59 protein-coding genes and 1 pseudogene (2 of these 60 running past the window's edge) are annotated in these 55,223 nt (G+C 62.6%); 21 read left to right on the forward strand and 39 right to left on the reverse strand.

What is annotated here, in order from left to right:
* Nucleotides 1-118, reverse strand: partial view of an ABC transporter substrate-binding protein gene (locus ACVMB0_RS33380; RefSeq protein WP_461348914.1) — the 5' portion only. Its footprint begins 890 nt before the window's first position; only the first 118 of its 1,008 coding nucleotides appear in the window; it begins with the start codon at nt 116-118; its stop codon lies beyond the left edge, outside the window.
* Nucleotides 119-301: 183 nt separating this feature from the next.
* Here ACVMB0_RS33380 and ACVMB0_RS33385 point away from each other — a divergent pair, with 183 nt between their 5' ends.
* Nucleotides 302-1,453, forward strand: coding sequence for a zinc-dependent alcohol dehydrogenase (locus ACVMB0_RS33385; RefSeq protein WP_461348915.1), 1,152 nt, complete (start codon nt 302-304; stop codon nt 1,451-1,453).
* 35 nt (nt 1,454-1,488) lie between these two features.
* Here the strand turns inward: ACVMB0_RS33385 and ACVMB0_RS33390 are convergent, their stop codons facing one another.
* The 8 genes from ACVMB0_RS33390 to ACVMB0_RS33425 all read right to left on the reverse strand — a co-directional run bounded on the left by ACVMB0_RS33390 (nt 1,489) and on the right by ACVMB0_RS33425 (nt 9,957).
* A complete protein-coding gene (locus tag ACVMB0_RS33390) occupies nt 1,489-2,193 on the reverse strand; it encodes an ABC transporter ATP-binding protein (protein ID WP_461348916.1) in 705 nt (234 codons plus the stop codon).
* 3 nt (nt 2,194-2,196) lie between these two features.
* Nucleotides 2,197-2,967 carry an ABC transporter ATP-binding protein gene (locus ACVMB0_RS33395; RefSeq protein ID WP_461348917.1) on the reverse strand — a complete coding sequence of 257 codons (771 nt, stop codon included), beginning with the start codon at nt 2,965-2,967 and terminating at the stop codon, nt 2,197-2,199.
* The gene (locus ACVMB0_RS33400) at nt 2,964-3,950 is read right to left on the reverse strand and encodes a branched-chain amino acid ABC transporter permease (RefSeq protein WP_456753635.1); all 987 of its coding nucleotides are present in this window, start codon (nt 3,948-3,950) and stop codon (nt 2,964-2,966) included. The genes ACVMB0_RS33395 and ACVMB0_RS33400 overlap by 4 nt, the downstream gene beginning before the upstream one ends.
* Before the next feature lie 7 nt (nt 3,951-3,957).
* A complete protein-coding gene (locus ACVMB0_RS33405; protein WP_461348918.1) occupies nt 3,958-4,842 on the reverse strand; it encodes a branched-chain amino acid ABC transporter permease in 885 nt (294 codons plus the stop codon).
* Nucleotides 4,843-4,890: 48 nt separating this feature from the next.
* Nucleotides 4,891-6,144, reverse strand: coding sequence for an ABC transporter substrate-binding protein (locus tag ACVMB0_RS33410; protein WP_461348919.1), 1,254 nt, complete (start codon nt 6,142-6,144; stop codon nt 4,891-4,893).
* A 68-nt stretch (nt 6,145-6,212) separates the two neighbouring features.
* Nucleotides 6,213-8,603 carry a xanthine dehydrogenase family protein molybdopterin-binding subunit gene (locus tag ACVMB0_RS33415; protein ID WP_461348920.1) on the reverse strand — a complete coding sequence of 797 codons (2,391 nt, stop codon included), beginning with the start codon at nt 8,601-8,603 and terminating at the stop codon, nt 6,213-6,215.
* The gene (locus tag ACVMB0_RS33420) at nt 8,600-9,085 is read right to left on the reverse strand and encodes a (2Fe-2S)-binding protein (RefSeq protein ID WP_461348921.1); all 486 of its coding nucleotides are present in this window, start codon (nt 9,083-9,085) and stop codon (nt 8,600-8,602) included. Before ACVMB0_RS33420 ends, ACVMB0_RS33415 begins: the two co-directional genes overlap by 4 nt.
* Entirely contained in the window at nt 9,082-9,957 is an 876-nt protein-coding gene (locus ACVMB0_RS33425) for an FAD binding domain-containing protein (RefSeq protein WP_461348922.1), read from the reverse strand. The genes ACVMB0_RS33420 and ACVMB0_RS33425 overlap by 4 nt, the downstream gene beginning before the upstream one ends.
* A gap of 167 nt (nt 9,958-10,124) precedes the next feature.
* Here ACVMB0_RS33425 and ACVMB0_RS33430 point away from each other — a divergent pair, with 167 nt between their 5' ends.
* Nucleotides 10,125-11,222, forward strand: coding sequence for an LLM class flavin-dependent oxidoreductase (locus ACVMB0_RS33430; RefSeq protein WP_461349757.1), 1,098 nt, complete (start codon nt 10,125-10,127; stop codon nt 11,220-11,222).
* Between the two features lie 16 nt (nt 11,223-11,238).
* Nucleotides 11,239-12,114: a polysaccharide deacetylase family protein gene (locus ACVMB0_RS33435; RefSeq protein WP_461349758.1), complete on the forward strand. Its 876-nt coding sequence runs from the start codon at nt 11,239-11,241 to the stop codon at nt 12,112-12,114.
* Nucleotides 12,115-12,120: 6 nt separating this feature from the next.
* On the opposite strand, the gene ACVMB0_RS33440 is transcribed toward ACVMB0_RS33435, so the two are convergent.
* The 10 genes from ACVMB0_RS33440 to ACVMB0_RS33485 all read right to left on the reverse strand — a co-directional run bounded on the left by ACVMB0_RS33440 (nt 12,121) and on the right by ACVMB0_RS33485 (nt 19,570).
* Nucleotides 12,121-12,807 (reverse strand): TetR/AcrR family transcriptional regulator, encoded by a 687-nt coding sequence (locus tag ACVMB0_RS33440; RefSeq protein ID WP_461348923.1) that lies wholly within the window; start codon nt 12,805-12,807, stop codon nt 12,121-12,123.
* Entirely contained in the window at nt 12,804-13,358 is a 555-nt protein-coding gene (locus tag ACVMB0_RS33445; protein WP_456753629.1) for a flavin reductase family protein, read from the reverse strand. Before ACVMB0_RS33445 ends, ACVMB0_RS33440 begins: the two co-directional genes overlap by 4 nt.
* A 10-nt stretch (nt 13,359-13,368) precedes the next feature.
* Complete coding sequence (locus ACVMB0_RS33450; protein WP_461349759.1) at nt 13,369-14,526, reverse strand: acyl-CoA dehydrogenase family protein; 1,158 nt, start codon at nt 14,524-14,526, stop codon at nt 13,369-13,371.
* Nucleotides 14,527-14,855: 329 nt separating this feature from the next.
* Entirely contained in the window at nt 14,856-15,284 is a 429-nt protein-coding gene (locus ACVMB0_RS33455; protein ID WP_461348924.1) for a GNAT family N-acetyltransferase, read from the reverse strand.
* 87 nt (nt 15,285-15,371) lie between these two features.
* Entirely contained in the window at nt 15,372-15,665 is a 294-nt protein-coding gene (locus tag ACVMB0_RS33460; protein WP_456753627.1) for a hypothetical protein, read from the reverse strand.
* A gap of 4 nt (nt 15,666-15,669) precedes the next feature.
* Entirely contained in the window at nt 15,670-15,906 is a 237-nt protein-coding gene (locus ACVMB0_RS33465; protein WP_212015911.1) for a hypothetical protein, read from the reverse strand.
* 1,003 nt (nt 15,907-16,909) lie between these two features.
* Nucleotides 16,910-17,167 carry a hypothetical protein gene (locus ACVMB0_RS33470; RefSeq protein WP_456753587.1) on the reverse strand — a complete coding sequence of 86 codons (258 nt, stop codon included), beginning with the start codon at nt 17,165-17,167 and terminating at the stop codon, nt 16,910-16,912.
* A gap of 1 nt (nt 17,168) precedes the next feature.
* The gene (locus tag ACVMB0_RS33475; protein WP_456753586.1) at nt 17,169-17,330 is read right to left on the reverse strand and encodes a hypothetical protein; all 162 of its coding nucleotides are present in this window, start codon (nt 17,328-17,330) and stop codon (nt 17,169-17,171) included.
* Between the two features lie 607 nt (nt 17,331-17,937).
* A complete protein-coding gene (locus ACVMB0_RS33480) occupies nt 17,938-19,170 on the reverse strand; it encodes a hypothetical protein (protein WP_456753585.1) in 1,233 nt (410 codons plus the stop codon).
* 43 nt (nt 19,171-19,213) lie between these two features.
* Nucleotides 19,214-19,570 carry a hypothetical protein gene (locus ACVMB0_RS33485; RefSeq protein WP_456753584.1) on the reverse strand — a complete coding sequence of 119 codons (357 nt, stop codon included), beginning with the start codon at nt 19,568-19,570 and terminating at the stop codon, nt 19,214-19,216.
* Between the two features lie 875 nt (nt 19,571-20,445).
* Between ACVMB0_RS33485 and ACVMB0_RS33490 the strand changes: the two genes are divergently transcribed.
* Nucleotides 20,446-20,631, forward strand: coding sequence for a hypothetical protein (locus tag ACVMB0_RS33490; RefSeq protein ID WP_456753583.1), 186 nt, complete (start codon nt 20,446-20,448; stop codon nt 20,629-20,631).
* A gap of 81 nt (nt 20,632-20,712) precedes the next feature.
* On the opposite strand, the gene ACVMB0_RS33495 is transcribed toward ACVMB0_RS33490, so the two are convergent.
* The gene (locus ACVMB0_RS33495; protein WP_456753582.1) at nt 20,713-21,036 is read right to left on the reverse strand and encodes a hypothetical protein; all 324 of its coding nucleotides are present in this window, start codon (nt 21,034-21,036) and stop codon (nt 20,713-20,715) included.
* Between the two features lie 185 nt (nt 21,037-21,221).
* On the opposite strand from ACVMB0_RS33495, the gene ACVMB0_RS33500 reads away from it, so the two are divergent.
* Complete coding sequence (locus ACVMB0_RS33500) at nt 21,222-21,482, forward strand: hypothetical protein (protein WP_456753581.1); 261 nt, start codon at nt 21,222-21,224, stop codon at nt 21,480-21,482.
* A gap of 7 nt (nt 21,483-21,489) precedes the next feature.
* On the opposite strand, the gene ACVMB0_RS33505 is transcribed toward ACVMB0_RS33500, so the two are convergent.
* Nucleotides 21,490-21,843 carry a phasin gene (locus ACVMB0_RS33505; RefSeq protein ID WP_163158000.1) on the reverse strand — a complete coding sequence of 118 codons (354 nt, stop codon included), beginning with the start codon at nt 21,841-21,843 and terminating at the stop codon, nt 21,490-21,492.
* 195 nt (nt 21,844-22,038) lie between these two features.
* On the opposite strand from ACVMB0_RS33505, the gene ACVMB0_RS33510 reads away from it, so the two are divergent.
* Nucleotides 22,039-22,224: a hypothetical protein gene (locus ACVMB0_RS33510; RefSeq protein ID WP_163157998.1), complete on the forward strand. Its 186-nt coding sequence runs from the start codon at nt 22,039-22,041 to the stop codon at nt 22,222-22,224.
* A gap of 69 nt (nt 22,225-22,293) precedes the next feature.
* Here ACVMB0_RS33510 and ACVMB0_RS33515 read toward each other — a convergent pair whose 3' ends face one another.
* Nucleotides 22,294-23,427, reverse strand: a complete 1,134-nt coding sequence (locus ACVMB0_RS33515) for an alpha-hydroxy acid oxidase (RefSeq protein WP_456753579.1) — start codon at nt 23,425-23,427, stop codon at nt 22,294-22,296.
* Between the two features lie 164 nt (nt 23,428-23,591).
* Nucleotides 23,592-24,611, reverse strand: coding sequence for a GlxA family transcriptional regulator (locus ACVMB0_RS33520; protein WP_456753578.1), 1,020 nt, complete (start codon nt 24,609-24,611; stop codon nt 23,592-23,594).
* A gap of 63 nt (nt 24,612-24,674) precedes the next feature.
* Between ACVMB0_RS33520 and ACVMB0_RS33525 the strand changes: the two genes are divergently transcribed.
* The 4 genes from ACVMB0_RS33525 to ACVMB0_RS33540 all read left to right on the forward strand — a co-directional run bounded on the left by ACVMB0_RS33525 (nt 24,675) and on the right by ACVMB0_RS33540 (nt 27,778).
* Nucleotides 24,675-25,388, forward strand: coding sequence for a hypothetical protein (locus ACVMB0_RS33525; protein ID WP_456753577.1), 714 nt, complete (start codon nt 24,675-24,677; stop codon nt 25,386-25,388).
* Nucleotides 25,388-26,680, forward strand: a complete 1,293-nt coding sequence (locus ACVMB0_RS33530; protein ID WP_461348925.1) for an MFS transporter — start codon at nt 25,388-25,390, stop codon at nt 26,678-26,680. The genes ACVMB0_RS33525 and ACVMB0_RS33530 overlap by 1 nt, the downstream gene beginning before the upstream one ends.
* A 94-nt stretch (nt 26,681-26,774) precedes the next feature.
* Nucleotides 26,775-27,461, forward strand: coding sequence for a YqcI/YcgG family protein (locus tag ACVMB0_RS33535; protein ID WP_461348926.1), 687 nt, complete (start codon nt 26,775-26,777; stop codon nt 27,459-27,461).
* The gene (locus tag ACVMB0_RS33540) at nt 27,458-27,778 is read left to right on the forward strand and encodes a cupin domain-containing protein (RefSeq protein WP_461348927.1); all 321 of its coding nucleotides are present in this window, start codon (nt 27,458-27,460) and stop codon (nt 27,776-27,778) included. The genes ACVMB0_RS33535 and ACVMB0_RS33540 overlap by 4 nt, the downstream gene beginning before the upstream one ends.
* A gap of 24 nt (nt 27,779-27,802) precedes the next feature.
* Here the strand turns inward: ACVMB0_RS33540 and ACVMB0_RS33545 are convergent, their stop codons facing one another.
* From ACVMB0_RS33545 to ACVMB0_RS33565, 5 genes are all read right to left on the reverse strand, one after another.
* Complete coding sequence (locus ACVMB0_RS33545) at nt 27,803-27,985, reverse strand: hypothetical protein (protein ID WP_461349760.1); 183 nt, start codon at nt 27,983-27,985, stop codon at nt 27,803-27,805.
* 468 nt (nt 27,986-28,453) lie between these two features.
* Entirely contained in the window at nt 28,454-29,713 is a 1,260-nt protein-coding gene (locus ACVMB0_RS33550; protein WP_461348928.1) for a CaiB/BaiF CoA transferase family protein, read from the reverse strand.
* A gap of 319 nt (nt 29,714-30,032) precedes the next feature.
* Entirely contained in the window at nt 30,033-30,455 is a 423-nt protein-coding gene (locus ACVMB0_RS33555; RefSeq protein ID WP_456753570.1) for a GFA family protein, read from the reverse strand.
* 362 nt (nt 30,456-30,817) lie between these two features.
* Entirely contained in the window at nt 30,818-31,387 is a 570-nt protein-coding gene (locus ACVMB0_RS33560; RefSeq protein WP_461348929.1) for a DUF6456 domain-containing protein, read from the reverse strand.
* 101 nt (nt 31,388-31,488) lie between these two features.
* Entirely contained in the window at nt 31,489-32,049 is a 561-nt protein-coding gene (locus ACVMB0_RS33565) for a GcrA family cell cycle regulator (RefSeq protein WP_461348930.1), read from the reverse strand.
* 126 nt (nt 32,050-32,175) lie between these two features.
* Between ACVMB0_RS33565 and ACVMB0_RS33570 the strand changes: the two genes are divergently transcribed.
* The 3 genes from ACVMB0_RS33570 (at nt 32,176) to ACVMB0_RS33580 (ending at nt 34,566) form a co-directional block, all read left to right on the forward strand.
* Nucleotides 32,176-32,811 carry a LexA family transcriptional regulator gene (locus tag ACVMB0_RS33570; protein WP_456753567.1) on the forward strand — a complete coding sequence of 212 codons (636 nt, stop codon included), beginning with the start codon at nt 32,176-32,178 and terminating at the stop codon, nt 32,809-32,811.
* A 159-nt stretch (nt 32,812-32,970) separates the two neighbouring features.
* Nucleotides 32,971-33,246, forward strand: coding sequence for a hypothetical protein (locus ACVMB0_RS33575; protein WP_461348931.1), 276 nt, complete (start codon nt 32,971-32,973; stop codon nt 33,244-33,246).
* Between the two features lie 165 nt (nt 33,247-33,411).
* Complete coding sequence (locus ACVMB0_RS33580) at nt 33,412-34,566, forward strand: OpgC domain-containing protein (protein ID WP_461348932.1); 1,155 nt, start codon at nt 33,412-33,414, stop codon at nt 34,564-34,566.
* Between the two features lie 10 nt (nt 34,567-34,576).
* On the opposite strand, the gene ACVMB0_RS33585 is transcribed toward ACVMB0_RS33580, so the two are convergent.
* Entirely contained in the window at nt 34,577-35,881 is a 1,305-nt protein-coding gene (locus tag ACVMB0_RS33585) for a glycoside hydrolase family 3 N-terminal domain-containing protein (protein WP_461348933.1), read from the reverse strand.
* A 323-nt stretch (nt 35,882-36,204) separates the two neighbouring features.
* Here ACVMB0_RS33585 and ACVMB0_RS33590 point away from each other — a divergent pair, with 323 nt between their 5' ends.
* Nucleotides 36,205-36,909, forward strand: coding sequence for a response regulator transcription factor (locus ACVMB0_RS33590; protein WP_461348934.1), 705 nt, complete (start codon nt 36,205-36,207; stop codon nt 36,907-36,909).
* Nucleotides 36,906-38,498 (forward strand): ATP-binding protein, encoded by a 1,593-nt coding sequence (locus ACVMB0_RS33595; protein WP_461348935.1) that lies wholly within the window; start codon nt 36,906-36,908, stop codon nt 38,496-38,498. Before ACVMB0_RS33590 ends, ACVMB0_RS33595 begins: the two co-directional genes overlap by 4 nt.
* A gap of 39 nt (nt 38,499-38,537) precedes the next feature.
* On the opposite strand, the gene ACVMB0_RS33600 is transcribed toward ACVMB0_RS33595, so the two are convergent.
* The 9 genes and pseudogenes from ACVMB0_RS33600 to ACVMB0_RS33640 form a co-directional block, all read right to left on the reverse strand.
* Nucleotides 38,538-39,392, reverse strand: coding sequence for an HpcH/HpaI aldolase/citrate lyase family protein (locus tag ACVMB0_RS33600; protein WP_461348936.1), 855 nt, complete (start codon nt 39,390-39,392; stop codon nt 38,538-38,540).
* A 3-nt stretch (nt 39,393-39,395) separates the two neighbouring features.
* Entirely contained in the window at nt 39,396-39,851 is a 456-nt protein-coding gene (locus ACVMB0_RS33605) for a MaoC family dehydratase (protein WP_456753560.1), read from the reverse strand.
* Entirely contained in the window at nt 39,852-40,628 is a 777-nt protein-coding gene (locus tag ACVMB0_RS33610; protein ID WP_461348937.1) for an enoyl-CoA hydratase/isomerase family protein, read from the reverse strand.
* Between the two features lie 13 nt (nt 40,629-40,641).
* Nucleotides 40,642-41,847 carry a CaiB/BaiF CoA transferase family protein gene (locus ACVMB0_RS33615; RefSeq protein ID WP_461348938.1) on the reverse strand — a complete coding sequence of 402 codons (1,206 nt, stop codon included), beginning with the start codon at nt 41,845-41,847 and terminating at the stop codon, nt 40,642-40,644.
* A 27-nt stretch (nt 41,848-41,874) separates the two neighbouring features.
* A complete protein-coding gene (locus ACVMB0_RS33620; RefSeq protein ID WP_461348939.1) occupies nt 41,875-42,591 on the reverse strand; it encodes an ABC transporter ATP-binding protein in 717 nt (238 codons plus the stop codon).
* Complete coding sequence (locus tag ACVMB0_RS33625) at nt 42,588-43,346, reverse strand: ABC transporter ATP-binding protein (RefSeq protein WP_461348940.1); 759 nt, start codon at nt 43,344-43,346, stop codon at nt 42,588-42,590. The genes ACVMB0_RS33620 and ACVMB0_RS33625 overlap by 4 nt, the downstream gene beginning before the upstream one ends.
* Before the next feature lie 2 nt (nt 43,347-43,348).
* Nucleotides 43,349-44,368 (reverse strand): branched-chain amino acid ABC transporter permease, encoded by a 1,020-nt coding sequence (locus tag ACVMB0_RS33630; RefSeq protein ID WP_461348941.1) that lies wholly within the window; start codon nt 44,366-44,368, stop codon nt 43,349-43,351.
* A complete protein-coding gene (locus tag ACVMB0_RS33635; RefSeq protein WP_461348942.1) occupies nt 44,365-45,267 on the reverse strand; it encodes a branched-chain amino acid ABC transporter permease in 903 nt (300 codons plus the stop codon). The genes ACVMB0_RS33630 and ACVMB0_RS33635 overlap by 4 nt, the downstream gene beginning before the upstream one ends.
* A 94-nt stretch (nt 45,268-45,361) precedes the next feature.
* Nucleotides 45,362-46,622, reverse strand: a pseudogene (locus ACVMB0_RS33640) (ABC transporter substrate-binding protein).
* Nucleotides 46,623-46,793: 171 nt separating this feature from the next.
* On the opposite strand from ACVMB0_RS33640, the gene ACVMB0_RS33645 reads away from it, so the two are divergent.
* The 6 genes from ACVMB0_RS33645 (at nt 46,794) to ACVMB0_RS33670 (ending at nt 53,993) form a co-directional block, all read left to right on the forward strand.
* Complete coding sequence (locus ACVMB0_RS33645) at nt 46,794-48,290, forward strand: AMP-binding protein (protein ID WP_461348943.1); 1,497 nt, start codon at nt 46,794-46,796, stop codon at nt 48,288-48,290.
* A complete protein-coding gene (locus ACVMB0_RS33650) occupies nt 48,287-48,931 on the forward strand; it encodes a TetR/AcrR family transcriptional regulator (RefSeq protein ID WP_461348944.1) in 645 nt (214 codons plus the stop codon). The genes ACVMB0_RS33645 and ACVMB0_RS33650 overlap by 4 nt, the downstream gene beginning before the upstream one ends.
* Nucleotides 48,928-49,701 carry an SDR family NAD(P)-dependent oxidoreductase gene (locus ACVMB0_RS33655; RefSeq protein ID WP_456753550.1) on the forward strand — a complete coding sequence of 258 codons (774 nt, stop codon included), beginning with the start codon at nt 48,928-48,930 and terminating at the stop codon, nt 49,699-49,701. Before ACVMB0_RS33650 ends, ACVMB0_RS33655 begins: the two co-directional genes overlap by 4 nt.
* Before the next feature lie 9 nt (nt 49,702-49,710).
* Nucleotides 49,711-51,633 carry a flavin-containing monooxygenase gene (locus tag ACVMB0_RS33660; RefSeq protein ID WP_456753549.1) on the forward strand — a complete coding sequence of 641 codons (1,923 nt, stop codon included), beginning with the start codon at nt 49,711-49,713 and terminating at the stop codon, nt 51,631-51,633.
* Between the two features lie 506 nt (nt 51,634-52,139).
* On the forward strand, nt 52,140-52,769 hold the full coding sequence (locus ACVMB0_RS33665; protein WP_456753548.1) for a 2-hydroxychromene-2-carboxylate isomerase: 630 nt from the start codon (nt 52,140-52,142) through the stop codon (nt 52,767-52,769).
* A gap of 285 nt (nt 52,770-53,054) precedes the next feature.
* The gene (locus ACVMB0_RS33670) at nt 53,055-53,993 is read left to right on the forward strand and encodes a GAF domain-containing protein (RefSeq protein WP_456753547.1); all 939 of its coding nucleotides are present in this window, start codon (nt 53,055-53,057) and stop codon (nt 53,991-53,993) included.
* A 979-nt stretch (nt 53,994-54,972) separates the two neighbouring features.
* Here ACVMB0_RS33670 and ACVMB0_RS33675 read toward each other — a convergent pair.
* Nucleotides 54,973-55,223, reverse strand: partial view of a hypothetical protein gene (locus ACVMB0_RS33675; protein WP_456753546.1) — the 3' portion only. Its footprint extends 844 nt past the window's final position; 251 of the gene's 1,095 nt are visible here — the last part of the coding sequence; its start codon lies off the right edge, out of view; the stop codon is at nt 54,973-54,975.

A 55,223-nucleotide genomic window follows, 5' to 3' on the forward strand; every position in this document is an offset into this window, starting at 1 on the left:
CCCAATCGGCCCACTCCGGCGGGCAGTTGTAGCAGATCACGTCGGCCGCCTTAGCGGATTGCCACGGCGCGATCAGTGTCAGCGCCAGCAACGCAAGGACAAGGCGGACGGTCTTCATGGGAGGCTCCGGTCTGAGAGAGGATGCAATGCGGATTTCAACATCAACGGAGCGACCAAGTATAGACCGCGCATGACGGTTTTGCGACGCGCTCGCTGCCGTGCAGCAAATGCGAAGCCAACGATGGGACGCTCGTCGCCGCCGGTCATTTCGGGCTAGGCTGCCAGCCAAAAGAGGAAGCCCATGTACCAGCCAACCGGCGTCAAGACATCGCCCGACCTTCCCGTCCCCGACCTGATGAAAGCCTGGGTCCTCGGCGACCCCGACGAGCTCATGCTTCGCGAAAAGCCAACGCCGATCCCGTCGCGTGCCGAGGTTCTGGTCCGGATCGACGCGGTTGCAATCTGCGCCACCGATCTCGAGATCATCCATGCCGGGTCGCCGGCCAGCATTCAGGGCGGCCAGCCCTTCAACAAGAATTTCACGCCGGGTCACGAGTACATGGGCACAGTCGCCGCGCTCGGCCCTGATGTGGACGAGTTCAGGATCGGCGAGCGGGTCAGCGTCGAAATCCATGCCGGCTGCGGCCAATGCAAACGCTGCCGCCAGGGCATGTACACATCCTGTCTCAACTATGGAAAGCCGGAGAAGGGTCACCGCGCCAACGGCTTCACGACCGACGGCGGATTCGCCGAATACGCGGTCAATCACATCAATACGCTGGCACGCGTCCCGGAGACCATGAGCGATGCGGAAGCGACGCTCGTGGTGACCGCCGGGACGTCGATGTATGGCTTGACGGAATTGGGGGGATTGGTGGCCGGCGAGAGCGTCGTGGTGATCGGCCCGGGACCGATCGGACTTCTCGCAGTTGCCGTGGCCAAGGCGCTTGGCGCGAGCCCGGTGATCCTGACCGGCACGCGCAACAAGCGGCTCGCGATCGGCAGAGAATTGGGAGCCGATCGCGTCATCAACATCAACGACGAAGACGCCGTTGCGGTGGTGAAGCAACTTACAGGGGGGATCGGTGCTGACTACGTCGTCGAATGCGCCGGCACCGAAGCGACACTCAACCAGGCCATTCACATGACCAATCGTGGCGGCAAGATCTGTCTGGCCGCCTTCCCGCACGAGGCCGCGACGCTGGACATCGCGCATCTCGTGCGAAACAACATCTACGCCTACGGCATCCGCGGCGAAGGCAAAAGCGCGACCCATCGCGCGATGGAATTGATGGCGGCGAAGCGGTTCGATGCGACCAAGATCCACACGCATACGTTTCCGCTGGGCGACCTGCCGACCGCGTTGAGATATGCGCGGGATCGCGTCGACGACGCGATCAAGGTCGTGCTGACCAATCGCAAGGCCGGCGCGATCGCGAGCGCTGCCGAATGAAGCCTATCGTGCGGACGCAGGAGCACTGATCCGGTTCACACCGAACAGTAGCGCTCCTTGACCTCGTCGTCGGCCAACAACTCCTGCGCCGACGCCTGGTGCACCACCGCCCCCTGATCAAGGACGTAGGCACGATCGGCGATACCAAGCGCAAGCTCGACGTTCTGCTCAACCAGCAGAACCGTCGTTCCCTGCGCCTTCATGCTGCGGAACAGCTCGAACATCTCGTCGACCAGGACGGGCATGATGCCCTCCGACGGTTCATCCAGCATGATCAGGTCGGGCTTTGCGATCATCGCGCGCGCGATCGCCAGCATCTGCTGCTCGCCGCCGGACATCGTGACCGCCTCCTGATCCATGCGTTCGGCGAGCCGCGGGAAGATCACGGAAATCTCGTCGATCAACTCGGCTTCCCGCTTCTTCTGCTTTGACGCTACCAGCCCGAGCCGCAAATTCTCTCGCACCGACAACCCCTGCACGATCCGCCGCTCTTCGGGGACATAGGCGAGCCCCAACGCGAAGCGCACATGCGCCGGCCGATTCAGCAGCTCTTCGCCCTTGAAGCTGACCGAGCCGCGCGTCCGCCCCATCAAGCCCATGATCGATCTCAGCGTCGTCGTCTTGCCGGCGCCATTGCGGCCGATCAGACAGACGATCTCGCCGCTGATCACCTCGAGACTGATGTCCTGCAGCGCGTGGCTTGCGCCATACCAGGCATTGAGCTGGCTGATCTGCAGCATTCGTCAATGCTCCCGCTGGCCGAGATAGACGCGCTTCACTGCCTCGTTCTGCCGGACCTCCTGCGGCGTTCCCTCGGCGAGCAGTTCCCCGTGGTGCAGAACCAGGATGCGATCGCTGATCCCGAGCACCAGCTTCATCTTGTGCTCGACGAGGATGACGGTGCGCTCCTTGGCGAGCTTGACGATCAGATCCATCATGGTCCGGGTTTCTTCCGGGCTCATGCCGGCCGTCGGTTCGTCCAGCAGCAGCAAACGGGGTTGGCTGGCAAGCGCCATGCCGATCTCCAGCGCACGCTGCTCGCCATGGGCCAGCGTCCTGGCGGCGCGGTCCCGGGAGTCCCACAACCCGACCAGAGCCAGCAGCTCGTCCGCCCGCTCGACCAGTTCGGTCAGGCGCGCGCGAGGCCGCCAGAGGTCGTATCGCGACACCAGAGCCTGCAGGCCGACGCGGATGTTCTCACGCGTCGTGAGCTGCGGAAACACGCTGGTGATCTGGAAGGACTTTGCGATCCCCATGTGAGCAAAGCGATGCTGCGGCAGGCCGGTGACGTCCCTGCCCTCGAACTCGACGCTACCCTTCGTGGGCGGAAAAGCGCCGCACAGCAAATTGAAATAGGTGCTCTTTCCGGCCCCGTTCGGACCGATGATGGAGGTGATCGTCCCCCTGGAAAACTCGGCCGAGATGTTGTTCAGCGCGACAAACTTGCCGAACGTCTTGCCGACGCCACTGGTGCGCAGAATGATCTCGCCGGCTTGGTTTGCTGCGGCGGTCATCGCTTGCCTCGCGCGATCAGCGTGCCCCAGATGCCGGCGGGGAAGAACAGCACGCATGCAATGAAGATGGCGCCAACGATCAGTTGCCAGTGAACCGTCCACACGGAGACGATATTCTCCAGGACCAGGAAAACCGCCGCGCCGATCATCGGCCCGAAGAATGTCCCCATCCCGCCGAGCAGAGCGATCATCACGACAAGTCCCGAAGTCTCATAGTGCAGGATCTCGATCGGAACGATCGACAGATGCAAGGCCTGCAAAGCACCAGCAAGGCCGCAGAAGCCGCCAGATAAAATGAAGGTCAGCAAGCGTGTCAGGGTCACGTCATAGCCCGAGGCACGGGCGCGCATCTCGTTCTCCCGCACCGCTTCAATGACGGCACCGAACGGCGAGGCAAGAATGCGCGACATCACGAAAAATGCGGCGATCACGAAAGCCGCAATGACGTAGTACCGGATCATCGGATTGATGAAGTCGATCCGCAAGCCAAACAGATCGATGGTGCGGACATTGATGCCGCGAAGCCCGTTCTCGCCGCCGGTCAGGTCAACCGCCTGGTAGAACAGATAGTAGACGCATTGCGACAGCGCCATCGTGACCATGGCGAAGTAGATGCCGCGGGTCCTGATCGCGAGCACGCCAATCAGCAGCGCCATGAGCAGGCCACCCGCGATGCCGGCAGCGATCGCCGCATACCATGGCCAGCCAAAATGCACGATGGCGATGCCGCAGAGATAGGCACCAGTCCCGAACAGCGCCGCATGACCAAACGACAGAAGGCCCAGATAGCCGAACACAAGGTTGAAGCCGAGCGCGTAGAGCCCATAGATCAGGATGTTCACGGCGAGCGCCGTGAACGGCATCACCAACGGGAAAACCAGGATCACCGCAGCCACGATGCTGGCGCGATGCCGCGTTGCGAACTCGTACCAGCTGACCGTCGTGGCAGGAGGCTGTTTGATCGATTGAATCGTTTCGGTCATGCCGGGCTCAGCTCATCAATCCGGCGCGGCCGAAGAACCCTTGGGGACGCACGATCAGAACGATCGCCATCAGGGCAAAGATCGAAACCTTGGCCATCTCAGGTGCAAACAGCGAAGTCATGCTGACCACCACACCGACCAGCAGGCCTGCAAGGACGGCGCCGCCGATCGACCCCATCCCTCCGACCACCGTCACGACGAAAGCTTCGGCGAGAATGGTGCCGCCCATCTCCGGAATGACGCCCTGAAGTGGAGCAGCCAACAGCCCGGCAAGGCCCGCAATCGCCGTACCGATCCCGAACACGATCAACCAGACCCTGGAAACATCGACCCCAAGGACGCGGACGATCTGCGGATCGCGCGCGCCGGCGCGGATAACGAGCCCGAAGCTGGTTTTCTCCAGGAACAGCCAGAGCGCCAGCAGGACGACGGCCGTCGCTCCAATCACAAACAGACGGTAGAGCGGGAAATAGCCGACACCGATGTTGACGGCGCCTTGCAAGACCTCCGGCGTATCGAAGGGATAGCCAGTCTTGCCGAAGGCGATGCGCACGCATTCGACCATCACGTAGCTCAACCCGAAGGTCAGCAGCAGCGGATAATCGATGCCGCGACCGTAGAGCGGCCGGATCAGCACGCGCTCGACCGCGAGGCCAAACAGGCCGATCAGGATCGGCACAGCCACGAGACAGATCCAGAAATTACCCCCGATCGAGACCAGATAAAGCCCGACATAGGCGCCGACCATGTAGAACGCGCCATGGGCGAAGTTGACGACCGTCAGCATCCCGAAGATCAGCGAGAGCCCGATCGCAAACAGCACGTAGATCGCACCAAGCGCCAGCCCGGCGAACAGTTGCAACGCAATCAGATCGAAGCTCAGGCCCGCCATTTGTCCCCCTCGGACGAAGCGCACCGCTACCGGCGCGCGTCGTATCGCTCAGCTTTTGTGACCAAGGGCTTCGCAGCTGCGCAGGTACTTCTCGTTGGGCTCTTCGGTCGAAAGGACCTCGAACACATCGGACTCGTTCTTCATGTCCTTGGACTTCGACTTGATCACGAGCACCGATTGCACCGACTGATGATCGCATTTGCGGTAGTATTGCGGTCCCTTGTAATAATCGTACTTCAGGGCTTCCAATGCCGCGACGACCTTGTCGGTCTCCACGCTGCCCGCGCCCTTGACCGCCTCAAGCACTGTCCGGACGCCACCATAGCCGAGCGCGCCATAATCGGTCGGCAACTTGCCGTCGTACATCTTGCGGAAAGCTTCGTTGAACGCCTTGGTGGAAGCGAACTTGTCCTCGATGCCCCAGTAGAACGAGCAGCCGCCGACGACGCCGTCGAATGCCTGCGGGCCCGCTGCGACGCGGCTGGCATGCGACAGCAGCGGCGCGATGATCTGGATCGATTTCTTGATGCCGAAATCGGTCGCCTGCTTCAGGGCGATCTGCTGGTCCCGTCCGAAATTGCTGATGCAGAGAATATCGGGCTTCAGCGCCTGAAGACGAGGCAGCAGCGTGGAGAAGTCCGTCGTTCCCAGCGGATGGCGGATATCACCGAGATTCTCGATGTTAAATTCTTTGCCGACCTCGAGGAAGCCGCGAACCATCTCGTGGCCATAGGCGTAGTCCGCGGTAAGGAACGCAACCTTCTTGCCAAATTTAGCGAAGGCGTAACGGCCGACCGCGCCCGACGTCATATGCGGGTTCAACGCCTCGTGGAAGGTGTACTTGCTGAAGTCCGCCGCCTCATTGATGGCGTCCGACTGGCTGATCGAATTGAAGATGACGCCGCGCTCCTTGGTGACGTTGTTGATCGCGAGCTGAACCGCGGCCGACAGGCTGCCGACGACGAAATTCACCTTCTCCTTCTCGACCAACTCCAGTGTCCGCGTCGCCGCTTCACCAGGATTGAGCTTGTCGTCGCGCACGACGAGTTCGGCCTTGCGGCCGTTGAGACCGCCGGCGTCATTGAACTGGGCGATGGCAAGCTGGCCAGCCCGCACCTGGTCCTGCGCCTCGGCACCATACGGGCCGGTCAAGGGAACGGGGAAGCCGACCTTGATGGGAGCTTCCTCGGCCCGCAGCAGATTGATGCGCAACGGTGAGACGGCGAGAGCGGCGCCGGCACTTGCCGTCGTCAGCAGACGACGCCGCGATACCGATCCGGCTTTGGTGACCTTGCTCGTCATGACTATTCCTCCCCAAGAACTGTCTGTGTTTTGCTTAGCGTATTGTCCTTGCCCGAAACTTCTCCACCTCAGATTCGTCCCAAGGCCGTCAGAATAACCCGGGGCGTCAGCGGAATCTCGGTAATTATCGTGCCAAACGGCCGCAGCGCGTCGTTAACCGCATTGGCGACCGCAGCTGCCGCGCCAGCCGTGCCCGCCTCACCCGCCCCTTTGGCTCCCAGCTCGGATTCTTGCGTCGGAGACACCACGTGTCCGATCTCGATATCTGGCATCTCGCCGGACATCGGGACCAGGTAATCCGCCATGTTGGCGTTGGTCAGCTGACCGCGTTCGTCATAGATGCACTTCTCGAACAGCGCCGCGCCGAGCCCTTGCACGACCCCACCCCGGATCTGCTCATCGACCAGTTGCGGGTTGATGATGGTTCCGCAGTCTTCGACAACCCAGTGCTTGAGCAGCGTCACGAACCCGGTGTCGGTGTCGACCTCGAGCCATGAGGCCTGCACGCCGTTGGTGAATGCAAAGGGATACTGGCGCGGAACGAAATGCCGGGTCGCCATCAACTCGGGCTGGATCCCGGGCGGAAGGGTGTCTGGCCGGAAATAAACGATCCGCGCCAGCTCGTTCAGCTCCATGCGTGGCACGCCGTCGCTGGCATTGACGATGCTGTTGTTGACGATATCGAGGCCGGCCGGCGTCGATTGCAGGATGGCAGCCGCGACATCGAGAATATTCCGGCGCAGAACCTTAGCTGCCTGCAACGCGGCTTCGCCGCCGATGCCGGCGCCGCGCGAAGCCCAGGTGCCGCCGCCATATGGCGTATGGTCGGTGTCGCCCAGGGTCACGCGGACCCGGTCCATCGAGACACCAAGCACGCTGCCCACGATCTGGGCGGTCAGCGATTCCGACCCTTGCCCCTGCTCGGTGATGCTGGTTTGGCAGATCACCGATCCCTGCGCGTCGAGCCTGACCGCGACACCATCCTGCGACGAGATTTTCGCGCCACCGACGCCGTAAAAGGCAGCACTGGGATTGGTCACCTCGATGAAGCTGGCGATTCCGATGCCGCGATGCACATTCCCGGCGCGCAATTCCGCTTGCTCGGCGCGCAACGCGTCGTAATCCATCATCTGGAGGAGCTTGGCCAGCGAGGCGTGATGCGAAAGCTGCTCGAACTTCATGCCGGAAGGCGATGCACAGGGATAGGCATCGTCGGGGATCAAATTGCGCCGGCGGATCTCAACGGGGTCCATGCCGATCTTGGCTGCGGCAAGATCGACCAGGCCTTCGGTGACCGAACAGGCGATCGGGTGTCCGACCGCCCGGTACTGGCACATCACGTTCTTGTTCTGGAAGACGACCCGCGCCCGCGCCCGATAGTTCGGTGTGACATAGGGGCCACCGACAAGGTTGACCACCTGGTTGGCCTCGATGGCGCTGGTGCGCGGGTACATCGAATAGGGCCCGATCCCCGTCAGGTCGTCGATCTCGAAAGCCGTGATGGTGCCGTCCGGCCTGACGCCAATCCGTCCCCGGCATCGGTGATCGCGGGCGTGAATGTCCGTGTTGAAGCTTTCGACGCGGTCGGCCACGAATTTGATCGGCCGCCGCAGCAGCTTGGCCAGTGCGTAGGTCGCCATTTCGTCGGCGTAAATGTGGACCTTGACGCCGAACGAGCCGCCGACATCCTTGCAGACCACCCGGACCTGCGCCTCCCTCAATCCGAGATGCAGGGCCGCGATGTTCTGCACCATATGGGGCGCCTGCGTACCCTGATAGATCGTGAGCCGCGCCTCGGCCGCATTCCAGTCGGCAACAACGGCCCGCGGTTCGAGCGTCACGCCGGTGTGGCGCCCGAAGACGAAATCGGCCTCGACCACCTCGGACTCCGACAAGGCATGGTCGACGCCGCCGGCCTCGAGCGTTCGCTCGAAGGCAAGATTGTCGCCGAGCGAGGGGTGGATGACCGGGGTTGCCGGATCGAGCGCCGTGCGCATGTCCGTGACTGCCTCGAGCTCCTCGTAGTCGACGGAGATATGCTCCATGGCATCTTCGGCCGCCGCGCGGCTACTTGCCACGATCGCCGCAACGGCCTCCCCCTGCCAGCAGACCCGGTCGACCGCGATCGCGTGTTGCGGCGCCGATTTCAGTCCCTTCAAATGCGAGAGCACGCCGACCCACGGCGTGATGACAGCCTCAAGCTCACGCCCCGTGACGATGGAAGTGACGCCGGGCATGCGCCTGGCTGCGTCGACATCGATCGCCACGATCCTGGCGTGGGCATACGGTGACCGCAGGAAAACCGCGTGCGCCATCCGCGGCAATTCCAGGTCGCTGACATATTGCCCGCGCCCTTGCAGCAGCCGGTCGAGGTTCGGCCGTGGCACCGTCTTGCCGATATAGGAATTCGGGCGATCGAGCACCGAAAGCGTTTCTGCTGGCGCAGGTGTCACCGTCATGCCGACTGCTCCGCGCGCGTCCTAGCTGTCGCCTCCACTGCGTCCACAATGGCCTGATAGCCGGTGCAGCGGCAACAATTGCCGGATAGGTGCTCGCGGATCGCTTGGCGATCAGGCGTAAGCGTATGCTTCAGCAGGTCCTGCGCTGTCATCAGCATCCCGGGCGTGCAATAACCGCACTGCAAAGCATTGCGCGCGCGAAAGGCCGCCTGAAGATCGGCGATTTCGCCGCTGTCGGACAGCCCCTCGATCGTCTCGACTGAGGCGCCCTGCGCCTGGACCGCCAGCATCAGGCAAGAGCGAACGATCTCACCGTCGATCCGGACCGTGCAGGCACCACACACGCCGTGCTCGCAACCGACGTGAGTTCCGGTCAGCTTCAGGTTTTCCCGCAGGAAGTCAGCAAGATTGACCCGCGGCAAGACAAATGCATCGACGGCTTCGCCGTTGACCAACAGCGAGACCGGTATCGGAGCGTTCACGAGGTCACCCCGAGTTCGGGTCGCGCGAGAAACGCGGCCACGCAGCGCCGGAGCAAGACCGTGGCGAGATGTCGGCGCATGGCCGGGCTGGCCTGCTGATCTTCCTGCGGATCGAGTTCGTCGGCCAAAGCGGCCGTTGCCTCCGCGAGCAAGGCTGGGGTCACGGATACATTGATCAATTTGTCGGCGGCCGCTGCGAGCAGCGGCCGATCACCAACCGCAAAGTAGCCGAGCCGAAGCTCCGCGAACCGATCGCCCGCGATCACAGCGCGAGCGGCCAGACCAACGAGCGCATAGTCACCATGCCGCCGGGCATATTCGTGAAAGAAAAATGCCGCGCCGAGCCTTGCGACCGGCACCTCGACCGCGACCAGCAATTCGTCCGGCGCCAGCGCCGTGTCGTAGATGCCGTTGAAAAATGCGGTGGCAGAAATCCGGCGCTCGCCGCGAGGCCCGCGAACAACGATCGCGGCGTCAAGCACAACAACGCAGGCCGGCAGCTCCGACGCAGGATCGGCATGGGCCAGGCTGCCGCCGATCGTTCCGCGATTACGAATTGCGGGATGAGCAACTTGCGCAACCGCATCGCGCAGCAGCGGAGCGTGCAGCGCAACCTCCGGCGAATTGAGCAGGTCGACATGCCGGGTCAGCGCGCCAATGACCAGCAGATCTCCCCTCACCGCGACGCCGCGCAACTCGGCAAGGCCACCGATATCGACCAGAATGTCCGGGGATAACAGCCGCAGGTTCATCGCCGGCATCAGGCTCTGGCCACCCGACAGAACCTTCGCCCTGTCGCCATGCGCGGCAAGCAGCTCCAGCGCATTCACGACGCTGGTCGCGCGGGCGTAGGCGAAAGCCGCAGCTTTCATGTGGGCGTGGCCTCCCGGGCCCAATTTTGGTTTGCCCGATTAGAGGGCCGCCCCGATCAAAGGTCAAGTTTGTTTATCGAGTGATTATTTGCTCGGCGGGACTTGTCTTCGTAGCGGGATGGACGCAGGTTCCTAGCCAAATAAAGTCCAACGCAGGGAGGCGGATCATGAAGCTCGGGTTCTTTACGATGCCGATCCATCCTCTCGATAAGGATTGGCGGCAATCGCTCCGGGAGGATCGTGAAGCGTTCCTGCTCGCCGACGAGCTCGGGTACAGCGAGGCCTATGTCGGTGAGCATCTCACCGACAAGGCCGAGAACATCACATCCAGCATCGCCTTCATCGCCTGGCTCGCGGCCGCGACCAAACAGATCAAGCTTGGAACCGGCACCATCAACATGCCGAACACCCATCCGGCAACCGTCGCCGCATCCGTCGCCATGCTCGATCACATGCTCGATGGCCGTTTCATATTTGGCATAAGTCCCGGCGGCTTGCTGTCAGACGCGGAAATCTTCGGCAATCTCGATGCCGATCGCAATGCAATGTTCCTCGAAGCCATCAATCAGGTTCTCGATATCTGGGCCGGCAAGCCGCCCTATGATTTGCAAGGCAAGTACTGGAATGTCTCGGTCAAGAAGACTCTGATCGAGGATATCGGCCAAGGAATCGTAGCGCGTCCCCTGCAGACCCCGCACCCGCCGATCGTAGTGACCGCGGTTGCGCCGTTCTCAAAGGGCGTCACGGAAGCCGCGGCACGCGGCTGGGATCCGATCTCGGCAAACTTCCTGATGCCCGCCTGGGTGAAGAGCCATTGGCCTAAATATGTAGAGGGATGCGAGCGCGCGGACCGGACCGCGAACATCGCCAATTGGCGCGTTGCCAAGAGCGTGTTCGTGGCAAAGGACGCTGCAACGGCGCGGGCCTATGCCACGTCATCGGACAGCCCCTATGTCTACTATTATCATCAGCTGTTCACGAAACTGAAACGCAGCGGACGGCTCGAGCTGTTCAAGACACGGCGCGACCAACCAGATGCTGAAATTACGCTGGATTCGATCTGCGACAAGCTGATCATCTACGGCACACCCGAAAGCGTGACCGATCAACTACTCGCGTTCCAGGAGGAAACCGGCCCCTTCGGAACTCTGCTCTATGCCGGCAAGGACTGGAAGGATCGCGAGCTTGGTCGTCAATCGATGATCCTGATGGCCGAGAAGGTCATGCCACGCATTAATGCCGCAGGCGCCGGATCAGCAGCGTGATCCAGGGAGTTCCGACATGGCCTTTACTGATCGCATTCCGTACCAGGCACAGGTCGACCGGCCGAAACTGACGCTGCCTGGCGGCAAGAAGCTTGCCGTCTGGTTTATCCTCAATGTCGAGGAATGGCGCATCGGAAATGCGATGCCGCGTACCGTGCTGAGCCCACCAATGGGCCAGCCCCTGCTGCCTGACGTGCCGAATTGGTCCTGGCATGAATACGGCATGCGCGCCGGCTTCTGGCGTCAATTCAAGGCATTCACCGATCGAAAGATACCGGTGACGCTCGCAGCGAATGCCAACGTCTGCAACAGCTATCCGCGCGTGGCGTCGGCAGCGCTCGAGGCCGGGTTCGAATTCATGGGTCATGGATTTGTCCAGGGCCCGATGCACAAGCTGGAGAACCAGGCGGACGCAATCAAGCGCGCGGTCGACACCATTGCAGAATTCACCGGCAAGCCACCGCGATCATGGGAAAGCCCGGGCTTGACCGAGACCGAAGAGACGCTCGATCTCCTGCGCCTCAACGGGATCGAATACGTGGCGGACTGGGTGATCGACGATCTGCCGCAGGATATCGCCACGCCGCACGGAATCGTAACGACGATTCCATATTCCGTTGAGACCAATGACATCGTCATTCACGCGCTACAGCATCTTCCGTCGGAGCAGTTCCTGACGCGCTGCACCGACCAGTTCGATCGGCTGTATCTCGAAGGCGCAGAGAACGCGCGGATCATGGCAATATCGGTGCATCCCTACATCACCGGGGTACCACATCGAATCAAGTACCTTGAAGCCTTGCTCGATTACGTGGTCGGTCACGACGCCGTAGCGCTGATGACGGCAAGCGAGATCGGCGATTGGTATCGGGGTCAGATGGCGACGACATAGAGCGGTTCAGCCGACGACCTTGATCGGCGCCCGTCGACGGTCGGTTGCGACTTCCGCCATCCTCTCAAATCCCGCGAGAAAGATATCCAGCGCATCACTGATCATCTGCGCCTTATCCTCCAGGACAGGCGCCTCGTAGATGTACTTGCGTACGCCATAGTAGAAGATGCCGCCGTGGAACACCCAGGCCAGCTCCAGCTCGGCGGCGGTGGGTTTACTTTGCGTCGCAAGGCCGGCCTCGTGACGGCATTCCCTGAGGATACGAGTCAGGATCTTGTCCTTGACCATGCCAACATACCACCGATTGATATCCAGACCCTTCAGGCCCGAATAAAGATAGATCCTTAGCCACTTCCGGTTGAAGATCGCGTCCGTATAGATCTCGTAGAATTCCTGCAGCCGCACGCGGAGCGGTCGCGACCGATTCGACAGCAATTTCTCCCAGCCGATTTCAAGCGGTTCAAGATATACCTTGCGGTAAACCTCCTTGATGAGATCGTCCTTGCTTGGAAAGTATCGATAAAGCAGCGGCTGCGTCACACCGAGCTTGCGAGCAAGCGTACGCGTGCCGCCGCCAAATCCCTCCTCCGCAAAGAGCTCGGTTGCCTTGGCGACGAATTCACTGCGGCGATCGTCGGCTGATAGTCGCCTCTGCTTGACTTGAACTCGCTTGGCCGACGCCTTTCGATTCATGATGGCTTGCTACCATCGTCTGCCAGGAACCGGCCGAAAGCTCCGTGCGCGAACAACAGCGGATTGTTCCGGTTGTACGCGTATGCCTCGACCGCTCCCAGGAAAATAACGTGATCGCCACCGTAGTAGCGGTTGGCCGCACGGCATTGAAAATTCGCAACCACATCGGCCAGCACGGGAGCGTTCCCGAGACCTGCCGTCCAGCTCACTCCGGCGAACTTGTCACCCGACGATCTGGCAAACTGCGTCGCCAGCGCCTGCTGGGACGCGCCAAGCACGTTGACCGTGAAATGAGTGGCATTCTGGAAGATCGGCAGCCCCTGCGAGAAAATACCCAGGCTCCACAGCACGAGCGGCGGGTTGAGCGACACTGACGCGAATGAATTGCATGTGATACCGTACGGCCGTCCTTCGGCAGACATCGCGGTGACGATCGTCACACCGGTCGCAAACGTACCGAGCGCATTGCGGAAGTCACGCGGGTCGATCGTCGAACTGCCGGTTGCGAGCTCATTGGCTGGATCCGTTGGATGTTTGGGTGAGTCGGACATCCAGCGAGGCTCAGAGTGTCAGGTTTTCAGACGGCAGCCCGAGAGCCACCCGCCCATAATTGGTGCCCGCCGCATCAAAATTGAAGGCGAGATGAGCGTTTACCGCATGCGCATCGCGGAATTGACGCTGCAGCGCCCCAGAGGTGAACAGGCTGCGTGCCCCGCTCGCGGCAAACAGAAGCGATACCGCTTCGGTACACAGATTGACCGTGAACGCCCCATCGCGCCGCAGCTTCGTCTTTTGTGCAATACTCGGAATCTCGCCGCGCCGGACTTGCGCTAACACTTCAACGCAGTTCGCACGCATGATAAGCCGCGCGGCATCTATCTTCGCCGACGCCTCGGCGATCTTGATCTGTGTGCTCTGCAGGTCCCCGATCTTGGCCCGGTTGTATGTCGATGCGCGGTGTCGCGCGATCTCGACATAATCGTCAAGACAGGCCTGAGAGTTTCCCAGTCCGACTCCGGACAGCACGTAGGGAAACAACGAAAAGACCGGAAGCTTGTAAAGTGCATTCGAATTGACGACGCTGCCTGGTGTCGCACCTCCGGCAAGATCGCTGACGGCCACCGTCATATGCTCGGGAACGAATGCGTCGGCCACCCGCACATCGTTCGATCCAGTTCCGCGCAGGCCAGCCGCATTCCAGGTATCGTCGATGCTGTAATCCCGTCGGTTCAACAGGAATAGCCGATACTCGACACCATCGGCCTCATCATCCGAGGCAACGACGCTCGCAAGCATGTTCCATCCGCAGGCTTCCACGCCGGACGAGAACGGCCAATGGCCGGTCAGCACATATCCGCCAGTTGTCTTCCTGGCACGGCCCGCCGGGAAGACAAAGGAAGACGCGATCAGCGCTTCTGGATTTTCGCCCCACACCGCAGCCTGCGCCTCGGGCGCGAACATCCCCAGCATCCAGTGATGACTTGCAAGATTGGCAAAGTTCCAGGCAACCGAAGCATCGCCCTGCCCCAGCGCGTCGGCGCAATCGACCAAGGCAACATAGTCGAGTTCGCTGCCTCCGACGCGCTTGGGCTGCAGGATCCGGAAAAGGCCACTATCCTGCAGTTCTCGTTCGGTCTCCGGCGGCAGGCGGCGCAACTCTTCAGTTCGCTGCGCCCGCTCACGCAAGGCCGGAACAAGCGCCATGGCCCGCGCAACCATGACAGCACAGCGCTCTACGTCTGGGCCTGGCGGCACCTTCGCGTCGAGCCCGCGGCCAACCTCCACCATGGTCTCTTCCTTCGTTCGATCTCCAGGACGTTTTGCGCGTGCGATCGAGCTGTGCGGCTTAGTTTATCGTTCGATCACCAGAGATCAAGGCGCGCAAGGCTACATCCGGCTAAATCAACGATCGGGGATCGCGGTTGCGGCAACAGCCGCTCGCCGAACCGTGCAGTTGCGGCCCGGGAACGCAAAAGCGCCCGGCGGCCTATTCGGCCACCGGGCGCTCCACGTCATTGCATATTATCAGTTCGCCCACCGCACAGAGGCTAGACAAGATCCTTCCGCCAATACAGCGAGTGCTGCCACGCCCACGGCGCGACGGGGTCGAAGAGCCGATACCCCAGCCTGATAAAGTTATTGGCCGAGATACAGTTGTCGGTCGTATCCGAGACGATCGTTTTCCAGCCGGCCCGCCGCCCTCGCGCTTCCAACGCGCGTGTAAGGCGCAGTTGCAGACCATGACCGCAGTGCGGCATAGCGACGCCGACCCGACACAGATATCCAGCATTTGTGACATGTGTTGAAGGCACGACGCCCGCGAATGCGATCGGACTGGCTCCTCGGAATGCGATCCACCAATATCCCTGCTCGAAGTCAGGCACGCGGGTCCCGTCGCAAAAAGTCAGTCGATGAAGCTCGACAAGCGAATCTTCGATTTGATCCTCCTGCGGATCAACCTCACGTATCCGATACATTACCGCACCTCGAGAGTCATATTGCCAGCTGAGCCGCCCAGATCCACGATATGGGACGTCTGTCCTCGAACGCGGGGCCAAGGCGAGTTATTTCCCGAGCGTGGCCTTGATGCCCAACCAAATCGCGCCGACAAAGCCAGTAGCGATCACGGTAATGACCGCTTTGAAGGTATAACTCTGCGCCTGCTCGACGCTTCGTCGCCAACGCCGGAGGTGCTGAAAATCCGCGCGCAGCTCGCGTCGGTCTCCCTCTTCAAAGCCGAATGAAGTCAAGACAGTCGCAATAGTCTTGACCACTACGGCGTCGATATCGCTCCTTCGCACCCGATCTTGTTCGATCAGCGTTTCCATCACGATTGCTTTGACATCAGCCTCGTGCATCCCGTCACCGTCGAATGATGCGTGCGACATTCTCGAACGTGCGCTTTCCAAAATAGAAGCCCATGATCATGCCGGCCCAGGTGCTTACGTCGCCCGTAAGCTGCGGCGTGGTGCCAAGACCAAGAACCTTGTCCCAGATGACGCATTTTCCTGATCCTCGGCCACCGAATGCGCCTTTGTAACGCGCCGGCCGCAACAGCGGCTCGAACACTTTTGCGGTTGGAATTTTCAGGATCGACAAGGCTGCTCTCGATAAGGCAAGGCCGCTTGCGCGCCAGGCGGTTACATTGCGGCGACCGTCAGCCGTGAATTGTCATTGACGCGCGCGGCCTGATCAGGCCGGCAAGCCAGTCATCGAAATCCGTCTCCGGAACGTCGGAATTGTCCGGAAAGCCAAGCACCGACGGCGGCAGGTATCGCATCGGCTGCCCACTTAACGGGCTCAGCGGCCTCGTCGAGGCCGACGGCGTATCCGCCGGCGACGAGAATGCCGAAACCGTTCGTCGAACGTCGCGGGCCGGCCGCGAGGGGCGATCGAAGGTACCGGAGCAAACGGCACGGCCGGCACCCCGCCATCAAAAGCAGCTTGAGCTGTGGCCGGAATACGTACCAGACGCCGAACAGCAGCCCTCTCGCTAGTTTCTTCCAGCGAGACATCGTCAGGTAGCGCAGCGAACGACTGCGTGTCATAGGGCGGCTGCGACGACAGAGTCGATCCCGGCATATGCCTTTTGGCATCGAACCGGCTCGCGAAATCGGAATCGCTTGGAACAGAATCTGGGCGCGGTGCCAAGCTGCGCGAATCACTGCGTTGGTCCGAAATAATTCATGTCGACGCCGATATGGGGATCGTCGATGGTGGATGTCGCCCTTCGGTTACTCCGGCGCCGAAATCGCCCGATCGTCACGTGACATGTCCGTTGCGACCATCAATCGGAGGCAGCATCATGTTTATGATGTCTTGCACATTCAATTCAGGTCTCCTTTGTAAAGTATTCCTCATCGTCATGAGCGCAACGGTCGCGACGGACTGTTGACGATGACCGTGAGCCCGTCTACGGCGGCAATGCCCTCGCGCAGACAGTCTGCGTCATGGTCCGGGGATTGAACCGAGCACACGATGCCGCGAGTGCGCCCGATAGCGATCCGGGTTTCTTGATGACGTGATCGAACGTTTCGGAGAGACCCTCGACAAAAGCAACTCGAGCGATTCGTTGGGATTGGGTGAACTGCCGCCGCAGCTCTCAGGCATCCTCGCCCTCGACCTCCTCGGGCTCAACGATGATCCTCTCGATGCGGTGCACAAGCTCGATCGCTCCGTCGTCGCCGTCTTCGGTCGCCGGCGGCGCTTTGCCCCAGCCACGGTCGAGGATGGCATTGGCGGCGGAGACGCGGGCGGCGGGAGTTGCGCTGGTCGATCGCATCACGCCGACCAGGGCGTTGAGCGCACTTCGCGTATGGCTTCGCGCAAGCGAACGGATTTGCGTGATCGTCTTCGCCACGTCACTTCTCCTGCCAATCGGACGGCAGATATTCGCTCGGCGCCGTGTCGGCGTGGTCCGGCTCGGGGCCGGGGAGTGCCGAGCGGAATGCAATCGTCGGAAAGTCCGTCTGCTCGCGATCCCGGCGTGGGCGCGGAATGAACTTGATAATCTCGGCGTTCATGCCGCCTCCAACAATGCAATGGCGATCAGGCCCACGAGCGCGAGCGATATCAGATAGGCGGTCATGCAAGCCTCGTTGATTGGCCGTCGGCGCGCGATGCGGCCATGGAATGAATGTGCGGCGGATCGCGCAACGGGCGGCGATCTTTTGGGGCGCGAACCTTATCCCTGACGAATGGGGCCGCGGACGGCGCCGGCTTGCGCCGCGCCGCAGGACCGGTGCGTTCGCGCGTACCGGCCAATTCGTACTTGTTTCAACGGGTTCGGACGGCGGCACGCTTGCGACGCTCGGGCGACGGGCTGGGAGGATGTGGCGTCGTGACGGTGCGGCCGCCGTCCGATTGGTGAAACGGCAAACAAAAAGCCCGCCGCGGATTGCTCCGCGCGGGCTCAACAATTTCTGATTTTCGGATTATGCCCCTGAGTTGCCCGACGTGTCAAACCCTTTTTGCGAGCTGAATGCGATCGGTAAAATGTGATGCGCCAGCAGCTACAGCGGCTCGTCAATGTTTGCGGTGGAAATTTTCAAGATCGACGCGGCTGCTGCCGATAGGGCAAACCGCATGCGCGCCAACTCACCGCCTTGCTGCGATGGTCGGCCCCGACGGTCACTGACGAGGACGTGGCCGGATCAGGCTGGCCAGCCAATCACTAAGACCCGTCTCCGGAGCACCGGAATCGTTCGGAATGCCAAACACCGAGGGCGGCAGATATCGCATAGGCTGTCCACTGAGCAGGCTAGCCGGTCTCGTCGAGACCGACGGCGTGCCCACCAGCGCCGAGGGAACGGAAAACCGCTCGTCGAATGTCGCGGACCGGCCGAAAGGCGCGATTGACGCCGACGGAACGAACGGCACGGCAGGCGCGCCAGCGTCGAATGCAATCCGGCCCTCGCGTGCAACCGGTACGCGGACCAGGCGCCGAATAGCCGCTCTCTTGGTCGTCTCCTCCTGCGAAACATCGTCAGGTGACGCCGCGAGCGACTGGGCCACGCCGCCCCTCGCAGCAGATGCCGGCACCGCGCTCCAGCGGTCTGCAAAGTCGGCCGGTCCGTCAGCTAACGCCTGCGCCACCGCGGCCTGGTTTGCCAGACAAGTCGCACCCGCACCGTCAGCGCCAATCTGCGGAACATAGGGAATACCGTGCTGCGCAGCACTCCACTTGCTTCTCAGCACCCGCTCCGGGGTCGGACCTTGCTTATAGAACTGAACAAGCAGTGCGCGTTGCAACTCCGGGCTCAAACCATTCCAGGCATTGATCCCCGTTGTCGGGTCGCCATTGACGCTCATGTTGGATTGATAAACGCCGAGACCATGCCGCAAATATGCGGCCATCGTTGATGCCAATAGAGCTTTGTCGTTGCCGTTCTGCAAAGCGACGCCTGCGGAAAATAGATTATTCGCATAAGGCGCAAAGGCGGGATCGTCTGGATTCTTGAGAATCGCTTGAATGGCGTTGTGAAACTTGATTCCTGCCGCGCCAAAGTCGGTAAGTAGAGGGTTTTCCCATTTTTTTCGATAATCCGCTCCGACCGTTATCGCATTTGGAGCGACGTTGTATCGACTGAGGATATGGTCGGAAGCGCCGCGCTTCGGGTCGAGAGGGTTCGTTACCACGCCGACCGCATACGCGTCGGCAAGAAACTTATATGCGTTGAGAGATGAACCAACTGCCCTTACCTCGTTCCCGTAGCTTGCGGTTCGATCGAGTAGCTCCTGAGCTAAACTTCCGGCAATCGCTTCGGCAGGCACTCCGTATTTTGCTGCTGCAGCGTTAATCTGCGGCGCCATCGATTGAATGTCAGCCAGAATTTTCTTGCTATATGACGGAAGATAATTCATGGACGGCCTCTTTTTGGCAGCCGGCGGGATCGGCTGGTGACACTTATGAAAGCACCCAGACCAGACCGGCAAGTTGCGCCCAATCGATAATGGCGCACGCCAGGACTACGGTGCTCCACACACTCACGCGGTTCACGCGCGCTATCCGGACCAATATTCCAATCAGCGCGACAGTGAATGGCGGAAAGGTCCAAACCAGCAGATACGGCGCGATGAAGATTGCAACCGTGATCTCTGCTGCCAACCTCACAAGGGCAAAAGTGATGCCCAAAGACAAGATCACTCTATAAGTCGCAGGTCGAAGGTGAAGAAAATACGTTGGAAACACGAGCCCTATGGTGGCAAGTGTAGAAATATGATTGATCAGAGGTAGTGCGTTGAATATCTGCTCGGCATCCATGTATCGTCCCCGCGGAAGCGATTTTGATAAGCCATCACCCAACCGCTGATTGATGAACCAAATGATCCTGAAGGACACCCGAGGTTCACCAAGAGAAAATCAGAGGTACGTATCTGCCGTCTAAAGTTATGCGAAAATGCAGCCGGAAGCGTCTATCGACCCGAGCATTTGTTGCGCATGGTTCAGGATTTTTTGTGCAGAAGAGCGCGAGCGATATCAGATGAGCGGTCATGTACCCCCATCGATCGGCCAATCACGCGCGATGCGGCATGGAATGAATGTGCGGCAGATCGCGCAGCGGCGGCGATCTTTGGGGCGCGAACCTTATCCCGGACGAATGGGGCCGCGGGCGGCGCCGGCTTGCGCCGCGCCGCAGGGCCGGCACGTTCGCGCGCACCGGCCAATTCGTACTTGTTTCAACGGGTTCGGACGGCGGCACGCATGCGACGCTCAGGCGATAGGGTGGGAGGATGTGGCGTCGTGACGGTGCGGCCGCCGTCCGATTGGTGAAACGGCAAACAAAAAGCCCGCCGCGGATTGCTCCGCGCGGGCTCAACAATTTCTGATTTTCGGATTATGCCCCTGAGTTGCCCGACGTGTCAAACCCTTTTTGCGAGCTGAATGCGATCGGTAAAATGTGATGCGTCGGCTTCGACGGTGAGAAACCGCCTTGATCGAAAGTCCGAGTTTGATCCGGAAATCGCAATACGAGCTGGCGCCGATCGCCTTATGCTTGTTGCGATGATGTCAGTGTGCCGCTGAGTTGCCCGACGCGTCAAGGGGACAAAGCAGCTCACAATTTGGATCGACTCAGGACAGTTTTGGCTCGCGTCGGTCGACCCGCGCCGCAGTTCGATTGCAAGGAGGACGCGTCGATGTATTTCGTTGCTGCCGTGCTCGCGGTCCTGTCCGGCCTGTTCTATGCCGCGGGCCATCATCAGATCGGTTCGCTCGGTACCACCATGTGCCAGTACGGCAGCATCTTCTGCGACAGTCCGGTGCTGGTTCTCGTCGGTGCCGGATTCGCCGCGGTCTGGGGCATGCTCGTCAGCGTGCGCTGACCACCGGCGATGATTTTGTGCCGCTGATTGGTCCGACGAATCAATTCCCGCACCGTGCACCGGGTGCGTCGACGCCTCGCACTATTGCGCAGGGATCGGGTTAGCTGGTTGAGCGGGCTTGGGACCAAGCGGAGCAGGCTCAATCGGCGCCTTTGGCTCGGTCGGCATCACCCTTGCACCAGCAGCGCGTGCTGCCTCACCGGTCGTTGAGTAGTTCGCGGAGGCGGCCGGCTGCACCTTCGGCTTACTCCACGGACCGTGGTCGACGACCAGCATGCCCAGCACGCCAAGGATCGCAACCGCAGCCGCAACCAGCAGCGGCGCGCCGCCGTGCCGGCTTCGATGCTCGGTCGAACGGCGATCCGCTATCCCATGCGCATGCATTGTCATCATCGTCTCCTCCATGGAGACAAGCCCCGACCTGCGCACAAGTTTCCGGTTCCCCGATGAGAAAGCGAGGCATGCCGATGGAACCAATCCACAACTGCTGAATTTGCACGATACGTGGCCGTCACCCGCCATTCAGAACACGCGAGTGCACGGAGACCAGGGACGGCACTCACCTGACCAGTCAAACAGCAGCACGCCACATGAGCACCGAAACGCCCGAGTCCCCACTTCAGCCCACGCTCGGTGAGCGCGCGATCGACACCGCGACGGATGTTTCGCGCACCATCACGGAGGTGTCGGACGGACTTCGAGCGGCGGCCGATCGCCTCAGCGACGCAATCGCGACCTCGCGCCGGCCTGGCGGAGCCCTCGCCACGGTCAGTGCGGTCACGCGCAAAGCGCCACTCGCGAGCCTGTTCGTCGCGTTTCTGCTCGGCGTCGCTGTCGCGCGCCGGCGCTAGGCGCGTCCTAGAACTTGCCTTTCGCCGCGTCCTTGGTTGCGGACATCACGCTTCCGCTGATCTGGCGCATATGCTCACCGGCATTGGTGAACTGGCTGCGCAGGAACTCCGACTGGATCCGCATCGCTTCCTGCAGATCGGTCGCGTGCACCAGTTTGCGCGCATGCTCAAACGCCGCCTTCATGTTCTGCTCGGTGAACGACAGCGCCTGTTTGGAAATCTCGGTCCCCGTGCCCGGCATCGCCGTCATCGACTTGCTCGCGGCATCAAAGAACAGGCTGAAGGCCTGTTCGGCCTGGTCGATGGTCTTTTCCGCGAGATCGCGCAACTCGGCGGGAACTTCCAGCTTCGGCTCAATCATGATCGCGCCCCCCTGAAACAAGCGTTCGCTTACGTTAGCATAGATCGTGACGGCGTCAGCGCCCGGATCGAGGAAAAATTGCCTAGCTGAGGCCGGATCGTCCCCCAGCCGATTCCAATCGTGTCAGCACTGTGGCATAGTGATTCGACCTCGTTGTTGGTCGCGTTCGCGTCTCTTGGGGAATAAGGGGATCCGATGCTGCGCGCCGTTCGTCCGACACCGACCTGCACCCGATTCAAGACCAGCATCGAGATGCCGTGCATGAAGTGCGGCACGCAAATGCGGCTCGCCCTGATCGAGCCGCGCGACCAAGTCTACGACGTCCTGACCTATCAGTGCACGCCCTGCAATGCCGGCGAAAGCTTCCTGAACGCGCGCTAAGCTGCCGGCGCGCTCAGTCGTTCGGCACGGCAGCCCCGCCTCCGATCGCGTCATGCCTCTCGCAGTCGGTCAGTAGCGGTAGGGCTCGATATCCAGCAGTGGGAATGCGCTGAACACGCTTGGCGGATTGGTCGGCACCGCCGGATGCAGATAGGTCTTGTCCAGTTCGGCGAAGCTGGTGACGCCGAGCAGCCCAAGGCAACGGATCACCTCATCCTCCAGCAATTCAAGCATCCGCACGATGCCGGCCTCGCCGGCTGCGGCCAGCGCCCAGCACTGCAATCGGCCGATCCCGACCAGGTCAGCGCCCGAGATGATGGCCTTCACGATGTCGGTGCCGCGGCAGATCGAGCCATCGACCATGATCTTGGCACGGCCGGCGACGGCCTGAACGATCTCGGGCAGCACGTGCATGGACCCGCGGCCGTGGTCGAGCTGGCGCCCGCCATGGTTTGAGACGTAGATCCAGTCGACCCCGTGATCGACGGCGATCCTTGCGTCTTCGGCGGTGGCGATCCCCTTGAGGATCAGCGGAATCTTGAACTTGTCCTTGATCAACTTCACCGTCCGCCATTCCAGGCCTTTCTGGAAGTCGCCGCCGGTGGCGCGGATGCGGCTTTCGCGGACATAGCGCTTGGCGATGTCGCGCTCGCGGCGGCTGTAATGAGCGGTGTCCACGGTGAGGCAGAACGCGGCGTAGCCATTGTCGATGGTGCGGCTGACCACATCCTCGACGAACGCGTCGTCGCCGCGCACATAGAGCTGGAAGATACGCAAGGCGTCAGGCGCCGCCTTGGCGGTGTTCTCGAGCCCGGGCTCCGACACCGAGCTCAGCATGTGCGCCGCGCCGAACGTTCCCACACCGCGCGCAACGGCCGCGCCGGCATCCGGATCGAAGATCTCAAGCGCGCCGACCGGGGCGATCATTACGGGAAGCCTGAGCTTGCGCCCGAAGACCTCGGTGGAGGGATCGATATTGATGACATTGCGAAGGACGCGCGGCCGGAACGCGATCTCGTCGAGCGCCATTCTGTTGCGGCGCATCGTGGTCTCGGTTTCGGAGGCGCCGACGATATAGTCCCATGCGTTCTGGTTCAGCCTGGCGCGGGCCTTTTGCGCGAATTCGTGCAGGTTCTGGAATTCCTCGCCGCTGGCGCCGAGTTCGACATTGCGCGCCTGTCGAATGGGGGTCCCGTCATTCATGGTGTTTCTTCTCCCGATTTGGCCGGCACAATAGCCGCAGACAAACCGGAAAAGCTACCACTGGAGCGACGAATCCGGCGAACGAAGGCCAGCTATTCGCTTGTGGGATAGATCCGCTTGCGGCGCGAAGCGCCCGCATCCGAACCAAGCTCGCCTGAGGCGAGCTAGCTGCCCGAGAACCGGTTTCGGTACTCGGTCGGCGACACGCCGAGGTGGCGCAGGAAGGCCCTCCGCATGCGTTCGTCGTCGCCAAACCCCGCGCGCTTGGCGACCTCGACGACGCCACCGATCTGACGGCTTTCGAGCAGCAAGCGCGCAGTCTCCACGCGCAGCGCCTCGACGCCGCTTGCCGGCGTCATGCCGGTGCGGCTGACATAGGTCCGCGCAAAGGTTCGTGGCGTCATCCCGGCCTTTTCCGCGAGGGTCTCCACCTTGAGGTCATCAGTGATGTTCTCGATGATCCAGGCGTGCAGCGCGCTGAAGCGGCCCTCGACGTCCGATGCCTGGGCGGCAAGGACGGTCGAAAACTGGCTCTGACCGCCGGGCCGCTTCAGAAACACCACAAGCCTGCGCGCGACATCGAGCGCGATGGTGTGGCCGAAATCCTCCTCGATCATGGCGAGCGCCAGATCGATGCCGGCGCTGACCCCTGCCGACGACCAGACATGTCCGTCCTTGACGAAGATCGCGTTGGGCTCGACACGGATGTTGGGGAAGCTGTCCTGCAGACGGGGACAATAGCGCCAGTGCGTTGCAGCACGCTTGCCGTCCAGGATTCCGGTCCAGGCCAGGGCAAAGGCGCCGAGACAGACCGACGCGATCCGGCGCGCCTTCGGCAACGTCCCCACGATCCAGTTCATCAACTCGGCGTCGTTGCGGATCTTCCAGATGCCCGGCCCGCCGGGGATCACCAGCGTGTCGACCTCGGCAGGCGCAAGGCTGGCGATCGGCGCCGTGTCGATCATCATGCCGACGTCGGTCGGCACCAGGCCTCCCGAGGCCGACAGATAGGACAGCGCGTAGTCCGGCCCGGGTAGCTCGATCGCCTCCAGCTCTGCGAACACCTGCGCCGGCCCCGAGATGTCAAGCAAGGTGACGCCCGGAAAGGCGACGATCGCGATCCGCCGCGGGGCTTTCTGGTCGCGCGCCTCAGGCCGGCGCGGTTTGGCAGTTTTCGAGGGCATATTGTCCTTTAAGCCATTCGAGGCTGCCATGTATAGCTCGCGATGGAATGTTGGAGTTCTGCCATGTCGCGACATCTGGGCAGCGGATATGAGGCGATCAGATCGCCTTGGACGGACTACGCGATCTACAGTCTACCCGACGCCTCCCGGATCGAAGCCTGCGACCGTCAGCCGCTGATGGACGCCATGAACGGCATCATTGCCGTCAACTGGCAGGCTACCGAGCCGCACTGGACAGCAAGCTCTTCGCCGTTCGACAAGAAGTACAGCCTGATCCTCGTCTGTGACGGATCCGGCCTCGTGGCTTTCTCGGTCTACCGCGTCCTGCAGATGTCGGCCGGACTTGGAATCTATCGAAGCGGCACCGAAGTGCTGCCGGCGCACCAGGGCCGCGGCTTCTACGGCTTCTTCACATCGGAAGTCCTGAAATGTTCGGGCGCAACTGAGCGACCCGACGGCAACGTGCTCTACGGCTGGCGTACCCGCAATCCGATCGTCTGGGCCGCGAACGCTAAGATTTGCGAAAAAGTGTCCCCATCATTGCTCGATGATGCGCAGGATCCTGCATTGCAGGCCGCCTGTGTCGAGATGTGCACCTCGCTCTATCCAGGCAAGCCGCTCGAACTGCCGGACATGATCATGCGCGGCGCTTACGGCCACATTAAACACCATCGGCAGGCCTATCACGGCACCGCATCGCTGGTCGATGCTGCGATGTCGCGCAAGATTCCGAATTCAGCGGATGCGCTGTTCTCGGTCGGTTACGCGAGGGTGTGATGTCGATGCTCGGACAACAAGCGGTTTACGCCCCGACGTCGCGCTTCACCGATCGCGCCTATCTCGCATGGACGGCGGTGGCGATCGCCTACGCCATCGCCTTCCTGCAACGCGTGTCGCCACAGTCGGTAAGCCTCAGCTTCATGCGCGATTTCAACACCGATGCAGCCGGTGTTGCGATGCTGGCCTCGAGCTATTTCTGGGGTTACACATTGATGCAGATCCCGGCCGGACTTCTGGTCGATCGCTACGGCGTCAAGCGCGTCGTCCTCGTCAGCATGATTGCCTCTTCGCTCGGCAGCGCCGCATTCGCGCTGGCGCCGAACCTGCTCGACGTCTTTGCCGCGCGCCTGATCGTCGCCTGCGGCGATGCGCTGGTCTTCACCGCACTCTTGAAGCTGGTGGCGCAGAGCTTCGCCGACGAGCGGTTCGGCATGATGTCGGGCATCTCGCAGGTCTCCGGCTATGTCGGAGGCGTGATTGCGACCACGCCGCTCGCCGCCGCCGTCTCGGGATTCGGCTGGCGGGCCTGCTTCCTGTTCATCGCCTGCATCGGACTTGCCAACCTCGCCTTCGCCAAGCTCGCGCTCAAGCCCGATCCGGCCTCACACAGCAACAAGACACTGAAGAGCGTCGTGCTGGCTGCGCGGCAAGCGCTGACCCATGTCGCGAATTGGGGTTGCGCAATGACGTTTGCATCGCACTTCGCGGTGGTGACGACGTTGTCGGGCGTCTGGGGCATTCCGATGGTCGCTCATTTCTTCCATATCTCGCCGACGGCGGCTGGAACGCCGCTGCTCGCCTTCATGATCGGCAACGCGCTCGGCTCGATCTTCCTCGGTCACGTCGCCGATCGTGCCGCAGCCGCACTCGACCGCGCGCTGATCGGCATCTGCGCCTTGCGCATGCTGCTGATCGCAATGCTGCTGCCGCCGATCGCGCAGACATTTGGTCTCGCCTACGTCACCGTTGTGTTCACGGCCCTGGGCCTCGTCGCCGGCGGCACCGTCCCGCTGGTGCTGAAATGCGTCAAGAAGCTCTACACCGCGGACCTCATCGGCGTCGGTGCCTCCGTGAACACCACTGCCGCCGGGATCTTCGCCGGCGTCGCGCAGCCCATCATCGGCTTCGCAATGCTTGCCGCGAGCCACGCCTCGGGAACCGACGCCGTGCACAACACGGCCGCGATCGGCGACGGCGGCTACAGCGCCTTGGTCGTCATTCTGCTTCTCATGTCGTTGCCGGGCATCGCCGGGCCGCTGGTGATGAGAAGCAAGTTGATAGCTCGTTAGTGTCGTTATGAGTGTAGGGGGTGTTATGGAGCGCTTGTTCTTGAGAAAAGGCGAAGTTGCGTCAAGCTTTCCGGTCAGCAGTTGGCAGAGCGTGATGTTCTCCGAGTTTGAAGCCCAGATGAGCAGCGAGGCAAGGCCGTTCCCTTGCGTGTTCGGGGTGACCGGACATCGCCAGGATCAGCTCCGCTATCTCTTCCTCGATCCGTATGATGTCGCGGTGCTCGGCGAGCAACTTGGGCAATACGTGTCGGAGGCGCGCTCGTTCGGTCCCAACACCTCGCTGATCGTGTTCACGCGGCCCCGCCCGGTACAGACGCTCGACGCCTATTATCGCAAGATGTGGCTGACGCTCGACCAGCTCGCACGGCTGGACAAGAACCCATGGCCATCAGAGATTCCCGAGCAGATCGACCACCCGATGTGGGAGTTCTCGTTTGCGGGCGAGCCGATCTTCGTGGTCTGCACGACGCCTGCGCATGTGATGCGCCAGAGCCGGCGATCCAGCGCCTTCATGCTCACGTTCCAGCCGCGCTGGGTGTTCGAGAAAATCCTCGGGACGGAAAAGGCGGCGACCGCCGCGTTCGCCGAGGTGCGAAAGCGCTTGATCCCGTACGACAGCGCAAGCCCCTCCCCGCTCCTCGGCCGTTACGGCGCGAGCGACGGCCGCGAATACCTGCAGTACTTCCTGCACGACGATAATACCGCGAGCGCCGGCTGTCCCTTCGCCAAGCTCGCGCAGAACAAGACACCGCCGATCGCAAACAAGGAACAGGCAGCATGACCCAGATCATCGCAGGCACGAAGACCGAATTTGCCATCGATCCGGAGATCCTGAACCTGCTTCCGGCACAGGGCTCCGTCGAGCTGCAGCACGATGCGGCCGGCAAAGTGCATCATTTCCATACCCATCCGGTCGATGAAATCCTGATGATCATCAGCGGCAGGCTGAACTTTATCTGGGATGGCGGCGAGCGGGTGGTCGGTGCCGGTGACACCATCCTGCTGCCTGCCGGCACCCGGCATCAATCCGAGGCGTTGGAGGGCGGCGCAATCTACGTGATCGCGATACAGCCGCCCGCCAAACCATTGAACCACTGACCCACAGGAGAGATTGCGAGTACCTCAGGACAGTGAGGGATCGCCCGGCGGTTCAACCGCCAAACGTTCGACCAGCTCGATGATCTCGGAACGCTCGTCGGGCGCAAGTCGAAGGAAGGCCTTCAGCAGTCGCAGGCTTTCCAGCGTTTCGCTCGATGGAGCTCCGAGCTTCTTCTGCAGCTCTGCAACATATGTGGGATTTTTCATCTCGCACCTTAAGTGAGGATTACGAATGGCATACCCAGGTAAACGTGAAGGCTTGGCCCAGAAGGTCGACACCGCAGCGCAAGAGGCCGAACGCCTCGGCCTGACCACGGCAACCCTCATACTTCGGATGGCGCGCCTCGAAATTGATCGAGCGGAGCCCGAGGAGGTTGAAAGTATGCCAAGGAACAACTTGCGCAGCAAGCCGAACTGAGGTCCCGAATCGGGCCAATTCCGGCTGGAAGGCCGCCGGCGCGCACCGGGCCCCATGGCGTCTGAACGACGTCCCGCGAGGCGAGAGCCGTTGCTCTCGCCTACGGTCAGTTTGGTTTGCGAATATTTGATCTTCGATGCAGGCGCGGCAACGCGGCTAGAGCATTTTCGAGCGAAGTGGAAACCGGTTCGCGTAACGAAAATGCGTCAAAACAAGAACTAGAGCCCCGCTCCGATTCCGTCGGAGCGGGAAAGGCTCTAGCCGGTGTTTCCTGCCTTGCCGAACGCGCCTGCCTCCGCCAATGCAGCGATGCGCCGATCGTCGTAGCCAAGCGTCTTGCCCAGCACATCCCGCGTGTGCTGGCCGAGCAGTGGCGCCGCAACGGGATCGACCGTCGGGGTCAGGCTCATACTGACCGGCTGCTCGATGTTCGGAATCGAACCTGCGGTTGGATGCGCGATCTTGCTCAGTCGGTGACGGTCGCGCACCTCGGGCGCATTGAACCCCTCCTCGACCGTGCGGAGATAGCCAACCGGAATGTTGGCCTTCTTCATCTTCGCCATCCAATGCTCGAGCGTGTCGCTTGCAAACACGCTGGCAAGGATGGCGCGCAGCTTCTCCTTGTTGGCGGTCCGATTCTTCCGGTGCGCAAATTCGGGGTCGGTAATAAGGTCCGGACGCTCCAACACCTCGGTCACCAGACGGCGATAGAGCCGGTCATTGGCGCAAGCCATGTAAAGCGGACCATCGGATGCCCGGTAGACGCCGACGGTCGGCGAGCCGTTCGGGGAGTTGCCGAAACGGCCGGGATTGTTGCCGTTGATGAGATAGGCCATGCCGTAGAAACCGGTCATCGACACCGCGGTGTCGATCAAGGCGACCTCGACCTGCTGGCCGCGACCGAGCCGGTCGCGCGCAATCAACGCCAGCAGGATGGCGTTACAGGCCGACATGCCCGTTGCCATGTCGACGATCGGCGGACCGGTGCGCACCGGCTCGCCATCGGGAAAGCCGTTGAGCGACATGAAGCCGCTTTCGGCCTGCGTGATCGGGTCAAAACCTGGACGTAGCGCGAAATCGCCTTTGCGGCCGTAGGCAGAGATCGAGCAATAGACCAGCCGCGGATTGGCCGGCGCCACTGACGCATAATCGAGACCGAACTTCTTCATCACGCCGCCGGAGAAATTCTCCACCACGACGTCGGCCTTGGCAATCAACGCGCGCGCGACGTCTAGCCCGGCCGGATTGTTGAAATCGAGGGCGATGCCGCGCTTGTTGCGGTTGAGGCTGAGATACGCCGCACTTTCGCCGCCGATTTCGGCGTGCTCGTAAGCGCGCGTGTCGTCACCGCCATCCGGATTCTCGATCTTGATGACCTCGGCGCCGAAGTCGGCCAGGGTTTGCGTGCAGGCCGGGCCTGCGACGACGCGGGTGAAGTCGACAACCAGCAGGCCGTCGAGCGCCGTCGGAAGTCCTTCCCCGCGCGGCGTGCGCCCAGGCAGTTCTGGTCGGGCCATGATCTGACGCTTCCTCTATTTATTTTGTCAGGCGAAATACGATGGCTGCTACCAACGCTGACACCGCTTGCCTTTTAGCGGAAGCCTGTCACCAAGGCCAAACCCGGATTTTGCAGGGCGGGACCTTCGTCTGACATGGCTCCGGTCGGCCAAGACGGCCCCTGTAGCGTAGGGGCACCGACAAGCCGAACCAGCCCAATGTCGAGGAAATTGCCGGACAGCGGACATGTCGCGGAGTCCGGCCGATGGAATGAGGAGACATGGGCGGGTGGCGACGCTCCGTCGCCCCCCGCTCTCGTCGTCGAGAACGACCGTCGCACTATTCGGCGATCACTTCGCCCGAACCGCCAAACTCGGCGGGAAAATCCTTCAACTTGGGCAGACCATCGCGGATCGGCAACACCGCCTCGGAATAATTGACGTGAACGCCGGGGCTGAATTTCAGCGTCGGAATCGTCGCCGTGAACACGTCGACGAGCCCAAGCGTCGGGTGGTTGGTCATCAGGTGACCGCCACACTTGCTGCAATATTTGCGCTGGCTCATCGCGGTCTTCTCGAATGTCGCGATATGATCGGCGCCCTTGGTGACCTCGACCGCCCCGGGCTTCCAGAGACTGAATGCATTCACCGGACCGCCGGACCAGGAGCGGCATGAACGGCAGTGGCAGTAGCCCATCGCCTCGGGCTCCCCCGTGACCTTGAGTTCGACGGCGCCGCAAAAGCAGTTTCCAGTGTGATTCATCGGTCGCTTCTCCTTGGGTGGTTTGATCGGACTCCGCGCCGGCATCGACCCACGTTGCTCGTGATGTTCGCGATGCGGGACGAGATGTAGGCGGGCGTAGCCGCTGCGAACTCCCTTATGGTTGTACCGGACCATTGCCGGCCGAAGAGGCAAGCATGTTGCACCCGAATGCAGGCTGGTCGTCGACGCGAGCGAAGTTACATGAGAGTCCGCGCCACTGTCGACCATCTTCCGCACAACATGACGGAGCACATCGCGATCACAGGCAAGGATTGAGTGTGAGGCAAACCACAGTCTTGCAGTGTGATGTACCGGCTACCTGCGCGGCAACCGGCACGTGGTCGCATCGCCTTACATCAGCATTACCGGCCCTTCGCGGGAACCTTGTTCGCCGTGGCAAGCCCGTACATCAACGCCAGCCGATCCAGGCATTCCTTGAGACGCCGCGCGAAATAGTCGTGCCAGCGCTGCGTGCGCAGTCCGCGCCGCTGCCCGACCTGCTCCATGGTCATGCCGAGGATCAGGACGTCGTGCACCAACGCCGATCCGTCGGCGCCAAGTTCATGCTCGGCGCGGTTCAAACGCAAGGCCGCCTGGCGCTGTCCCTCCGTGATCGGCTCACGTTGCTGACCGCCATCAACGTACTCACGCGTGGTATCCACGGCACGCGGGCCGCGCTCGGCCTTCTCCCAGTCGTTCTGGAAAGCCCGACCGCTCCGATACTGCGCGTCGTCGATCTGTCGGTGCGCATGCAACCGGCCGAGCGGATCGTTGCGTACCGAGCGAAACGCAACGACTTTATCACCCAGCTCGAGCGCAAGCGGATCGTCGACCTCGACGGTCGCCACCTCGGCATTGAAGGGCAGATCCGTCGAGCGTCGATCATGCGTTCCGGCGGGATCGTACGGTTTGTGGCGCTTTGCGCGCGGCATTGGTGACCTCCTGATATCTGATGATGAACGCGCAGCGTGTTCCGCGCGATCGCAGTTTGCGGAATGCGGACCGACGTCCTGGCGGTCGAGAAACGAATTGCTCAGATGGCTCCGACGGCTCGAAGCCAGGCATCGTTCAGGACAGGCTTCGCCGAAGCGTCGGGATCGCGGCTGAGGTCAAGATGCGGGGTGCAGTAGCTCGAGCCCGAGTGGCTTGGATGACCGCAGAAGGTCATGACCTCGCCGTCGGCATCCCCGCCATAGGGATAGCGGCAATCGCCCGGTTTGAGATCGAGCAGTGAAAGATGCCGAGGCGCGACCGCAGCGCAACGAAGCGGAGGCAACTCCGCCGTGTCGGCGAACATCTTCGGCCAGCGAATCGGATCCGGCTTCGGTTCGGCCCGTCCTTCGCGCAGCCGCTCGATCCCCGGAAGCTCCGGCGAGGACGGCTTGGGTGGATCGAGGCGTCCGGGCAGGGACGGTTCGGGCCGATCGAGGCCCGCCAACCCCATGCGCTGCGCTCGGCTGAGGGTCGCATTGCGTGTGTAGGCGGTATTGAAGGATTCGTTGATCCTGTCAGCGATTTCCGAATAGGACAAGCCGCGGGCGCGCAGGTCCTCCAAGGCTGCCGAATGCTCGGGCAGCCAGTTCATCATTTCCATTCCAAATTCCCACTTCTGTCAGTTCGCCGGCGCCTCGGATATCTTCCGATATTCCGAAGAAAAAGTCAAGCTTGAATTCTGATAATCGTAACGGTATTGTGTGTCCAGGCTTGGAGAGGATGAAACATGCTGGACGCTGCACTGATCGAACGAGCACTGGAAAAGACCGGGAAGAGCAAGGGCGGGCTTGCCCGCGCAATGGGGGTTCGGGCCGGGGCGGTGTCCGAAATCCTGTCGGGGATACGACTGATCAAGGCATCGGAGATCGCTCCGATCATGGAATATCTGGAGCTGAACTCGGTGCCGATCGTGGGCCGGGTCGGCGCCGGCGCCTCGATCCAGCCGGAACTGGAGCAGGTCCCGCCGGAGGGGCTCGGCGAGATCGAGCTTCCGTTCCCGATGACCGAGGAGACCGTCGCTTTCGAGGTTTCGGGCGATTCGATGCTGCCCAAATACGAGAACGGCGACGTGATCGTGGTATACCGCGAACAGCGTTATCCGCTGTCGAGCTTCTACGGAGAGGAAGCTGCGGTCCGGCTGAAGAGCGGCGAGCGCTATCTGAAGACGATCGAACGCGGCAGCTCGTCCGGCACCGTCAACCTCAAGAGCTTCAACGCCAAGCCGATCAACGGTGTAAAGCTCGAATGGATCGGCGAAATCTGCGTCACCCTGCCCCGTGGCCAAATCGAGCGACTGCGCGGCAAGACGGCGGCCAAGGGCCGTAAATCGGCCTCCAAGGGTGGCCGATCGTCCGAGAAATAGGCGCCGTTTTGGGACCGGGCTGATCGATTCGGGCGCCTCGCCGCCGAATCGGTCAGCGCCCCGCCACCTGAATTCCGATTATCGGCATTTTTACTTGACAATATTCCGATTATCGGAAATAATGGTCGGTGCAAGTGAACGCATCGAACTTCCAGGCAAATGCAGTATTTTGTCGTGATGATCGACTATGGCCGCCGTGGCCGCGAAGCGATCGTCGATCCCGAACTGACGCGGCGAGAGATCGTTTCCCGGGTCGCGTCGCGGGAATACACAAACATCAGCTTCATCCACGAGATTGCCGAGCGCTCGGTCGAGGACGTCACGGACGACATCCTTGCGGAGGCCGCCCTGCCGAGCATCCCCCCGACCGGCGCGGACCTGCAAGCCAATGCGTTGGATCACGCGCGCGACCGGCGCAAGCACGAGCCGGTGTGAGACCGCTCAGTTGGTGATTGCGAAAACGTGATCTTTCTTGAACCGACCACTTGGCCGGAACCCGAAACGGATTAGATAGGGTTCACGCAGAGTCTACTCGGACCGAGCACGGGTTCCCTTTAGATTGCCGCTTCGTTTTCTCGGGCCAGCAGATTTCAGCTTCAGATGACCTCGACATTAAATCCCGAGATCGCGCGAGCCGATGGCGATCTCAGGATCGCGCTGCTGCTTGGCATTGCGAACTGGTTTCTGTTCCTCGACCATGTTCCGCACAACGTCGTCAGCACACTGACCATGCGCAATTTCGGCTTCAGCGGTGCGACCGACCTGTTTGTCTTCGTCGGCGGCTACGCCGTGACGCTCTTCTATGCCAGGATGGCGCACGAGCGCGGATTCCTGGTGGCCGCAACCCGCATCTTCAAGCGCGTATGGCAGCTCTATGCGGCCTATGTCGTGCTGTTCGTGATCTATGTCGAGTTGATCAGTTACGTCGCCGCACGAACCGCAGCGCCCGAGATCATCAGCGAATTCAACATCACCGGCTTTATCGATCACCCGATCCGGACTCTGATCTACGGCTTGTTCCTGCAGGCCAAGCCGCTCAATCTCGACGTGCTGCAACTGACCATTGCGCTGATGGCCTTTCAGCCGATCGTCGTGTTCGGGCTGCTGTACGTCCCGAACGCGACGCTTGTCGGATCCCTGGCCCTCTACGCAACCGCCCGTGTCCTCGACTGGAACCTGACATCATCGACGTATGGAGCCTGGTATCTCAATCCGTTCTGCTGGCAATTGTTGTTCGTGATGGGCGGCTGGCTCGCGCTCATCGGTACGCGCCACGCGCCGACGATCCGCGCGATGCAGGCCATTCCCGCGCTGCGCGCCACGGCGTTGCTGTATCTGCTGTTTGCGCTGACGATCGTCTCCAGCAGCGAGATCCCGGCGCTCGCGCAGATGATGCCGAGCGGGCTGAGCGACGTGCTCCTGCAGAACGACCGGGAGGAAGTCGCGCCGCACCGCATCCTGCATTTCCTGGCCCTGACCTTCCTGTTCACCTGGATGGTGCCGCGCGACTGTGAATACCTGCGATCCTATGCCCTGCAGCCGGTGATCAAATGCGGCGAGGAATGGTTGGCCGTGTTCTGCGCAGGCGTGTTCCTCTCCTTTGCTGCACACCTGATCCTGATCACCGGCCCCTACTCGCTGACGAGGCAGGTCGCGGTCAGCATCGCCGGTATCGCAGCGATGACCGCCGTCGCCTACTATGTCTCCTGGTCGAAGCAGCAGGACAACAAATCGGCCGTCGGCGCGCATTCCTGACATCCGTCTCCTAGTCGATCAGCATCGCGCGCCTGAGCCGCGTCTCGCTGTCGCGCAACATCGCGGCATCGAGGCCGCCGCGTGCAGCGGCATCGGTGGCGCAGGCGAACAGCCGGTAAAATTGCAGCCCATCATAGGCGACCAGCAGCAGATCGACGCCGGCGTTCAACGCCTCCACGACCGCGGTGCAGACATCGTGCTGATAGATCGCGCCCATCACCAGATCATCCGTCATGACGATCCCCTGATAGTTCCAGGTCTTTCGGATCAGCCCATCGACGACGGCCTTCGAATGCGACGCAGGCCGTCCGGGATCGAGCGCAGTCACCGCCACGTGCCCGACCATCAGGCGCGCGCCGGTCGTTGCCAACACGTCACGGAACGGACGCCAGTCGGTCGTCTCGAGCTCGCCGAGCGGCGTATCGAGATCGGCCGTGAAATGATGCGTGTCCGCGCGCACCCGGCCTAATCCGGGAAAGTGCTTCACGGTGGCGTTCACACCCGCGGACTCGAGGCCATCAATGTACGCCCTTGCGATCGCGCTCACCTTGGCCGGATCGTCGGAGATCGCCCGCTGATCGATCAGCGTATTGAAATCGAACCGGTTGTGCTTGGCCTCCGGACGCAGGTCGAGCACCGGCGCAAAGTTCAGGTTGATGCCGAGCGACGCCAGGTCGCGGCCATGGATGCGGCCGAACTCCTCGGCTTTTGCTTTTTGTTGATCCGGCGGCAGGTCGGCGAGCGAGGCCAGCGCGGGCAGCCTCGTCAATGGCGGCGCGAGGTGCGAAACGATGCCACCCTCCTGATCGGTCGCGACCGTCAACGGCGGCAGTCCCGCCGCACGCCGCCTGGCCTGCAGGGTAGCGATCTCCGCCTTCAAGGCGTTAGCCGTCCTGCCCACAATGTTGCGCCGCGTTACGTAGATCCCCGCAACGAACCCGTTCTCGGCCAGCGGCGCGACTTCGTCAAAAGATCGGTAACCAACGATGAAGTGCCGCCCAAGCGACCGCGCGAGCACCGGTTCGGTCTGGAGAACGCGCTGCTTGCGCAGCTCGAACACACCGTACGCGGCCAGCATCGCGAGCGGCGGCAGGCACCATAGCATCACCAGAAGCCGGCCCATCCACGCCCGCCAGCGCCAAGCGCCGCAGCGAACCAGCAGGAGCACGACGGCACCGCTGATGGCCACGAGGAGGAGATTGCCTGCCCCACGCAGCGGGACCAGATACGGGTCGTTGGTGTTGACGCCCGCGAAGACGAGAACGAGGCCTGCGATCCAGAGCAGGGTAATGCCGACGCATTTGCTGATTTGCATGGGGACCACGACGGACTGAAGAGCTCGATCGGGTTCGTCCCTATCAGACGAGGTTCGCCGACGCGAGCCGGCAGCCCCCACCTGCACGCAATCTGCATAAAAATCCTGAACTCCTGCTGATCGCGCTCTCGCCCGCTGCACACGCACAGCTCACCTTCGCCAGGCTGCGGGCCGGATGTCATCTGCTCGCGACCAACCCGCGCGGACCTTCACCCGACCACCATGATGCCGATCCGTTCTTGTCTCTCGCGGCAGTTGCCTTGTAGAACAATTGCATCAAGCGAGGGTAAGGCGTGGCCAGAACGCCGCATTCGGAGATCCCATTGACCCACCGCATTCTCGTTGTCGACGATGACCCACATATCCGCGAGGTGATCCGTGTCGCCCTCAGGAAAGCCGGCATGAGCGTAACCGAAGCGCGCGACGGCAAGGACGCGTTGGCCCGGTTTGCCGGCGAGCGGCCGGACCTGATCGTGCTTGACATCGGTATGCCGGAGTTCGACGGCCTCGACGTCTGCCGCGAGATCCGCAGATCGTCCGACGTGCCGATCCTGTTCCTCTCCGCCCGCGACGAGGAGATCGACCGTGTACTCGGCCTCGAGATCGGCGGCGACGACTATGTGACCAAGCCGTTCAGCCCGCGCGAGCTGGTCGCGCGGATCAACGTGATCCTGCGGCGGCTGACGCCGCGCGCGGGGAGCGTGACGTCGGAGGCGACCGTGCTCTCCCGGGGACGGCTTTCGATCGATCCCGAGCAGCACGTCGCGACGTTCGCCGGCACCGCGCTTCATCTCACCGCGATCGAATTCGGGATCCTGCGCGCCTTCCTGACGCGGCCAGTGGCGGTGTTCAACCGCGACCAGATCATGAGCGCTGCATACCAGCTCAATATCCAGGTCTCCGACCGCACGATCGACAGCCATATCCGCAACATCAGGGCGAAACTCGCCGCCGCGAAGTGCGACAATGTGATCGAAACCGTGCACGGCGTCGGCTTCAGGCTCGGGCGCTGCGAGCCGCAGGCATGACATCCTTCCGCGCCGACCGGAAATGGCGACCGTCGCTCAGCTTCGTGATCTTCACCGTGCTCGCGCTGGTCGCCGTGCTGCCGCTGATGGGGCTGTTCTTCTTTCGCCTCTACGACAACCAGCTGATTCACCAAACCCAGGCCGAGCTGATTGCCCAGAGCCGCGTGCTGGCTGCGATCTATGCGCGGGACGTGCAGGCACGGCTCGACAAGGGCATACCGCTCGGCGCTGCGGTGCCGCCGGAAGCACTGCCGGATCCCGGCGACCAGGTCACCCCGATCCGGCCGGCGCTCGACCTCGCCGGCAACGATCTGCTGCGGCGACGGCCCGATGCGCAGCCGGCGGCAAAACCCGCGGATCCGGCCTACGTCGAGATCGGTGCCCGGCTGATGCCGATCATCCTCGAGACCCAAAAGGTGACGCTGGCGGGCTTCCGGATCCTCGATCCGCAAGGCGTGGTGATCGCCGGCCGCCAGGAGGTCGGACAGTCGCTTGCTCACATCGAGGAGGTGGCCGCCGCGCTGGGCGGCCAGTACAGCGCCGCTTTGCGCATCCGCATGCCCGACAAGCCTCCGCCGCCGATCTATTCGATCAGCCGCGGCGTCGGCGTTCACGTCTTCTCCGCGATGCCGGTGATCGTCAACGACCACGTTGCCGGCGTGATCTACACCTCGCGAACGCCGAGCAACATCTTCGAGCATCTCTATCAGGAGCGCGGCAAGTTTCTGCTCGCCACGCTGGCCGTGCTGCTGGCCACGGTTGCGATCGGGCTGATGTTCTCACGCACTGTGACGCGTCCGATGCGCGAGCTCGTCGATCGCGCCGTGCGAATCGGCCGCGGCGACCGCAACGCCTTCCAGCCGTTGCAGCACTATGGCACCCGAGAGCTCGCTCAGCTCTCCGACAGTTTTCTCGACATGGCCCAGCAGCTGTCGCGCCGCTCCGACTACATCGCCACCTTCTCGACTCACCTGACGCACGAATTGAAATCGCCGCTGACCTCGATCCGGGGCGCAGCCGAGCTGCTGCAGGATTCGCTGCAAAGCAAATCGGATACGCTGACACGATCCGAACAACGACGATTCATCTCGAACATCCTTGGCGACGTCGAGCGGCTCGATGCGATGAGTCAGCGGCTGCGCCAGCTGGCGCGTGCAGAGAGCGTTCCGCAGAACGAGCAGACCCTGCTCTCCAGCGTCGTCGAAACCTTGAGGAGCCGCTTTCCCGGCCGTACCATCGCGGCCAGCGGTTGCCTCGAGCGCTCGATCGGAATGTCCGGCGAGAAGGCCCTGATCGTGCTGGCGCATCTGGCCGACAACGCGTTCCGCCACGATGCGACAGCGGTCCAGATCGAAACCAGCGGCGACGCTTCCCGCATCCGGATGCTGGTGCGCAATGACGGCACCCCGATCTCCGACTCCAACCGTGACAAGATCTTCGAGGCCTTCTTCACCACCCGTCGCGACAGCGGCGGCACCGGCATGGGGCTCGCGATCGCGCAAGCCGTGATGGAGACCCATGGCGGCTCGATCCGTCTCTTGCCCTTAAGCCACGGCGTCGCCTTCGAGCTGGAGTTTCCCGCGGTCTGACCGGCTCGCCGTCGCCTTGCGAGGGTGCCTGACCGCGGACTATGTCCGCCGCGACGCCAGGATCTTCTGGGCGGCGCGCAGATGCGGCTTGTCCAGCATCTTGCCGTCCATCTTGGCGACCCCGGATGGATTGTCGGCGAATGCGGCAATCACGCGCTCCGACCAGGCGATCTCCTCGTCGGTCGGCATGAAGGCCGCGTTGACGACATCGACATGCTTGGGATGGATCACGGCCTTGGCGAGGAAGCCGTCCTGCCGCGCCGCGATCGCCTCCGCCTTCAGCGCCTCGAGATCGTTGATGTCGGTGGCGATGGTGTCGATTGCGACCACGCCGGCGGCGGCCGCGCCGATCAAACAGAGATCGCGAGCCAGGATGAAGGGCGAGTGATATCGTCCGTCGGTCCGGTTGCGGGTTGCGCCGAGTGAGGCCGCAAGATCTTCCGCGCCCCACATCATGCCCCACAGTCGCGGGCTCATGTTCTCGAAGTCGAGGATCTTCAGGACCGCGCGCGCCGTCTCGGTTGCGACCGTGACGATCCGCGTGGTGCCCTGCGCGATCCCGGAGGCGGCCTCGAACGCGTCGAGATAGAGCGCCAGCTTGTTGACATCGGCGGCACCTGCGCATTTCGGCAGCACGATTCCGTCAGGCTTCCCTGGCATCACGGCGGCCAGATCCCCCAGTGTCAGATCCGTGTCAAACGCATTGACGCGGACATACATCGTCTGGCCCGGATTGCGCGTATCGAGCATCTGGCGCGTGATCGCGCGCGCGGCCACCTTCTGGTCCGGCGCGATGGAGTCCTCGAGGTCGAGGATCACGGCATCGGCCGCGGTCTTCTTGGCGCTCTCATATTTCCGGGTGCTGTCGCCGGGAACGAACAGGAACGATCGCATCGTCTATGCCTTTGGCTTGCAGTGCATCAGCCCGGTACGGCGGCAGCTCGCCACCACCTCGCCGCGCTGATTGGTCATGGTGTGCTCGAACTCGACGATGCCCTGGGTGGGCCGCGACTTGCTGGCGCGCTTGCCGATGATCTTCGTGTGCGCCTTCAAAGTATCGCCGTGGAACACCGGCCTTGGAAACTTGACGTCGGTCATGCCGAGATTGCCGACCGTGGTTCCCAAGGTCGTGTCGTAGACGCTCATGCCGATCATGATGCCGAGCGTATAGAGGCTGTTGAACAGCCGCTGGCCGAACTCGGTCTTCTCGGCGAAATGCGCATCGAGGTGCAGCGGCTGCGGGTTCATGGTCAGCAAACTGAACATGGTGTTGTCCATTTCCGTCACGGTCCGGCTGAACGCGTGATGGAATTCCTGCCCGATCTCGAACTCCTCGAAATACAATCCAGCCATTTACCGTCCCTTGTAGTTGGGCGTCCGCTTCTCGACGAACGCGTTCAGCCCTTCCTGGCAGTCCTCCGTCGAGGCGACCACCACGAAGCTTTCCGCCGTGTTCTCGACCGAACGACGGAAATCGGCATCGACCGCGCGCATGAAGGCGTCGCGGCCGATCTTCATCACGATTGAAGACTTGGCTGCGAGCTTGCGCGCGATCTCGCGGGCGCGCGCGAGCGCGGTGCCTTTCGGAACAACTTCGCTGAGCAAGCCCATGCGAAAAGCGGTTGCCGCATCGAAGGGCTCGCCGAGAAACAGCGGGCCGAACGCCTGGTGCTTGCCGACCAGCCGCGGCAGCTGCACGAAATGGATCGCGGGGATCAGGCCGACGTCGATCTCGGGATAGCCGAAGGTCGAGCTGTCGCCCGCGATGATCATGTCGCAAGAGATTGCGATCGTCATGCCGCCGGCCCGCACCGCACCGTCGATCGCGGCAAGCGTCGGCTTGCCGATGCGGTACTGCGTATCGTTCAGCGCGAAATAGAGCCGCTCCAGGAATTTTTTGGTCTCGATCGCGGGCTTGCCCCTGACGATGTCGAGGTCGAGGCCGGCGCAAAACACCTTGTGGGCGCTGCTGATGATGACAGCGCGCACGGCATCATCATCGCGCGCCTTCGCCAAAGCCGCCAGCAATGCGTCGATCAGAGGGATACTGAGCGCATTGACCGGCGCGCGATCCAGCACGATCTCCGCGATCTGGCCGGTGACCGAGTAACGGACGAGTTCCTTGCTCATGATCTGCCTCCCGTCAGCTCCTGGCTTGCCGCACAGCGCCGGACAGCAGCAGGACATCGATCTCGGCCGGGCCAAATCCGGCCTCGATCAGCACGGCTCGGCTATCCTGCCCGATGTCTGGCGCCGGACAAAGATGATCCTCGGACAGGCTCGCGATCCCCGGCGTGCGCGGCGAGTACACCGCGCCGATGCCCGGCGTATCCTGGCGCACCGACGCCCTGGTCGCCTCGACATGGGCGTTGCGCAGCCATTCGCCAGGATTAAGAATCCGCTCCGCGATGATATCGGCGGCGTGCAGCCGGGTCAGCCACGTCTCCGTCGCCTCGGTCAGGAACACCTCGCGCAATTGCGGGATCAGCGTGTCGGCGGCATCGGCACGCCGGGCGAAATCGGCGAAGCGCGGATCACTGGCGAGATCCTCGCGGCCGACCGCACCGCACAGCCGCTTGTACTGCGGCTCGTTCACCAGCGTCACCATCATCCAGCCGTCCTTCGTCTGGTAGGTGCCGGCCGGCACATTGAGCGCCCGCGGCGCACCGCCTTCAAGAATGAACTCCGCGACCTTGTGGCCAAGCAGCGCCGACGTCGACTGGCAGAGATTGACATCGATCCAGCGGCCGGTGCCGACCGTCGCTCGCGCGAACAGCGTCGTGGCGATGGCCTGGAATGCATAGACGCCGGTGACGACGTCGGAGATCGTGGTGCCGACCCGATGCGGCACCCCGTCGGTACCGACATTGATCGAGACCAGCCCCGAAAACGCCTGCGCCACCGAATCCGAGCCGGGCCGCTTTGAATAAGGTCCGCTCTGCCCGAAGCCGCTGACCGAGAGATAGACAAGGCCCGGATTGTCGCGAGACAGGCGCTCATAGCCGAGCCCCAGCCGCTCCGCGACCCCAGGTCGAAATCCTTCGATCAGCACGTCCGCCTCGCGCGCCAGCTTCTGCGCGATCGCAATGCCGTCCTTGTGCTTCATGTCGAGACACAGGCTGCGTTTGCCGCGATTGTAGACCGCCGATAGCGTGGTGTGATTACCGTAGGTCGTGCCGAGATAACGCGACCAGTCGCCCTCCGGCGGCTCGACTTTGATGACGTCGGCGCCATACACACCGAGCAGCATCGCACAATAGGGCGAGGCGATCCCCTGCCCGAAATCGAGCACCTTCAGCCCGCGATAGGGCGCCTCATGCGTCGGCGCCTGCTTGCGTTCGCTCGCCATTTGTCCTCCCGTTAGCTTCGAAGGCCCCTACAGCGCGAGATAGCGCTGCCGGATGTTGTCGTTGGCCTTCAGCTCTTCGATGGAGGATGTGTAGACGATCTGTCCCTTGTCGATAACCGTCGCGTGGCTCGCAAGGCCAAGGCAAAAATGCATGTTCTGCTCGGCGATCAAGACTGTGGCACCGGTGCCGCGAAGCTGCCGCAGCAGCTCGCCGATGCGCTGCACGATGATCGGCGCCAATCCCTCGCTCGGCTCGTCCAGCAGCAGCAGCACCGGATTGCCCATCAGCGTGCGGGCGATCGCCAGCATCTGCTGCTCGCCGCCGGACAGCCGCCCGGCGATCCGGTACCGCAACGGCTCCAGCAGCGGAAACACGTCATAGACCCGGCGGATCGACCACTCATCCTCGCCATCAGGCCCCTTCTTCTGGCCGATCACGAGATTGTCCTCGACGGTATGCTCGGGGAATATCTGGCGGTCTTCCGGCACGAAGCCGAGCCCGGCCCGCGCGATGTGATGCGGCCGCATTCCGGACACCACCTGGCCGCGCAAGCTCACCTTGCCGCGGCGTGCCGGCGCCAGCCCCATGATCGCTTTCATGGTGGTCGACTTGCCGGCGCCGTTGCGGCCGAGCAGCGCCATGGTCTCGCCTTTCCGCACGGAAAGGCCAACGCCGAACAGGATCTGGCTGGTGCCATAGTAAACATCGAGGTCTTCGACCTGCACCACGGGCTGCGCGCTCATGCCACCGCTCCCGCATGGTCGTCGCTGCCGAGATAGGCTTCGATGACGGCCTCGTTCCTGCGGATCGCGTCCGGCGTTCCGGTGGCCAGGATCCGGCCGTAGCAGAGCACGACGATCCGCGGCGCGATTTTGAACACGATATCCATGTCGTGCTCGATGAATACGACGGTGATCTTCTGCGTCTCCCAGAGCTCGCGCACCTTGTCGATCATGCGCCAGCGCTCTTCGGTCCCCATGCCCGCGGTCGGCTCGTCGAGCAGCAGCACCTTGGGATCGAGCACCAGTGCGAGCGCGATATCGAGCAGCTTCTGGTCGCCATGCGACAGCGTCGCGGCAGTCCTGTTGCGCTTGCCGGCGAGGCCGAGCAGCTCCATGGCATGTTCGGCGCGGTCGCGCGTCTCGGCCAACGGGAAGCGGCGATGCATCACGCCGGCGCGGCGCTGATCGGCACAGACCGCAGCCAGCATCGTCTCCTCGACCGTCAGCGACGGGAAGATGCTCGCGACCTGGAAGGCGCGGCCGATGCCGTGGCGCACGATCTCCGGCGGGGTCTTGCCCGCCAAGTCGACACCGTCGAGCAGGATCTGGCCGGCATCGGGCCGCAGCGCGCCGGTGATCAGGTTGAAAAACGTGCTCTTGCCGGCTCCGTTGGGGCCGATCACGGCGGTGAGCGAACCATCGGCAAAGTCGAGCGAGACGTTGTCGGTCGCCTTGACGCCGCCAAAGGATTTCGAAATCCCGCGAATTTCCAGCATGGCTAACCGCGCTCCTCGCCGCGTCGCTGCGCGAACCATTCGACGACGAAGTCCATCAGTCCTTTGCGCAAGCCGATGGCAAAGAACAGGATCACGATGCCGAGCACAATGCCGTGGTACTCGGTTAGGCGGGTAACGGTGTCATTCAGGATCAGGAACAGCATGGTGCCGACCATCGGCCCGAGGAAGGTGGTCACGCCGCCGAGCATGTTGATGAAGATGCCCTCGCCCGACATCGTCCAGTAGGCGAATTCGGGATAGGCGCCCGAGACGAACAGCGCCATGATCATGCCGCCGGTCGCGGCAAACAGCGCCGCCAGCACGAAGATGGTCAGCTTCGCCCGCCAGACATCGATGCCGATGAAGCTCGCCCGCGTGGCGTTGTCGCGGATCATGCGCAGCGTGTAGCCGAATGGCGACTGCGCTATCTGGCGCATCAGGAACAGCCCGATCACCAGCAGCGCACAGCTCGTGATGTAGAGATGCAGATGGTTTGCGAGATCGATACCGAGGAACGGCGGTCGCGGAATGCCGCCGCGCAGACCCTGGTCGCCGCCGGTCAGCGATTGCCACGACAGGATGGTGGAATGGATCAGCATCTGAAACGCCAGCGTGACGAAGGCGAAGTAGATTTCCTTCAGCCGCACGCAGATCGCGCCGATCACGACGGCGACGACGAAGGTCATTGCCAGCGTGGCGACGAAAGCGACCGGGATCGCGACGCCGGTCTTCTGCATCATGAGGCCGAAGCCATAGGCGCCGAGGCCGAAGAACATGCCGTGCCCGAACGAGATCAGTCCGGTGTAGCCGACCAGGAGGTTGAGCGAGGTCGCGAACAATCCGTACGCGGCGCAGCGGATCACGAAGTCGAGCAATTGCTTGCTGCCGAACAGCAGCGGCAGCAGCGCGAGCAGGACGAACGCCGCGAGCGCGATCAGAAGATCGCGATAGCGCTGCGGCCTGGCGTCGATCCGGGGCACCTCGAGCGGTTGCGCCTGCTGCCCGGCCTGCAACTCGGTCATGCGACCTCCTTGCCGAACAGGCCGGTCGGACGCGACACCAGCACGATCACCATGAAGAGATACATCAGCCCTTCGGTGAACAGCGGGAAGCCGAGGGATCCGAACGAGCGGATCAGGCCGATCAGCAGCGCGCCGATCAACGCGCCGAGGATCGAGCCCATGCCGCCGATCACGGTCACGATGAAGGACTCGATCAGGACAGAGAAGCCCATGCCCGGCGTCAGCGAGCGCACCGGCGCCGCCAGCGCGCCTGCCAATCCGGCCAGCATGCCGCCGAGCGCGAACACGCCGCCATAGATCAGCCCGGTGTTGATGCCGAGCGCCGACACCATCCCGGGATTATGGGCGGCCGCGCGGATCACCTTGCCGATTCGGGAACGCGCCAACCCCAGCCCGAGAACCACCGCAGCGGCGAGTGCCATGCCGATCAGCAGCAGATAATATGGCGGCACCACGCCGCCGGCGATGAACAGCGGCGGGACCTGGAATGCGGCCGGCATGCCCATCGACTTGAACTCTGGCCCCCAGATCATGCGGACGACATCGTCGAAGATCAGCACGAAGGCGTAGCACACCAAAAGCTGCATCAGCACATCGCGGCCGTAGACGCGGCTCATGAACACGCGCTCGAAGATCAGGCCGAGGATCGCCGTGCCCACGGCGCCGCTCAGGATCGCCAGCGCAAAGCTGCCGGTGAGCTGGTAGGCCGTCATCGCGAAATAAGCGCCGAACATATAGAAGGCGCCGTGGCTGAAATTGACCACCTTGAGCACGCCGAAGATCAGCGTCAGCCCGACGGCGACGAGGAACAGCAGCATGCCGATGATCAGGCCGCTGGTGGTCTGTGTCACCAGGCAGGCAGGGCTGGCGAAGCAACTGGCGAGCGCGTCGAGGTCCACGAGAATCTTCCATTACGGCGGGCCGCAACGCCGGCGCGCGATCAACATCAGATCGAAGGCGGAGGCAGCCGAGTGCCTCCGCCTCGCAGGCGGATCAGGTGTAGCCCTTGCTCTTCTTCCACTCGGCTTCGAGCTCGAAGATGGTCTTCCAGTCACCGGCCTTCACGTCGGGAACGTAGGGCTCCTGCGGGATCGTGGTGCCCCAGCCGATCGCATAGCCGACCAGCGTGTGATCATCGGCGCGCATGGTGACGGTGCCGTCGGCGCCGAACGGGCACTTGATGGTGAGCCCGGTGAGAGCCTCCGCGACCTTCTTGCCATCGGTCGAATTCGCCTTCTTGACGGCCTCGTTGAGGAACATCACCGCGGTTGCGTTCTGCCACGACCAGTTGGTCGGGTACTCGCCGTACTTCGCTTTGTAGGCGTCGCCCCAGGCCGCATTCTCCGGCGTCGCCGGAAAGGTCTTGATGTAGCGGTCGCCGGAGTGGATGCCCTTGGGCAGGTTCTTCACCACTGTGAGCGCGGTGTAGTCGGCCATGTTGACCGCGAACACTTCCATCTGGGGTGAACAACGCGTAGATGTTGGCCTGATCGATGTAGGAGGTAAGATCGCCGCCCCACAGGCAGGAATACATCGCCTGCGGCTTGGCCTGCAGGATCTTGGTCACCACCTCGGTGTAATCGGGCTGGAACAGTTTTGGCCAGGACTCGCTGATGATCTCGACATCGGGCGCGAACTTCTTCAGGTACAGCACGAATTCGCCGGTGGTGTCGCGGCCATAGGCATAGTCGGGCGAACAGGTCGCCCATTTCTTCAGGCCCTTGGCCTTGGCGATCCCTGCCGCATAGCCGGCACCGACGATCGAATCATGAATGCCCTGCCGCACGCAGCGGAAGGCGTTCGGGATGTGCTGCTTGGGATCGGCCGTCAGCGACGAGGCTTCCGAGCAGGTGTGAATGCAGAGCACGCCGAGGTCGCGCGCCACCTCGTGAACCGCGAACGATCCCGACGATGCCTCGCCGTCGAGCAGCATCTCGCAGCCGTCGGTGTTGACGAGCTCGCGCGCGATCCGCGCGGCTTCCTGCGGCTGTCCTTTGGAGTCGCGGATCACCATCTCGATCTGCCGCCCGGCCAGGCCGCCGGCGGCATTGACCTTCTCGACTTCGAGCATCACCGCGTTGCGCGAGGACGTTCCGAGCTGCGCGACGCGGCCCGACAGAATGGTCGGCATGCCGATCTTGATCGTCTTGGCTTGCGCACGCGCCACCCATGGCGCGGCAAAAGTCATCGCACCGGCGCCCATCAGCGCAAGCGTCGAACGCCGGCTGATGCCCGGTTTTCGGGTCCTCGTCATCGTTCCCCTCCCTGTCGGGTTCGCGTTCCCAAAAGCCCTGTCGGAGATCGTTTCGTCTCCATGGCCGAGATGTTTTCAGAGCAAGGGGGGTGACGTCAAGCCAAATATGAATTACGACTCACAATTCATCAAGGGAGAAAACGGCGCCGGAATCGGCCCGACGAGCGGCAAATGATCAATCTTTCCAGCTTCATCGCATTTCATGCCAGGCGGACTCCGGACCGTTGTGCGCTGAAATATCGCGGCGAGGACGTCTCCTACGCCGAGTTTGATCTGCGCATCCGCCAGGTCGGAGGCTGGCTCGCCGCACGCGGGATTGCGCCGGGCGACGTGGTCGCCGTCCTGATGAAGAACAGCACCGCCTTTCTCGAACTGGTGTTCGCGACCAGCCATATCGGCGCGATATTCCTGCCGATCAACTATCGCCTGTCAGCCAATGAGGTCGGCTACATCGTCGGCAATGCCGGCGCGCGCCTGCTGGTCGCCGACGAGGAGCTGGCGGCAATCGCGGCCGGCGATGCACCCGTCGTACTTCTCGATGAAGTCGCGCAGTCCAGCATCACCAACCTGGCGCCCGATATCGCGCCGGCGCCGACCCATGTGCGGCAGCCGCGCGACCTGATGCGGCTGATGTACACCTCGGGCACGACCGATCGTCCCAAGGGGGTGATGCTCAGCTACGAGAACATCTATTGGAAATCCGCCGACCAGACGCTGGTGCTGGGATTGAACGCCGGGACGCGGCTGCTTGTCGTCGGACCGCTCTATCATGTCGGTGCGCTCGACCTGCCCGGCATCGCCGTGCTCTGGCATGGCGGCATGCTGTGCATCCACCGCACCTTCGAAGCCGAACCGGCGCTCGCCGCGATCGAACGCGAGAAGCTCAACGCGGCGTGGTTCGCGCCGGTCATGACCACGGCTCTCCTCACGTGCCCGAACCGCGACCGCTACGACGTCTCCAGCCTGCGATGGGCGATCGGCGGCGGTGAGAAGACGCCGGAAGCCCGCATCCGTGCCTTCTCGGATTATTTTTTGAATGCGCGCTACATCGATGCCTACGGCCTCACCGAAAGCTGTGGCGGCGACACCTTCATGGAAGCAGGACGCGAGATCGAGAAGATCGGTTCGACCGGTCGCGCCATCGCCCACGTCGAGATCGAGATCCGCGACGATGCCGGCAAACGCCTGCCCGCCGGCCAGAATGGCGAGATCTGCCTGCGCGGCCCGAAGGTCACGCAGGGCTACTGGAAGGATCCGGAGAAGACCGCAGCCGCCTTCTTCGGCGACTGGTTCCGCACCGGCGATATCGGCTATCTCGATGAGGACGGCTTCCTCTATCTGACCGACCGCAAGAAGGACATGATCATCTCCGGCGGCGAGAACATCGCCTCCTCCGAGGTCGAGCGCGTCATCTACGAGATGCCCGGGGTGCGCGAGGTCGCGGTGATCGGCTTGGCGGATGCGCGCTGGGGCGAAAAGCCCGTCGCCATCGTGGTGCTGGCCGATGACGCCAAGCTCGATCTGCCCGATCTCACCGATTTCTGCCGGACAAGGCTAGCTAGCTTCAAGGTGCCGCGGCAGTTGATCCTCCGCGACAGCCTGCCGCGCAATCCATCCGGCAAGGTGCTCAAACGCGTGCTCCGCGCCGAACTCGAGGCTAACGCATGACACAAGCGACATCCGCCAAAGTGACAAAGCTCAACCGGGTCGAGCGCAACGCCTGGACCAAGCAGAAGATCTTCGACGCCGCGACCAAAATCGTCGGCAAATACGGCTATGCCGAAGCCTCGGTGGCGCGCATCACCGAGGCCGCCGGCGTCGCGCAGGGCACCTTCTACAATCATTTCGAGAACCGCCAGGAACTGCTCGACCAGTTGCTGCCGAAGATCGGCCTCGACATGGTCCGCTTCATCCATGCCCGCACCGGCACCGCCAGCGAAGCCCGGCAGGAGGTGGAGCGCTTCAGCGCCTTCTTCGATTTCATCCGCGAGGTGCCGGAGTTTCTCCGTATCCTGAACGAAGCCGAGTTCTTCGCGCCGATCGGCTATCAGAAGCACTTCGACAATATCTCGAACGCCTATGTCCGGATCCTGCAGCGCGCGCGGACCGCGGGAGCCACCAACAATTTCAGCGACGAGGAATTCGAGGCCATCGTCCAGGTGCTGATGGGTGCGCGCGGTTATCTCAGCCGGCGCTATTCCTATTCCGAGCAAGGCGTTACCGCCGTGCCCGACTACGTGATCACGGCTTACCAAAAGCTGGTCACCCGCGGCCTGTTCACCACCAGCGACAAGGGAAAGAAGTCATGAGCGCTGACGGCACCATCCTCGTCACCGGCGGCAGCCGCGGCATCGGCGCGGCGACCGCGACGCTGCTCGCCGATCAGGGACACCGCGTCGTCATCGTCGATATCGCGCCCGAACCGCTGGTCGGCACGACCGCCATCCTCTGGCCGGCGCCGTTCGACGTCGCGAGCGAGAGCGCCGTGGTCACGGGCGTCGCCGACATCGAGAAGGCGCACGGGCCGATCACGGGCCTGGTCAACGCGGCCGGCGTGTTCGGCAAGATGCACACGATCGAGCGGGTGCGGATGGAGCAGTGGGACCGCGAGGTCAATATCGACTTGCGTGGCACCTTTCTGGTCGCACGCAGCGTCGGAATCGGCATGGCGAAGCGGCGGCATGGTGCGATCGTCAACGTCGCCTCGGTGGCCGGCATGACGTCGGGTCCGATCCACGCCTATACCGCAGCGAAGGCCGGCGTCATCCAGATCACGCAGACGCTCGCCGCCGAATGGGGCCGCGCGGGCGTGCGGGTCAACGTGGTGTCGCCGGGCTTCACACGCACGGCCGCGCTCGAGGCCGGCATCGCATCGGGCGCGCTGAACAAGGATCAGCTGGCGCGCCCGACCGCGATGAACCGGCTGGTCGAGCCGGTCGAGGTGGCGCAGGCGATCGCCTGGCTGCTCTCGCCGCAGAGCAGCGGCATCACCGGCATCAACCTGCCGGTCGACGCCGGCTACATCGCGGGCACCACCTGGGCCGCCTATGGCGGTCTGCCCGACGCACCAGCGAGCTAAGGACGAGGCATGAATATCGAGCTTCCGCGCAAACACCTCGATCTGTCCTCCGCCATCGCCGAGGGCGACATCCGTGTGTTGCTGATGGTGCTGGTGCACATGACCGGCGACGAGAAGTGGCTCGAGCCGCCCTACAAGCCGAAGCGCGACGTGCGCCTGATCCCCGATCCGGACGCCGGCGTGCCGAAGGAGATCCAGGACGAAATCCGCGCCGCCGTGCTGAACCTGTTCGCCAACGGCACGCCGAAGCCAGCCATCACCGATCCCGGCGATGAGCTGATGCTGAGGATGATGCGCGCGACGCTCGGCGAGAACGTCACCCCGGAGTATGCGCCGCTGATGCGGGAGGAGATGGGCTTCGTCCCGCGCGATGCGCGCTGGCGCACGCCTCCGTCCGACGCAAAGCTGGCGCAGCAGCATGTGCTGATCGTCGGCGCCGGGGTATGCGCGATCGCGCTCGGCGTCGCGCTCGGACGGCTCGGCATCCCCTACACCATCGTCGAGAAGCAGGACGAGATCGGCGGCACCTGGTACGTCAACCGCTATCCCGGCTGCGGCGTCGATACGCCGAACCATTCCTATTCGTTCTCGTTCGGCGCCCGCAATCCGTGGACGCGCTATTTCGCACAGCGTCAGGAGCTGCTCGACTATTTGCTGAAGGTCGTCCGCGAATACGACATCCGCGAGCATGTCCGCCTCTCGACCGAGCTCGTCGCCTCGCGCTGGGACGAACGCAGGCAGCGCTGGATCTCGACGCTGAGGACCGCCAGCGGCGAAGAGAGCTTCGAGTCCACCGCGCTGGTCAGCGCGATCGGCCAACTCAACGATCCCCTGCCCGCCCGCTTTGCGGGAGACGAGAAATTCACCGGCCTCAAGGTTCATTCGGCGCTGTGGTCCGACGACATCAAGCTCGACGGCAGGCATGTCGCGGTGATCGGCACCGGCGCGACCGCGATGCAGCTGGTGCCATCGATCGCCGACCGCGTCGCCTCGGTCACCGTCTACCAGCGCACCGCGCAATGGGCGCGCCCGGTGAAGGGCTATTCCGATCCGATCACCGAGGGCGCGCAGTGGCTGCTGGCCCATGTGCCGTTCTATGTGCAGTGGTATCGCTTCAACATGTTCTGGCGCTACGGCGACGGGCTGCTGCCTTTCCTGCGCAAGGACCCGGCCTGGCCGCATCCCGAGCGCGCCGTCAACAAGGGCAACGACCGGCATCGCCAGGAACTGGCCGACTTCATCCGCTCCGAGCTGAAGGATCGCCCCGATTTGATCGAGAAGTGCATGCCGACCTATCCGCCCTACGGCAAGCGCATCCTGCTCGACAACAACTGGTTCAAGACGCTGACCAAGCCGAATGTCGAGCTGGTCACCGACAAGATCGATCATTTCGCGGCAGACGGCATCGTCACGGCCGACGGCACATCGCGGCGGCACGACGTCATCGTGATCTCGACCGGCTTCAAGGTCTCGGAAATGGCGGCGCGTCTCAACATCACCGGGCGCGAGGGCAAGAACCTCAAGCAGGTCTGGGGCCACGACAATCCGACCGCGTATCTCGGCCTCACCGTGCCTGACTTCCCCAATCTGTTTCTGATGCTCGGACCCAACTCGGGGCCGGCGCATGGCGGCAGCGTGATCTTCCAGTCGGAATGCCAGAGCCGTTACATCTCCGCCTGCCTCGTCGAGATGATCGAGAACGACATCGCCGCGATCGACGTGCATCCCGACGCGCATGATGCGTACATCCGCAACGTCGATGCCGAGCATGAACAATTGATCTGGACGCATCCGGGCATGACGACCTACTACCGCAACAGCAGCGGCCGGGTGTTCTCGGCGATGCCGTGGCGGTTCGTCGACTACTGGAAAATGACGCACGATCCGGACCTCACCGCGTATCGACAGACCAGGTCGCGACAGGGATCCTGACCTGAATTCCCTGGCTCGTTAACTTGACAGGCGGCCATAACTGCCGCAGCATTTCGCCGACTGCACCTGTTGGGGTGCTGGAGCGCCTGCTCCTCGCGTCGCAGGAATTGACGGACGATTATGGGATCGGCCGCCAGGCAGCAGAAGCGGACAGACGTCCGTCGGCCCACTCTTGGAGAGGAGCATGACGCCACCGGCGCAAGCCAGTGACCTTGCTCAGCGGCAAGGTCTTGGTGCACGTTGAGGCTGATAGCAGCTGCTAGCCGCGTGTACCGCCGACAATCTGAACATATCCGCAGGACGAGAGCGCAAAGGCCAAGCGCTTTTAGGTCCCGAAACACCACTGGTCCAAACCAGAGATCCTTCGCTAAAACGAAGTAGCAGGGCCCCGCGATGCTTGACTGCACCGGGGCCCACTCGTTTGCGCATCGTCCCTCTGTCGCCCCGCCGCATTGCGCCATCGTGCGGGATCGGGAACAATTGCTCTGACGCGACGAGGAACGTTGATGGAAAAGCCGAAGGTCCGAATCTACACCGACTACAAATCTCCTTATGCCTATGTCGCCAACAAGCGGCTGTTCGAGCTCGAAGAGGCCTGCGGCGTCGAACTGGAATGGCTGCCCTACACGCTGCGCATTCCCGAATTCATGGGCACGGTGGAGGCGCGCACGCCGCACTTCTGGCGCAAGGTGCGCTACTCCTACATGGACGCGCGGCGGTTCGCCAACGCACAGGGGCTGACCATGAAGGGCCCGCGCCGCATCTACGACGCGTTCTACGCCAGCGCCGGGATGCTGTTCGCGCAGCGTCACGGGCTGTTCCGGCCGTATCACGACACGGTGTTCCACAGGTTCTGGAATCACGAGCTCGAGATCGACGACCTCGCGGCGATCTCCGGCGTGATCGCCGCGATCGGCGGCTCCGCCAAAGCATTCAAGGCCTATGTGCACGGCCCTGCCCGCGCCGAGCACGATCGCATCATCGACGAGGCCGAGGCACTCGGCGTGTTCGGCGTGCCCAGCATGGTATTCAACGGCGAACTGTTCTGGGGCGGCGACCGCATCGATATGCTGGTTGAGCGGATCAGAAATCCGGAGTCGATCGCGTCTGCGCTCGGCAGCAGGTACCGGCCGTAAGGCATCAACCGTCTCGAATTCGACTACGACCCTTCTATCCGCCGCTGTGCATCCTCGAGGACACCTATGAGCGGATGCTGCCGAAGCCCGGGCGTGCCGCGCGCAACGGCGAACTCGCCTGGCCGGCGCTGCTGCGCAAGCTCGACCGGGCCGATCCGTCGTATCGGAACTGAGACGAAATCGGGCCTTCGCATCAACTTTGGGCGGCGCTTGCCCGCAATTTGAGCGCACGTTTTGCCGTGACTTCACCGATGCTAGTCGACAGCGAGGCGGCAGGTGCGTGCGATGAAGACCTTCATTCGCGTTGTTGAACTGTGGGTGCCCGATCGAACGCGGACGCGGCTCGAATTCGGCGGCAGCCTCTCCAGTAGCGAGTTCGCGGAGTTCAACGCCGTCAGCGAGAACGCGTTGTTCGCCTATGACGAGGGCCTTCCCGGCAAGGCCTGGGCCAGCCGCCATCCGGTCATCCTGACCGAATTCGCCAACTCCTGTTTCAAGCGAGCCGACGAGGCGATCGAAGCCGGCCTGACCTGCGGTGTCGCGCTTCCGGTGTTCGCCGGCGAATTTCTGATGGCGGTGATGGTCCTGCTTTGCGGCGACGACAGGAAGCATGTCGGCGCGATCGAGCTCTGGCACAACGACCCCGACAGATCCCACGAGATGGCGCTGGTCGACGGCTACTACGGCACCGCCGACATGTTCGAGTTCAACTCGCGTCACACCAAATTCCCGCGCGGCTTCGGTCTGCCCGGCCGGACCTGGAAGGCGGGCATGCCGCTGATCATCAAGGACCTGCACAATTCCAGGAGTTTCCTGCGCTGGGAGGACGCATCCGAGATCGGCATCAATTGCGGCGTCGGCATTCCCTACACCATCGGCGATCAGACCTGGGTTGTGACATTCCTGTCGGCCCAGGCGACACCGATCGCCCGCCGGTTCGAGATCTGGGTGCCGAACGAGCAGCGCTCGGCGCTGCTGTTCCGCGCCGGCGATTGCAGCGAGCAATCCGATCTCGCCAAACTCTATGCAACGACGACGATCCGACGAGGCGAAGGCAGCATCGGCGGCGCATGGGCGACCGGCATGCCCGCGCTCACCGAACATCTGAAGCAGGATGAATCGATTGCGGCAACATCGGCGCGCGCCTCCGGCCTCGACCAGATGGTCGCACTGCCGGTGATCGAGAACGCCCGGCTCAAGGCGGTACTGGCGTGGTATTTGTAGTTGTCGCGTTTGCAAATGTCGCCTCCGCAACATTGGTTGTCTCGGCAAAAGCCGGGACGACAGGTGTTTCTCGCCACAAGATTCCCAACAACGTGGTGTCATCACCCGGCTTGACCGGGTGATCCAGTATTCCAGAGACAGCGGTGCTTGAGTCGAGAAGCCGCGGCGTACTGGATCGCCCGGTCCCGTCTACGCCAAGGCTTCGACGAGGCAAGCAGTCCGTGGCGCGCCGAAGCTTTAGCGGAGGCGGCGAGCCGGGCGATGACAGTTGTGGATGAGGACGCAGTTTTGCATTCTCGCGACATGATTTGTCCGAGTCTTGCTTCTCGTTCCGCCCTCTCCGTTGGTGAGGGCGCAGGGAAAGCCGGGTGCCGATCGCACCCATGGGCCCCGTGCAATGGGTAGAAAGCACGGGGGGTAGGACCACAGGTGTAACCGGAGCAATCCGGCTTTCCCTGCGCGATGGCTTACGGCTTATACGTGCTCTCCCCGGCGAGACTTGGCTTTGTTGTCACCGTCTTCGCAACGCGCATTGCGCAATCGGAAAAGACACCTGCCACTAGGGCGTCAGGCCTGCACGATTTCGCCGTCCGCCTCATGCGCACTCGTCAGTTGCGCAATCGGCGTCCACCGCATCTCGACCCACGTTCGTGACGACCGCGAAGCGCCCCTCGTGTCGGGTGAGACGGACGGAATTGGATCACTGATTTGCCCGACGACGGAAGCACTGATTTGCCCGTCGGGGTGATTTGTCGCAGGTGCCTCCATCAGCCCCGATATTGAGCCTTGCACGCGATCGGTCGATCTGCGCGCGCGGCAATTGCGGGATCACCTCTTCGCCGAACAGCGCGAAGGTTTCACGGCGGCCAGCCGATACGCCTCTGCCGGATGAAATTCGCTAACAGCCCGTACCAGGTTGGCTCGGAATCTTCGCACGATGCAAGTGTGGTGACCACGCCACCGTGTCATGCCGCACAGTCTACTTCAGCAACTGCGCGTCGAGAGCCACCTTGCCACTCTCGGACATCGCACCGCAGCGCCACAGCGCGCTCGACAGCGGCGGTGAGCCGGGCGTGCCGGTCCAGGCGAAATAGACAAGCCCGGCGAGGCTGCCGCGTTGTGCATAAGGCGCGAAGTCGCCCATCATCTCGCGGGTCACGCGGGCGCGGCTCGCGTCATCGAGCGGGCAATTCGCGGCGTTGTTGTTGAGCCCCCATTCGGTGATCCAGC

The sequence above is a fragment of the Bradyrhizobium sp. USDA 4451 genome (assembly GCF_054822585.1).

Bases quoted from the DNA above. Each gene is read 5' to 3' on its own strand.
- ACVMB0_RS33460 (WP_456753627.1), bottom strand. From the start codon at position 15,665: ATGCACGAGGCTGATGTCAAAGCAATCGTGATGGAAACGCTGATCGAA.
- ACVMB0_RS33585 (WP_461348933.1), bottom strand. From the start codon at position 35,881: ATGCAAATCAGCAAATGCGTCGGCATTACCCTGCTCTGGATCGCAGGC.
- ACVMB0_RS33475 (WP_456753586.1), bottom strand. From the start codon at position 17,330: ATGAACGCCGAGATTATCAAGTTCATTCCGCGCCCACGCCGGGATCGC.
- ACVMB0_RS33520 (WP_456753578.1), bottom strand. From the start codon at position 24,611: ATGCCCTCGAAAACTGCCAAACCGCGCCGGCCTGAGGCGCGCGACCAG.
- ACVMB0_RS33570 (WP_456753567.1), top strand. From the start codon at position 32,176: ATGCTGGACGCTGCACTGATCGAACGAGCACTGGAAAAGACCGGGAAG.
- ACVMB0_RS33435 (WP_461349758.1), top strand. From the start codon at position 11,239: ATGGCCTTTACTGATCGCATTCCGTACCAGGCACAGGTCGACCGGCCG.
- ACVMB0_RS33645 (WP_461348943.1), top strand. From the start codon at position 46,794: ATGATCAATCTTTCCAGCTTCATCGCATTTCATGCCAGGCGGACTCCG.
- ACVMB0_RS33630 (WP_461348941.1), bottom strand. From the start codon at position 44,368: ATGACCGAGTTGCAGGCCGGGCAGCAGGCGCAACCGCTCGAGGTGCCC.
- ACVMB0_RS33395 (WP_461348917.1), bottom strand. From the start codon at position 2,967: ATGACCGCCGCAGCAAACCAAGCCGGCGAGATCATTCTGCGCACCAGT.
- ACVMB0_RS33490 (WP_456753583.1), top strand. From the start codon at position 20,446: ATGTATTTCGTTGCTGCCGTGCTCGCGGTCCTGTCCGGCCTGTTCTAT.
- ACVMB0_RS33650 (WP_461348944.1), top strand. From the start codon at position 48,287: ATGACACAAGCGACATCCGCCAAAGTGACAAAGCTCAACCGGGTCGAG.
- ACVMB0_RS33430 (WP_461349757.1), top strand. From the start codon at position 10,125: ATGAAGCTCGGGTTCTTTACGATGCCGATCCATCCTCTCGATAAGGAT.
- ACVMB0_RS33455 (WP_461348924.1), bottom strand. From the start codon at position 15,284: ATGTATCGGATACGTGAGGTTGATCCGCAGGAGGATCAAATCGAAGAT.
- ACVMB0_RS33385 (WP_461348915.1), top strand. From the start codon at position 302: ATGTACCAGCCAACCGGCGTCAAGACATCGCCCGACCTTCCCGTCCCC.
- ACVMB0_RS33560 (WP_461348929.1), bottom strand. From the start codon at position 31,387: ATGCCGCGCGCAAAGCGCCACAAACCGTACGATCCCGCCGGAACGCAT.
- ACVMB0_RS33600 (WP_461348936.1), bottom strand. From the start codon at position 39,392: ATGCGATCGTTCCTGTTCGTTCCCGGCGACAGCACCCGGAAATATGAG.
- ACVMB0_RS33535 (WP_461348926.1), top strand. From the start codon at position 26,775: ATGTTCTCCGAGTTTGAAGCCCAGATGAGCAGCGAGGCAAGGCCGTTC.
- ACVMB0_RS33425 (WP_461348922.1), bottom strand. From the start codon at position 9,957: ATGAAAGCTGCGGCTTTCGCCTACGCCCGCGCGACCAGCGTCGTGAAT.
- ACVMB0_RS33515 (WP_456753579.1), bottom strand. From the start codon at position 23,427: ATGAATGACGGGACCCCCATTCGACAGGCGCGCAATGTCGAACTCGGC.
- ACVMB0_RS33610 (WP_461348937.1), bottom strand. From the start codon at position 40,628: ATGAGCAAGGAACTCGTCCGTTACTCGGTCACCGGCCAGATCGCGGAG.
- ACVMB0_RS33390 (WP_461348916.1), bottom strand. From the start codon at position 2,193: ATGCTGCAGATCAGCCAGCTCAATGCCTGGTATGGCGCAAGCCACGCG.
- ACVMB0_RS33450 (WP_461349759.1), bottom strand. From the start codon at position 14,526: ATGGTTGCGCGGGCCATGGCGCTTGTTCCGGCCTTGCGTGAGCGGGCG.
- ACVMB0_RS33545 (WP_461349760.1), bottom strand. From the start codon at position 27,985: ATGAAAAATCCCACATATGTTGCAGAGCTGCAGAAGAAGCTCGGAGCT.
- ACVMB0_RS33605 (WP_456753560.1), bottom strand. From the start codon at position 39,851: ATGGCTGGATTGTATTTCGAGGAGTTCGAGATCGGGCAGGAATTCCAT.
- ACVMB0_RS33495 (WP_456753582.1), bottom strand. From the start codon at position 21,036: ATGGAGGAGACGATGATGACAATGCATGCGCATGGGATAGCGGATCGC.
- ACVMB0_RS33440 (WP_461348923.1), bottom strand. From the start codon at position 12,807: ATGAATCGAAAGGCGTCGGCCAAGCGAGTTCAAGTCAAGCAGAGGCGA.
- ACVMB0_RS33575 (WP_461348931.1), top strand. From the start codon at position 32,971: ATGCAGTATTTTGTCGTGATGATCGACTATGGCCGCCGTGGCCGCGAA.
- ACVMB0_RS33400 (WP_456753635.1), bottom strand. From the start codon at position 3,950: ATGACCGAAACGATTCAATCGATCAAACAGCCTCCTGCCACGACGGTC.
- ACVMB0_RS33415 (WP_461348920.1), bottom strand. From the start codon at position 8,603: ATGACGGTGACACCTGCGCCAGCAGAAACGCTTTCGGTGCTCGATCGC.
- ACVMB0_RS33485 (WP_456753584.1), bottom strand. From the start codon at position 19,570: ATGGATGCCGAGCAGATATTCAACGCACTACCTCTGATCAATCATATT.
- ACVMB0_RS33655 (WP_456753550.1), top strand. From the start codon at position 48,928: ATGAGCGCTGACGGCACCATCCTCGTCACCGGCGGCAGCCGCGGCATC.
- ACVMB0_RS33480 (WP_456753585.1), bottom strand. From the start codon at position 19,170: ATGAATTATCTTCCGTCATATAGCAAGAAAATTCTGGCTGACATTCAA.
- ACVMB0_RS33595 (WP_461348935.1), top strand. From the start codon at position 36,906: ATGACATCCTTCCGCGCCGACCGGAAATGGCGACCGTCGCTCAGCTTC.
- ACVMB0_RS33500 (WP_456753581.1), top strand. From the start codon at position 21,222: ATGAGCACCGAAACGCCCGAGTCCCCACTTCAGCCCACGCTCGGTGAG.
- ACVMB0_RS33410 (WP_461348919.1), bottom strand. From the start codon at position 6,144: ATGACGAGCAAGGTCACCAAAGCCGGATCGGTATCGCGGCGTCGTCTG.
- ACVMB0_RS33625 (WP_461348940.1), bottom strand. From the start codon at position 43,346: ATGCTGGAAATTCGCGGGATTTCGAAATCCTTTGGCGGCGTCAAGGCG.
- ACVMB0_RS33555 (WP_456753570.1), bottom strand. From the start codon at position 30,455: ATGAATCACACTGGAAACTGCTTTTGCGGCGCCGTCGAACTCAAGGTC.
- ACVMB0_RS33525 (WP_456753577.1), top strand. From the start codon at position 24,675: ATGTCGCGACATCTGGGCAGCGGATATGAGGCGATCAGATCGCCTTGG.
- ACVMB0_RS33670 (WP_456753547.1), top strand. From the start codon at position 53,055: ATGAAGACCTTCATTCGCGTTGTTGAACTGTGGGTGCCCGATCGAACG.
- ACVMB0_RS33505 (WP_163158000.1), bottom strand. From the start codon at position 21,843: ATGATTGAGCCGAAGCTGGAAGTTCCCGCCGAGTTGCGCGATCTCGCG.
- ACVMB0_RS33660 (WP_456753549.1), top strand. From the start codon at position 49,711: ATGAATATCGAGCTTCCGCGCAAACACCTCGATCTGTCCTCCGCCATC.
- ACVMB0_RS33405 (WP_461348918.1), bottom strand. From the start codon at position 4,842: ATGGCGGGCCTGAGCTTCGATCTGATTGCGTTGCAACTGTTCGCCGGG.
- ACVMB0_RS33510 (WP_163157998.1), top strand. From the start codon at position 22,039: ATGCTGCGCGCCGTTCGTCCGACACCGACCTGCACCCGATTCAAGACC.
- ACVMB0_RS33665 (WP_456753548.1), top strand. From the start codon at position 52,140: ATGGAAAAGCCGAAGGTCCGAATCTACACCGACTACAAATCTCCTTAT.
- ACVMB0_RS33580 (WP_461348932.1), top strand. From the start codon at position 33,412: ATGACCTCGACATTAAATCCCGAGATCGCGCGAGCCGATGGCGATCTC.
- ACVMB0_RS33445 (WP_456753629.1), bottom strand. From the start codon at position 13,358: ATGTCCGACTCACCCAAACATCCAACGGATCCAGCCAATGAGCTCGCA.
- ACVMB0_RS33615 (WP_461348938.1), bottom strand. From the start codon at position 41,847: ATGGCGAGCGAACGCAAGCAGGCGCCGACGCATGAGGCGCCCTATCGC.
- ACVMB0_RS33530 (WP_461348925.1), top strand. From the start codon at position 25,388: ATGTCGATGCTCGGACAACAAGCGGTTTACGCCCCGACGTCGCGCTTC.
- ACVMB0_RS33620 (WP_461348939.1), bottom strand. From the start codon at position 42,591: ATGAGCGCGCAGCCCGTGGTGCAGGTCGAAGACCTCGATGTTTACTAT.
- ACVMB0_RS33565 (WP_461348930.1), bottom strand. From the start codon at position 32,049: ATGGAAATGATGAACTGGCTGCCCGAGCATTCGGCAGCCTTGGAGGAC.
- ACVMB0_RS33550 (WP_461348928.1), bottom strand. From the start codon at position 29,713: ATGGCCCGACCAGAACTGCCTGGGCGCACGCCGCGCGGGGAAGGACTT.
- ACVMB0_RS33540 (WP_461348927.1), top strand. From the start codon at position 27,458: ATGACCCAGATCATCGCAGGCACGAAGACCGAATTTGCCATCGATCCG.